The organism is Streptococcus sp. 2022WUSS135 (assembly GCF_044427045.1).
GTDB lineage: Bacteria > Bacillota > Bacilli > Lactobacillales > Streptococcaceae > Streptococcus > Streptococcus hashimotonensis.
Map to the genome: position 1 here is coordinate 1 of NZ_JAOTGL010000001.1, position 57,671 is coordinate 57,671.

Annotated in this window: 55 protein-coding genes and 2 pseudogenes (1 of these 57 running past the window's edge); 49 read left to right on the forward strand and 8 right to left on the reverse strand. The window is 40.5% G+C overall.

Annotation, left to right across the window (positions count from 1 at the left end; genetic code table 11):
- Window positions 1-166: 166 nt before the first annotated feature.
- Complete coding sequence (locus tag ODU45_RS00005) at window positions 167-1,090, reverse strand: polysaccharide deacetylase family protein (protein ID WP_105105827.1); 924 nt, start codon at window positions 1,088-1,090, stop codon at window positions 167-169.
- A 104-nt stretch (window positions 1,091-1,194) separates the two neighbouring features.
- On the opposite strand from ODU45_RS00005, the gene ODU45_RS00010 reads away from it, so the two are divergent.
- The 8 genes from ODU45_RS00010 to ODU45_RS00045 all read left to right on the forward strand — a co-directional run bounded on the left by ODU45_RS00010 (window position 1,195) and on the right by ODU45_RS00045 (window position 9,957).
- On the forward strand, window positions 1,195-2,481 hold the full coding sequence (locus ODU45_RS00010) for a homoserine dehydrogenase (RefSeq protein ID WP_044758854.1): 1,287 nt from the start codon (window positions 1,195-1,197) through the stop codon (window positions 2,479-2,481).
- Between the two features lie 3 nt (window positions 2,482-2,484).
- Window positions 2,485-3,345 (forward strand): homoserine kinase, encoded by an 861-nt coding sequence (thrB, locus tag ODU45_RS00015; protein ID WP_002938588.1) that lies wholly within the window; start codon window positions 2,485-2,487, stop codon window positions 3,343-3,345.
- A 234-nt stretch (window positions 3,346-3,579) separates the two neighbouring features.
- Window positions 3,580-4,488 carry a UDP-N-acetylmuramate dehydrogenase gene (gene murB, locus ODU45_RS00020; RefSeq protein WP_014637975.1) on the forward strand — a complete coding sequence of 303 codons (909 nt, stop codon included), beginning with the start codon at window positions 3,580-3,582 and terminating at the stop codon, window positions 4,486-4,488.
- A 38-nt stretch (window positions 4,489-4,526) separates the two neighbouring features.
- A complete protein-coding gene (locus ODU45_RS00025; RefSeq protein WP_014637974.1) occupies window positions 4,527-5,681 on the forward strand; it encodes an ABC transporter ATP-binding protein in 1,155 nt (384 codons plus the stop codon).
- Window positions 5,665-6,465, forward strand: a complete 801-nt coding sequence (locus ODU45_RS00030) for an ABC transporter permease (RefSeq protein ID WP_398580497.1) — start codon at window positions 5,665-5,667, stop codon at window positions 6,463-6,465. The genes ODU45_RS00025 and ODU45_RS00030 overlap by 17 nt, the downstream gene beginning before the upstream one ends.
- Entirely contained in the window at window positions 6,465-7,235 is a 771-nt protein-coding gene (locus ODU45_RS00035) for an ABC transporter permease (RefSeq protein ID WP_105179124.1), read from the forward strand. Before ODU45_RS00030 ends, ODU45_RS00035 begins: the two co-directional genes overlap by 1 nt.
- Window positions 7,235-8,305 (forward strand): ABC transporter substrate-binding protein, encoded by a 1,071-nt coding sequence (locus ODU45_RS00040; protein ID WP_105105831.1) that lies wholly within the window; start codon window positions 7,235-7,237, stop codon window positions 8,303-8,305. Before ODU45_RS00035 ends, ODU45_RS00040 begins: the two co-directional genes overlap by 1 nt.
- Window positions 8,306-8,418: 113 nt before the next feature.
- Window positions 8,419-9,957 carry a ClC family H(+)/Cl(-) exchange transporter gene (locus ODU45_RS00045; protein ID WP_398580498.1) on the forward strand — a complete coding sequence of 513 codons (1,539 nt, stop codon included), beginning with the start codon at window positions 8,419-8,421 and terminating at the stop codon, window positions 9,955-9,957.
- A gap of 52 nt (window positions 9,958-10,009) precedes the next feature.
- Here ODU45_RS00045 and ODU45_RS00050 read toward each other — a convergent pair.
- Window positions 10,010-10,333 (reverse strand): annotated as a pseudogene (locus ODU45_RS00050) (transposase); the annotation flags it as partial.
- A 462-nt stretch (window positions 10,334-10,795) separates the two neighbouring features.
- Between ODU45_RS00050 and ODU45_RS00055 the strand changes: the two are divergent.
- Window positions 10,796-15,544, forward strand: coding sequence for a S8 family serine peptidase (locus tag ODU45_RS00055; RefSeq protein WP_398580499.1), 4,749 nt, complete (start codon window positions 10,796-10,798; stop codon window positions 15,542-15,544).
- A gap of 43 nt (window positions 15,545-15,587) precedes the next feature.
- On the opposite strand, the gene ODU45_RS00060 is transcribed toward ODU45_RS00055, so the two are convergent.
- Window positions 15,588-16,451 (reverse strand): NAD(P)H-hydrate dehydratase, encoded by an 864-nt coding sequence (locus tag ODU45_RS00060; RefSeq protein WP_398580500.1) that lies wholly within the window; start codon window positions 16,449-16,451, stop codon window positions 15,588-15,590.
- A 97-nt stretch (window positions 16,452-16,548) separates the two neighbouring features.
- On the opposite strand from ODU45_RS00060, the gene nth reads away from it, so the two are divergent.
- The 25 genes from nth to lepA all read left to right on the forward strand — a co-directional run bounded on the left by nth (window position 16,549) and on the right by lepA (window position 39,404).
- A complete protein-coding gene (gene nth, locus ODU45_RS00065) occupies window positions 16,549-17,172 on the forward strand; it encodes an endonuclease III (RefSeq protein ID WP_024384233.1) in 624 nt (207 codons plus the stop codon).
- Window positions 17,173-17,457: 285 nt separating this feature from the next.
- The gene (gene guaC / locus ODU45_RS00070) at window positions 17,458-18,441 is read left to right on the forward strand and encodes a GMP reductase (RefSeq protein WP_024410089.1); all 984 of its coding nucleotides are present in this window, start codon (window positions 17,458-17,460) and stop codon (window positions 18,439-18,441) included.
- Window positions 18,442-18,510: 69 nt separating this feature from the next.
- Window positions 18,511-19,860: an MATE family efflux transporter gene (locus ODU45_RS00075; RefSeq protein ID WP_398580501.1), complete on the forward strand. Its 1,350-nt coding sequence runs from the start codon at window positions 18,511-18,513 to the stop codon at window positions 19,858-19,860.
- A gap of 97 nt (window positions 19,861-19,957) precedes the next feature.
- Window positions 19,958-20,476: a ribosome maturation factor RimM gene (gene rimM / locus ODU45_RS00080; RefSeq protein ID WP_172032745.1), complete on the forward strand. Its 519-nt coding sequence runs from the start codon at window positions 19,958-19,960 to the stop codon at window positions 20,474-20,476.
- The gene (trmD, locus tag ODU45_RS00085; RefSeq protein WP_398580502.1) at window positions 20,466-21,191 is read left to right on the forward strand and encodes a tRNA (guanosine(37)-N1)-methyltransferase TrmD; all 726 of its coding nucleotides are present in this window, start codon (window positions 20,466-20,468) and stop codon (window positions 21,189-21,191) included. The genes rimM and trmD overlap by 11 nt, the downstream gene beginning before the upstream one ends.
- Window positions 21,192-21,221: 30 nt before the next feature.
- Window positions 21,222-22,277 carry a pyridoxal phosphate-dependent aminotransferase gene (locus ODU45_RS00090; RefSeq protein WP_398580503.1) on the forward strand — a complete coding sequence of 352 codons (1,056 nt, stop codon included), beginning with the start codon at window positions 21,222-21,224 and terminating at the stop codon, window positions 22,275-22,277.
- A 94-nt stretch (window positions 22,278-22,371) separates the two neighbouring features.
- Complete coding sequence (locus tag ODU45_RS00095; RefSeq protein ID WP_398580504.1) at window positions 22,372-23,121, forward strand: DeoR/GlpR family DNA-binding transcription regulator; 750 nt, start codon at window positions 22,372-22,374, stop codon at window positions 23,119-23,121.
- On the forward strand, window positions 23,118-24,029 hold the full coding sequence (gene pfkB / locus ODU45_RS00100) for a 1-phosphofructokinase (protein WP_398580505.1): 912 nt from the start codon (window positions 23,118-23,120) through the stop codon (window positions 24,027-24,029). The genes ODU45_RS00095 and pfkB overlap by 4 nt, the downstream gene beginning before the upstream one ends.
- Window positions 24,026-25,981, forward strand: coding sequence for a fructose-specific PTS transporter subunit EIIC (locus tag ODU45_RS00105; RefSeq protein WP_398580506.1), 1,956 nt, complete (start codon window positions 24,026-24,028; stop codon window positions 25,979-25,981). The genes pfkB and ODU45_RS00105 overlap by 4 nt, the downstream gene beginning before the upstream one ends.
- A gap of 95 nt (window positions 25,982-26,076) precedes the next feature.
- Window positions 26,077-26,451: a DUF1149 family protein gene (locus tag ODU45_RS00110; protein WP_002934959.1), complete on the forward strand. Its 375-nt coding sequence runs from the start codon at window positions 26,077-26,079 to the stop codon at window positions 26,449-26,451.
- A 1-nt stretch (window position 26,452) separates the two neighbouring features.
- Window positions 26,453-27,304 (forward strand): DegV family protein, encoded by an 852-nt coding sequence (locus ODU45_RS00115; RefSeq protein ID WP_398580507.1) that lies wholly within the window; start codon window positions 26,453-26,455, stop codon window positions 27,302-27,304.
- 8 nt (window positions 27,305-27,312) lie between these two features.
- Window positions 27,313-28,080, forward strand: coding sequence for a 4-hydroxy-tetrahydrodipicolinate reductase (gene dapB / locus ODU45_RS00120; RefSeq protein ID WP_398580508.1), 768 nt, complete (start codon window positions 27,313-27,315; stop codon window positions 28,078-28,080).
- Window positions 28,077-29,288, forward strand: a complete 1,212-nt coding sequence (locus ODU45_RS00125) for a CCA tRNA nucleotidyltransferase (RefSeq protein WP_398580509.1) — start codon at window positions 28,077-28,079, stop codon at window positions 29,286-29,288. The genes dapB and ODU45_RS00125 overlap by 4 nt, the downstream gene beginning before the upstream one ends.
- Window positions 29,281-31,149 (forward strand): ABC-F family ATP-binding cassette domain-containing protein, encoded by a 1,869-nt coding sequence (locus ODU45_RS00130; RefSeq protein WP_398580510.1) that lies wholly within the window; start codon window positions 29,281-29,283, stop codon window positions 31,147-31,149. Before ODU45_RS00125 ends, ODU45_RS00130 begins: the two co-directional genes overlap by 8 nt.
- Complete coding sequence (locus ODU45_RS00135; protein ID WP_253218807.1) at window positions 31,150-31,485, forward strand: hypothetical protein; 336 nt, start codon at window positions 31,150-31,152, stop codon at window positions 31,483-31,485.
- Window positions 31,486-31,576: 91 nt separating this feature from the next.
- Window positions 31,577-32,536: an ROK family glucokinase gene (locus ODU45_RS00140; RefSeq protein ID WP_014637956.1), complete on the forward strand. Its 960-nt coding sequence runs from the start codon at window positions 31,577-31,579 to the stop codon at window positions 32,534-32,536.
- A 125-nt stretch (window positions 32,537-32,661) separates the two neighbouring features.
- Window positions 32,662-32,940 (forward strand): hypothetical protein, encoded by a 279-nt coding sequence (locus tag ODU45_RS00145; RefSeq protein WP_253221266.1) that lies wholly within the window; start codon window positions 32,662-32,664, stop codon window positions 32,938-32,940.
- An 11-nt stretch (window positions 32,941-32,951) separates the two neighbouring features.
- Window positions 32,952-33,254, forward strand: a complete 303-nt coding sequence (locus ODU45_RS00150; RefSeq protein WP_109371446.1) for a hypothetical protein — start codon at window positions 32,952-32,954, stop codon at window positions 33,252-33,254.
- Between the two features lie 52 nt (window positions 33,255-33,306).
- On the forward strand, window positions 33,307-34,146 hold the full coding sequence (locus ODU45_RS00155; protein ID WP_205028016.1) for a thymidylate synthase: 840 nt from the start codon (window positions 33,307-33,309) through the stop codon (window positions 34,144-34,146).
- Window positions 34,147-34,320: 174 nt separating this feature from the next.
- Window positions 34,321-34,833 carry a dihydrofolate reductase gene (locus tag ODU45_RS00160; RefSeq protein WP_114866492.1) on the forward strand — a complete coding sequence of 171 codons (513 nt, stop codon included), beginning with the start codon at window positions 34,321-34,323 and terminating at the stop codon, window positions 34,831-34,833.
- 2 nt (window positions 34,834-34,835) lie between these two features.
- On the forward strand, window positions 34,836-35,009 hold the full coding sequence (locus ODU45_RS00165) for a hypothetical protein (protein WP_024411302.1): 174 nt from the start codon (window positions 34,836-34,838) through the stop codon (window positions 35,007-35,009).
- 21 nt (window positions 35,010-35,030) lie between these two features.
- Complete coding sequence (gene clpX, locus ODU45_RS00170) at window positions 35,031-36,257, forward strand: ATP-dependent Clp protease ATP-binding subunit ClpX (protein ID WP_002934974.1); 1,227 nt, start codon at window positions 35,031-35,033, stop codon at window positions 36,255-36,257.
- A 53-nt stretch (window positions 36,258-36,310) separates the two neighbouring features.
- Window positions 36,311-36,898, forward strand: coding sequence for a ribosome biogenesis GTP-binding protein YihA/YsxC (yihA, locus tag ODU45_RS00175; protein ID WP_014637952.1), 588 nt, complete (start codon window positions 36,311-36,313; stop codon window positions 36,896-36,898).
- A gap of 22 nt (window positions 36,899-36,920) precedes the next feature.
- Window positions 36,921-37,334, forward strand: coding sequence for a nucleoside-diphosphate kinase (ndk, locus tag ODU45_RS00180; RefSeq protein WP_398580511.1), 414 nt, complete (start codon window positions 36,921-36,923; stop codon window positions 37,332-37,334).
- Window positions 37,335-37,571: 237 nt separating this feature from the next.
- Window positions 37,572-39,404: a translation elongation factor 4 gene (gene lepA / locus ODU45_RS00185; RefSeq protein ID WP_398580512.1), complete on the forward strand. Its 1,833-nt coding sequence runs from the start codon at window positions 37,572-37,574 to the stop codon at window positions 39,402-39,404.
- A 49-nt stretch (window positions 39,405-39,453) separates the two neighbouring features.
- Here lepA and ODU45_RS00190 read toward each other — a convergent pair whose 3' ends face one another.
- Entirely contained in the window at window positions 39,454-39,636 is a 183-nt protein-coding gene (locus ODU45_RS00190; protein WP_002934978.1) for a 4-oxalocrotonate tautomerase, read from the reverse strand.
- A 134-nt stretch (window positions 39,637-39,770) separates the two neighbouring features.
- On the opposite strand from ODU45_RS00190, the gene ODU45_RS00195 reads away from it, so the two are divergent.
- The 12 genes from ODU45_RS00195 to ODU45_RS00250 all read left to right on the forward strand — a co-directional run bounded on the left by ODU45_RS00195 (window position 39,771) and on the right by ODU45_RS00250 (window position 50,127).
- A complete protein-coding gene (locus ODU45_RS00195; protein WP_398580513.1) occupies window positions 39,771-41,084 on the forward strand; it encodes an excalibur calcium-binding domain-containing protein in 1,314 nt (437 codons plus the stop codon).
- A 382-nt stretch (window positions 41,085-41,466) separates the two neighbouring features.
- The gene (locus ODU45_RS00200) at window positions 41,467-42,048 is read left to right on the forward strand and encodes a thymidine kinase (protein WP_012028098.1); all 582 of its coding nucleotides are present in this window, start codon (window positions 41,467-41,469) and stop codon (window positions 42,046-42,048) included.
- Between the two features lie 279 nt (window positions 42,049-42,327).
- A complete protein-coding gene (gene prfA / locus ODU45_RS00205; RefSeq protein ID WP_015646857.1) occupies window positions 42,328-43,407 on the forward strand; it encodes a peptide chain release factor 1 in 1,080 nt (359 codons plus the stop codon).
- Window positions 43,407-44,240: a peptide chain release factor N(5)-glutamine methyltransferase gene (gene prmC / locus ODU45_RS00210; RefSeq protein ID WP_398580514.1), complete on the forward strand. Its 834-nt coding sequence runs from the start codon at window positions 43,407-43,409 to the stop codon at window positions 44,238-44,240. The genes prfA and prmC overlap by 1 nt, the downstream gene beginning before the upstream one ends.
- Window positions 44,227-44,835: an L-threonylcarbamoyladenylate synthase gene (locus tag ODU45_RS00215; protein WP_398580515.1), complete on the forward strand. Its 609-nt coding sequence runs from the start codon at window positions 44,227-44,229 to the stop codon at window positions 44,833-44,835. Before prmC ends, ODU45_RS00215 begins: the two co-directional genes overlap by 14 nt.
- Window positions 44,832-45,263: a GNAT family N-acetyltransferase gene (locus tag ODU45_RS00220; RefSeq protein WP_015646854.1), complete on the forward strand. Its 432-nt coding sequence runs from the start codon at window positions 44,832-44,834 to the stop codon at window positions 45,261-45,263. The genes ODU45_RS00215 and ODU45_RS00220 overlap by 4 nt, the downstream gene beginning before the upstream one ends.
- A gap of 23 nt (window positions 45,264-45,286) precedes the next feature.
- The gene (gene glyA, locus ODU45_RS00225) at window positions 45,287-46,546 is read left to right on the forward strand and encodes a serine hydroxymethyltransferase (RefSeq protein ID WP_014637944.1); all 1,260 of its coding nucleotides are present in this window, start codon (window positions 45,287-45,289) and stop codon (window positions 46,544-46,546) included.
- Window positions 46,546-47,520 (forward strand): nucleoid-associated protein, encoded by a 975-nt coding sequence (locus ODU45_RS00230; protein ID WP_398580516.1) that lies wholly within the window; start codon window positions 46,546-46,548, stop codon window positions 47,518-47,520. Before glyA ends, ODU45_RS00230 begins: the two co-directional genes overlap by 1 nt.
- Entirely contained in the window at window positions 47,521-48,120 is a 600-nt protein-coding gene (locus ODU45_RS00235) for a lysozyme family protein (RefSeq protein ID WP_002934990.1), read from the forward strand.
- 101 nt (window positions 48,121-48,221) lie between these two features.
- Window positions 48,222-48,980 (forward strand): SDR family NAD(P)-dependent oxidoreductase, encoded by a 759-nt coding sequence (locus ODU45_RS00240; RefSeq protein ID WP_398580517.1) that lies wholly within the window; start codon window positions 48,222-48,224, stop codon window positions 48,978-48,980.
- Window positions 48,981-48,996: 16 nt separating this feature from the next.
- Window positions 48,997-49,752 carry a DUF6287 domain-containing protein gene (locus tag ODU45_RS00245; protein ID WP_105211775.1) on the forward strand — a complete coding sequence of 252 codons (756 nt, stop codon included), beginning with the start codon at window positions 48,997-48,999 and terminating at the stop codon, window positions 49,750-49,752.
- A 21-nt stretch (window positions 49,753-49,773) separates the two neighbouring features.
- Window positions 49,774-50,127 (forward strand): HIRAN domain-containing protein, encoded by a 354-nt coding sequence (locus tag ODU45_RS00250; RefSeq protein WP_002943204.1) that lies wholly within the window; start codon window positions 49,774-49,776, stop codon window positions 50,125-50,127.
- Window positions 50,128-50,147: 20 nt separating this feature from the next.
- Here the strand turns inward: ODU45_RS00250 and ODU45_RS00255 are convergent.
- Window positions 50,148-51,095 (reverse strand): annotated as a pseudogene (locus tag ODU45_RS00255) (hypothetical protein).
- Between the two features lie 27 nt (window positions 51,096-51,122).
- On the reverse strand, window positions 51,123-51,911 hold the full coding sequence (locus ODU45_RS00260; protein ID WP_398580518.1) for a hypothetical protein: 789 nt from the start codon (window positions 51,909-51,911) through the stop codon (window positions 51,123-51,125).
- A 195-nt stretch (window positions 51,912-52,106) separates the two neighbouring features.
- Between ODU45_RS00260 and ODU45_RS00265 the strand changes: the two genes are divergently transcribed.
- Together ODU45_RS00265 and mcrC are read left to right on the forward strand one after the other, a co-directional pair.
- The gene (locus tag ODU45_RS00265; protein WP_398580519.1) at window positions 52,107-53,804 is read left to right on the forward strand and encodes an AAA family ATPase; all 1,698 of its coding nucleotides are present in this window, start codon (window positions 52,107-52,109) and stop codon (window positions 53,802-53,804) included.
- On the forward strand, window positions 53,801-54,850 hold the full coding sequence (mcrC, locus tag ODU45_RS00270) for a 5-methylcytosine-specific restriction endonuclease system specificity protein McrC (RefSeq protein WP_398580520.1): 1,050 nt from the start codon (window positions 53,801-53,803) through the stop codon (window positions 54,848-54,850). The genes ODU45_RS00265 and mcrC overlap by 4 nt, the downstream gene beginning before the upstream one ends.
- 200 nt (window positions 54,851-55,050) lie before the next feature.
- Here the strand turns inward: mcrC and ODU45_RS00275 are convergent, their stop codons facing one another.
- Complete coding sequence (locus ODU45_RS00275; RefSeq protein WP_105256203.1) at window positions 55,051-55,221, reverse strand: helix-turn-helix transcriptional regulator; 171 nt, start codon at window positions 55,219-55,221, stop codon at window positions 55,051-55,053.
- A 159-nt stretch (window positions 55,222-55,380) separates the two neighbouring features.
- Between ODU45_RS00275 and ODU45_RS00280 the strand changes: the two genes are divergently transcribed.
- Window positions 55,381-56,016 carry a hypothetical protein gene (locus ODU45_RS00280; RefSeq protein WP_398580521.1) on the forward strand — a complete coding sequence of 212 codons (636 nt, stop codon included), beginning with the start codon at window positions 55,381-55,383 and terminating at the stop codon, window positions 56,014-56,016.
- Window positions 56,017-56,427: 411 nt separating this feature from the next.
- Here ODU45_RS00280 and guaA read toward each other — a convergent pair whose 3' ends face one another.
- Window positions 56,428-57,671, reverse strand: the 3' portion of a protein-coding gene (gene guaA, locus ODU45_RS00285) for a glutamine-hydrolyzing GMP synthase (protein ID WP_105178815.1). The gene runs 307 nt beyond the window's last position; 1,244 of the gene's 1,551 nt are visible here — the last part of the coding sequence; its start codon lies off the right edge, out of view — the gene reads right to left on this strand; the stop codon is at window positions 56,428-56,430.

Consider the following 57,671-nt stretch of genomic DNA (forward strand, 5'->3'; position numbering starts at 1 on the left):
AGAGTAGAACAATTTCTAGTTTCTCAGAGACAGACTTTGGACTTCTTTTGGACATAATAAAACTCCCTTTATAGTTTCTAGTGAAAATTTTTGTTTTTTCACTGTCCACTATAAGGGGAGTATATCACAGTGACAGGGAGTTTTCTCATATACAAGTTTGTGAAAATTAATAGGAAATTTCGGATAATAGTCCCTCAGCGGTAGTGGTTGGGAGTATGCGGACACGATTGAGAGTCAGTAATCCGTCACTAGCAGAAGCCAAGCCGTTGTTAGTAGTCACACCAAGTTTGTAGCCAGCTTGTTCGGTTAAGGCTACGGTATCTGCTGAGTATCGTCCACCAGGGTAGGCGATAGCGATGGTTTCCTGATTTAATTGGCTGTCAAGATAGGCTTTAGAGGATGTAAGTTCATTTGTTTGATCCTCGATAGAACTATACTCTAAATCAGGATGGTTGACGGTATGCCCTTGGAAGGAGAGCCCTGCGGTCTGCATTTCCTTGATTTGATCAAGAGTAAGGTGCCCTGCTTGTCCATACTCAGTAAACCCTGTAATGACATTGTTGGTTGCCTTCATTTGATATTGCTTAATCAATGGGTAGGCATAACTATAAAAATCCCAGAGGCTATCGTCAAAGGTTAGCCAGACAACCTTTTTGCCAGCAGGAAGGACATTTTCTGTCAATACCTTATAAGCCTCTTCAGGTGATAAAGTATAGTAACCTGCATCTTGCAATGCTTTTAGATGACTTTCGAAAGTCGTTGGATCTACGATAAGATTCGCATTAGCTTCTTCCTCGGGAGCCATTACGTGAATGGCATGATACATGAGGATTGGAAGTTTGATAGGTTCAGTTTGTTGTTCCCAAATGATTTCTGTTCTTACTTCACTACTTTCTGAAGTCATAACACTCGAACTGGCTGTTGTCTCTACCGTTGAAGCTTTGGAATCATTTTGCTGCTTAGATGGCTGTTTTAGAAAGATTAGAAAAATAGATAGTAGAGTCACTACTAACAATGCGATACCAAGTAGCATTGGCACAAGTTGTTTCTTTTGTGTGCGACCTCGACGGGCTCTTCTTGAATGTTTCATTATCTTATCTCCATAATCATATATTAAAACAATTATATCAAATTTTTTGCCAAATAGTCAGAATATTTGTTATAATGGGAGAAATACATTTTAAAGGAGAGCACATGGTAGTTAAGATAGGGTTATTAGGATTTGGAACCGTTGCGAGTGGTGTGCCATTTTTATTAGAAGAAAACCAGGAAAAAATAGAGAAAGCCGCGCATGATAGTATTGAAGTTGCGAAGGTTTTGGTCAAGGATGAAGCAGAAAAAGACCGTCTCTTGGCTGCAGGTCATGACTATCATTTTGTAACAAATATTGATGACATTTTGGCTGACGAAGACATCGCCATTGTAGTTGAGCTGATGGGACGTATTGAGCCAGCAAAAACATTTATTACACGTGCCTTGGAAGCAGGCAAGCATATTGTAACAGCCAATAAGGATTTACTTGCTGTTCATGGTAGCGAATTGCGTGCCTTGGCTGAAGAGAAAGGTCTTGCGCTTTATTATGAAGCTGCAGTTGCAGGTGGTATTCCAATCTTGCGTACCTTGGTCAACTCTTTGGCTGCTGATAAGGTAACTCGTATCCTCGGTGTATTGAATGGTACTTCAAACTTCATGTTGACTAAGATGGTTTATGAAGGCTGGACTTACGAAAAAGCTCTTCAAACAGCGCAGGAACTTGGCTATGCAGAATCTGACCCAACAAATGACGTTGAGGGGATTGATGCGGCTTACAAGGCTGTTATCCTCAGTCAATTTGCTTTCGGTATGACAGTTGATTTTGAACACGTAGCACACAAGGGTATTTCAAATATCACGCCAGAAGATGTAGCAGTGGCACAAGAGTTGGGCTACGTCATCAAACTTGTGGGTGATATTCAAGAAACCACCTCTGGTATTGCTGCCGAAGTATCTCCAACCTTCCTACCGAAAAATCATCCCCTTGCAAGCGTCAATGGTGTGATGAATGCTGTATTTGTCGAATCTATCGGCATCGGCCAGTCTATGTACTATGGACCGGGCGCTGGGCAAAAACCGACTGCAACAAGTGTTATGGCTGACATTATTCGTATCGTTCGTCGCTTGAAAGACAATACTATCGGCAAAGCTTTTAACGAATATAGCCGCCCACTTCAATTGGCAGCCCCAAGCGATGTGAAGAGCGAATATTATTTCTCAATTGATGCGCCTGATAAAAATGGAAAAATGCTTCGTTTAGCAGAAATCTTCAATTCTGAAGAAATTTCCTTCAAGCAAATTCTGCAACAAGCTGCAGATGGAGAAACAGCCCGCCTAGTGATTGTGACCCATGAAATGAGTAAGACTCAGTTGGAAAATGTAACAGACAAATTGAGCAAAGAAACAGACTTTACTGTCTTAAATACCTTTAAAGTACTGGGAGAATAAGCAATGAAAATTATTATTCCAGCAACTTCAGCTAATATCGGTCCAGGATTTGATTCAGTAGGTGTTGCCCTTTCGAAATATCTAACGATTGAAGTGTTTGAAGAGACTGATGAATGGGTGATTGAGCACAATCTTGAACATGTTCCATCAGACAAGAACAATCTTTTGATCAAGACAGCTTTAAAGATTGAAAAAGGATTGCAGCCGCATCGTATCAGAATGATTAGCGATATTCCCTTGGCACGTGGTTTGGGTTCATCCAGTTCCGTTATCGTAGCTGGTATCGAATTGGCTAATCAATTAGCAGGTTTGAATATGACAGCGGATGAAAAATTGCTCAAAGCTACAGAAATTGAAGGACATCCTGATAATGTAGCACCAGCGATTTTTGGTAATTTAGTCATCTCTAGCTATGTTAATAAGAAAGTACAGGCAGTTGTAACAGAATTCCCAGAAGCAAGTTTTGTTGCCTTTATTCCAAACTACCCACTGCGTACGGTTGAAAGCCGAGGTGTACTACCTTCTCAGATGGGGTACAAGAAAGCAGTGGCTGCTAGTGCCATTGCAAACGTTGCTGTTGCCAGTTTGATGGCAGGTGATCTGGAAAAAGCTGGGAAAGCAATTCAGTCAGACATGTTCCATGAACCGTTTCGTCAGCTACTTGTTAAGGAGTTTTGTCCAATCAAGCAAACTGCACAGGAGTTGGGAGCCTATGCAACCTACTTATCAGGTGCCGGTCCAACAGTGATGGTATTAGCGCCCAAAGATAGGGAGGATGCTATTGTTCTTGCATTAGAGGAACTAAATCTAGACGGAACTGTCCACCGCCTTCAAGTTGATACCAAGGGGATTGCTATTGTATAGATAGTGAGAATCTATCATCTGCAAAACTAAAAATGTTTATTTTATTGGAGTTCACCATCGCAACTATATGCGGTAGGAAGGGAACTCCTTTTTTTGTGCATTCCATTCTCCATTTCAAAATATTGGGGCAAATTAATTTGGCTTGTGAAAGTATTTTTGTTGAATTTTATTCGTTTTCTCCTGTAATTTTTGGTATAATAAATCCTGTATATCTTAAATTGAAATGAGAAGGTTATGAAAGATAAAATTAGGCTTGAATTAGAAGGCATCGATATTCGATTCGATGAGCCTTTAAAAGAATATACCTATACAAAAGTAGGAGGAGCTGTTGATTATCTAGCTTTTCCGCGGAATCGTTACGAGATTGTTCGTATAGTAGAATTTGCTAAACGCGAAGGTATTCCATGGCAAGTATTAGGAAATTCAAGTAATATCATTGTCCGCGATGGCGGTATTCGTGGTTTTGTTATCCGTATGGATAAACTTAACTCCGTTACTGTATCAGGATACACCATTGAAGCGGAAGCAGGTGCCAATCTGATTGAAACAACAAAAGTTGCACTTTTCCATTCTTTATCAGGATTTGAATTTGCTTGTGGTATTCCGGGAAGCATTGGTGGTGCTGTCTATATGAATGCAGGTGCTTACGGAGGTGAAGTGGCACACATTCTAGTTTCGGCGCAGATTTTGACTCCAGCAGGTTATGTCGAAACATTGGACAATCGTGAGTTACGATTTGGCTACCGTTCTTCTATTTTGCAGGAAAACGGTGCGATTGTTTTGTCTGCAAAATTTGCCCTCAAGCCAGGAAATCATACGGTTATTCAACAAGAAATGGCTCGTTTGACACATTTACGCGAGCTCAAGCAACCTTTGGAATATCCATCTTGTGGTTCAGTCTTCAAACGTCCACTTGGTCACTTCGCAGGACAGTTGATTATGGATGCAGGTTTAAAAGGTTATCGAATTGGTGGAGTCGAAGTTTCTGAAAAACACGCTGGCTTTATGGTCAATATAGAAAATGGTACAGCAACTGATTACGAAAATTTGATTGCCCATGTGATTGAAGTCGTTGAAAAATCTTCAGGAATTACTCTGGAGAGAGAGGTTCGTATTATCGGCGATCCTGCTGATACACTCTAGCCATCAGGCTCTTACAAAAAAGAAGGAATTTATGAGAATTGAAAAAGCCAATTATTGAATTTAAGAACGTTTCAAAAGTATTTGAAGACAGTGGAACAACTGTATTAAAGGATATTAGTTTTGAATTGGAAGAGGGGAAATTTTATACCCTTTTAGGAGCTTCTGGTTCAGGTAAATCAACGATTTTGAACATTATTGCTGGTCTATTGGATGCGAGTTCAGGTGATATTTATCTGGACGGTCAACGGATTAATGATGTTCCGACCAATAAACGGGATGTCCATACTGTTTTCCAGTCCTATGCCCTTTTCCCACATATGACTGTCTTTGAAAATGTGGCTTTTCCTCTTAAATTACGAAAGGTTGACAAGGCTGAAATCGAACGCCGTGTGACAGAAGCCTTACAAATGGTCCGACTTTCTGGTTATGAAAATCGTTCCATTCAGAAATTGTCTGGTGGTCAACGCCAGCGGGTTGCTATTGCACGTGCGATTATCAACCAGCCTCGCGTCGTCTTGCTAGATGAACCACTTTCTGCCCTGGACTTGAAACTAAGAACAGAAATGCAGTATGAACTGCGTGAATTGCAACAACGTCTAGGAATTACCTTCGTCTTCGTTACCCATGACCAAGAAGAAGCTCTGGCCATGAGTGACTGGATTTTTGTCATGAACGAAGGTGAGATTGTCCAATCTGGGACGCCAGTGGACATTTACGACGAGCCAATCAACCATTTTGTTGCTACCTTCATCGGTGAATCCAATATCCTTCCAGGCCGCATGATAGAAGACTACTTGGTTGAGTTTAACGGCAAACGCTTTGAAGCTGTCGATGGCGGTATGCGACCAAACGAAGAAGTTGAAGTTGTTATCCGTCCAGAAGATTTGCAGATTACCTTACCTGAAGAAGGCAAATTGCAGGTAAAAGTGGATACACAGCTCTTCCGTGGTGTTCACTACGAAATCATCGCCTATGACGACCTTGGTAATGAGTGGATGATTCACTCAACTCGTAAGGCCATTGTCGGAGAAGTGATTGGACTAAGCTTTGAGCCCGAAGATATTCATATCATGCGTCTCAATGAAACAGAGGAAGAATTCGATGCTCGTATCGAAGAATATGTGGAAGTGGAAGAAGTAGAAGATGGCTTGATTAACGCCATTGAGGAGGAACGCAATGAAGAAAACCTCTAGGCTTTTTGCAATTCCCTATGCCCTATGGGTCTTTCTCTTTGTACTCGCTCCAGTTGCCTTGATTATCTTCAAATCTTTCTTTGATATTCATGGCAATTTCACTTTGGCCAACTACCAGACCTATTTTAACTCGCCAAATATGACCTATCTGCGAATGAGTTTCAACTCTATTTTTTACGCAGGTATTATTACTCTGGTCACACTTTTGGTTTCCTACCCAACAGCCTATTTCTTGACCAAACTCAAGCATAGACAACTCTGGCTCATGTTGATTATCTTGCCAACCTGGGTCAATCTTTTGCTGAAAGCTTATGCCTTTATCGGTATTTTTGGGCAACACGGCTCTATCAACCAGTTCCTAGAATTTATTGGTCTAGGAGCTCAGCAAATTCTTTTCACGGATTTCTCTTTTATTGCAGTTGCAGCCTATATCGAGATTCCGTTTATGATTTTGCCGATCTTTAACGCCTTGGATGATTTGGATAAAAACCTAATCAATGCCAGTCGTGATTTGGGGGCAACTTCTTGGCAGACCTTTACAAAAGTTATTTTTCCTCTTTCCATGAACGGTGTTCGTTCAGGTGTTCAGGCAGTTTTCATTCCAAGTTTGAGCCTCTTCATGTTGACCCGTTTGATTGGCGGTAACCGAGTCATTACACTGGGAACAGCCATCGAACAACATTTCCTCACAACACAAAACTGGGGAATGGGTTCAACCATTGGTGTGGTCTTGATTTTTGCCATGCTCTTGATTATGTGGATGACGAAAGAGAGGAAGAAATAATGAAGAAATTTGCAAATATCTACTTAACAGTTGCCTTTCTCCTTCTCTACTTACCGATTTTCTATCTCATTTTTTATGCCTTTAATGAAGGCGGGGATATGAATGGCTTTACAGGCTTTACCTTGGAGCATTTTTCTTCCATGCTCAGTGATAGCCGTCTCATGCTCATCTTAGCTCAAACCTTCCTATTAGCTTTTTTGAGTTCTTTGATTGCGACCCTTATCGGAACTTTCGGCGCCATCTATATCTATCAAGCAAAACCTCGTTTTCAGAATGCACTCTTGTCTGTCAATAATATTTTGATGGTAGCACCAGATGTCATGATCGGGGCAAGTTTCTTGATTCTCTTTACCATGATTGGTTTCCAGCTTGGCTTTGTCTCAGTATTACTCAGTCATATTGCTTTTTCTATTCCAATCGTAGTCTTAATGGTCTTACCTCGTCTGAAGGAAATGAATGCGGATATGATTTCTGCAGCTTATGATTTGGGAGCAACTCAGCCACAAATGTTGAAAGAAATTATGTTGCCTTACCTAACACCAGCCATCATTGCTGGATACTTCATGGCCTTTACCTATTCTTTGGATGACTTTGCCGTGACCTTCTTCGTAACAGGAAATGGATACTCAAACCTATCTGTTGAGATTTACTCTCGAGCTCGTAAGGGAATTTCTCTGGAAATCAATGCCTTGTCAACCCTAGTTTTCCTTTTCTCTATCTTATTGGTAGTGGGTTATTATTTCATCTCACGTGAAAAGGAGGCCAACTAATGAAACGATTGTATTCTTTTTTTGTAGGAATTATCGCTATTGTCCTAGTTCTATGGGGAATTAGTTATAAATTAGAAGCTGATTCAACCCAGGGGACAACTGATAAGCTTGTCATCTATAACTGGGGCGATTATATTGACCCAGAATTACTCGCAGAATTCACTGCTGAAACAGGTATTCAGGTAGATTATCAGACCTTTGACTCCAACGAATCCATGTACACAAAGATTAAGCAGGGTGGAACAACATACGATTTGACAATCCCATCTGAGTACATGATTTCTAAGATGACAGAAGAAAATATGTTAATCAAGCTAGATAAATCTAAGATTGAAGGGATAGAAAATATCGATCCACGATTTATGGGACTTAGCTTTGACAAGAATAATGATTATTCTATTCCATATTTCTGGGGAACCTTGGGCATTGTTTACAATGAAACCATGGTAGAAAATCCTCCTCAGGAATGGGAAGACTTGTGGTCAGAAGAATATCGTGACAATATCATGTTAATTGATGGTGTGCGTGAAGTTATGGGGGTTGGTCTACAATCACTAGGGTATAGTCTCAATTCCAACAATCCTACCGAGATTGAAAAGGCTACCGAACATCTCTATAATCTAACTCCAAACGTCAAAGCAATTGTTGCTGATGAGATAAAAGGTTATATGATACAAGATGCGGCAGCTATCGCAGTATCTTTCTCTGGTGAAGCTAGTGAGATGTTGGATGGAAATGAAAATCTGCGCTATGTTGTACCATCAAAAGGTTCTAACCTTTGGTTTGATAACATGGTCATTCCAAAAACAGCAAAAAATATTGATGGAGCTTATGCCTTTATGAGTTTTATGCTTCGTCCTGAAAATGCGCTCCGCAATGCAGAATATGTTGGTTATTCAACACCAATTCCTGCAGCCAAGGCTATGCTGGATGAGGAGACTCAGAACGACGAATCCTTCTATCCTTCAGAAGAAACGATGAAGAAGATGGAAGTTTATGATAATCTTGGACCAGAGATGCTTGGAATGTATAATGACCTCTATCTCCAATTCAAGATGTATCGGAAATAGTCTGATTGGACAGGTAGCAATATAAATAAAAGAATGGGAGTGAGGTTCTTTACTAAGTACTTATTGCTCCCATTTTTTGGTCATACATACTATAGAAAGGAAGGGAAATCCCAATGGAAAATCACCGGAAAGAAGTTAGTTTTATTTCTCGATCAATCCTCTATTCGGTTCTGCGTGGTAGTTTAGTTGGCATTGTCGCTGGTTTAGTGGTCGTTGCATTTCGCTTAGCCATTGAAAAACTATTTTCTGTCTTTACGCACCTCTATTCTCTGGCAACAGACAATGCAATCTATTTACTTCTTATTGGAGGGCTTTATCTGGTTATAGCTTTACTTGTTGGCAAGTTGATCAAAGACGATCCAAATGCAAAAGGTTCTGGTATACCTCAGGTAGAGGCAGAACTAAAAGGAATTATGGATTTAAACTGGTGGTCAGTCCTTTGGAAAAAATTTATCGGCGGTGTTTTATCCATTGCATCTGGCCTAATGCTGGGGCGTGAAGGTCCCAGCATTCAACTAGGAGCTGTAACGGCTAAAGGTGTATCAGTTCTTCTTAAATCCAGTGAAATGGAAAGAAGGAGTTTGATTGCTAGTGGCGCTGCGGCAGGTTTGGCAGCAGCTTTCAATGCACCAATAGCAGGCCTTTTATTTGTTGTGGAGGAAGTCTATCATCAGTTTTCACGTCTGGTATGGGTCTCAGCCCTGGCAGCCAGTATCACTGCGAACTTTATTTCCTTACATGTTTTTGGATTAATGCCTGTTTTGCATATGCCGAAGGACTTACAGTTGCTATCTCTTGACCAATATTGGATTTATATCTTACTTGGAGTTTTCCTTGGACTTGCTGGATATGTGTATGAAGTTGTTATCCTCAATATACAAGGTTTCTATACCCTCCTCTCAAAAATCATTCCTCTCCCAGTTCCATACTACAGTGTATTTGCCTTTTTGTTCATTATACCGATTGGTTATTTTTTCCCAAACCTGTTGGGTGGCGGGCATCATTTGATTTTAGAGCTTCCATATTTGGAACAAGGGTTACTGACATTGGCAATCCTGATTTTAATACGATTTGTCTGGAGCATGATTTCCTATGGTTCTGGTCTACCAGGGGGCATCTTTTTGCCCATATTAACTTTAGGAAGTCTCCTTGGGCTTTTTGTCGCACGGTTCTTCCTTGATATTGGTTTCATCAGTCAGGACCAGATGCTATTGTTTATTGTATTGGGTATGGCAGGCTTTTTCGCAGCGATTTCCAAAGCACCTCTAACTGCTATTATTTTAGTTACTGAAATGGTAGGAAGTTTGAATCAATTGATGGTCATCGGGTTGGTGGCTTTGAGTTCCTATGTGATGATGGATCTTTTAGGTGGCGCGCCGGTCTATGAAGCAATGTTGGAAAAAATTCTGCCAGAAGAAGTAGAACAGCAAGAACATATGACCTTAATAGAGGTTGTTGTCAACGAAACATTGGATCAAATATTTGTAAGTGAGTTACGTTTGCCGGATTCATGCTTGATTACCAGTCAAATTCATCATGGTAAGTCAAGGATTGTGAAAGGAAATAGCCAACTTTCTATGGGTGATTCCTTGCTCGTTGCAGTTCCAATCTCTCAAATTCATGCCGTTCGTAGGATATTTGGGGGAGATTAGCATTTTTTTAGATTGTCTTAACAAAGAGATGAGGTAGAAAAGTCCCAATATTATACTGTTTTCGTTGTCTGGTCAACTTTCTCAATTCAGGAATAATTTCATCGGGAACGAAACTCCGAGGCAGCAGACCAATCCGCATTCATTTGGCAATCCAGTAAGCGTCTTTCTTGTCAGTTTTCTGACCTGTAATGGCCTTCATGTGGGCTGGTTGAGCAAGTATTAGCTCGAAGTCATCACATAGAGCATGCCAGACAGGTCGCCAATAGACACCTGTGCTTTCCATACCAACAGCTTCCACATGAAATTGACTGAGAAAATCGTGGTAAGCACGTAGACCTTTAGTCGTTGTATCAAATGTAGCTAAGTAACACTTTGGACAAATTAAGGGGAATACAAACGACAATATCGACTTGATCTACACATGATTATCTATGACAATTCCTTCCTTCTTAAAATTAGAGAGCCTATCTACTGAATTTTAGTCATATTCTTGAGCGCATATTGTGGTTCTTATCAGTAGGGTAGAGCAGTTTTTTCATCATAATTAACATTAATAATGCACCCACCACAGGGCCCTCATTAGGTATATAATCTTAGTGAGGGCTTTATGCTTATTTCATTATTCTGTGGGTAAGGACGGAGCCATCATGAATGTCTTGCTCACTCCCTTTTTAGTGTGCATTATCTGTATCTATGGTTATAGATATTATTGATAGCTAGTTATAGTTTGAATAAATAACTGAATTTTCAGAATATACTTGCAATACTGATAATTTTATGTTTTAATATATTTATTGGCTTTGCCAATAATAAAGGAGAAAAACTAGGAGGAAAAGTTATGAAAAAGAAAGAAACTTTCTCACTTCGGAAGTATAAAATTGGAACTGTGTCTGTTCTTTTGGGTGCAGTTTTTTTGTTTGCAGGTGCACCATCGGTAGCTGCAGATGAATTGACAAGCCTTGTAGAGACTAAGGTGGGAGCAACTGTTCCTGACGCAATCGTAAGAGAATCAGCCTCAAAAACTCCTGTAGTCGAGGAGTTAGTTGACACTTCTGTGGAGGCTACCCCAACTGATGTAACCACTACAGATAATGGAGAGGGAAGAACTGTTTTTGAAAATGTCACAAATGCAGAGACAGAAGCAACTCAACCAGCTGTAGAAACTCCAGCTGCTTCAGAGGAAAAAGTAGAAGAAGAGGAGAAGCTTTCCGTAGCAGATGAGACTACTGCTATTACTAATCAGGAAGAAGCGAAACCACAAAACATTGATAGTAATACGATCATTACAGTACCTAAAGTTTGGGACAGTGGTTACAAAGGCGAAGGAACAGTAGTTGCAATCATAGACTCCGGTCTTGATGTTGACCACGACGTATTGCGTATTTCAAACCTCTCAACTGCGAAATATAAATCAGAAAAAGAGATAGAAGCAGCTAAAAAGGCAGCAGGAATTACCTACGGTGAATGGTTTAACGATAAGGTTGTATTTGGTTATAACTATGTCGATGTGAATACGGTCTTGAAAGAAGAAGATAAACGTTCACACGGTATGCACGTGACAAGCATTGCCACAGGAAATCCGACGCAACCAGTTGCTGGACAATTAATGTATGGTGTAGCTCCTGAAGCGCAAGTCATGTTTATGCGCGTATTCTCAGATCTCAAAGCTACAACAGGCGCAGCATTGTACGTAAAGGCGATTGAAGATGCTGTAAAATTGGGTGCCGATAGCATCAACCTCAGCTTGGGAGGAGCTAACGGCTCTGTTGTTAACATGAATGAAAATGTGACTGCAGCAATCGAGGCTGCTCGTCGTGCAGGTGTTTCTGTTGTTATTGCCGCTGGTAATGATGGAACATTTGGTTCAGGTCATTCTAATCCGTCAGCCGATTATCCAGATTATGGCTTGGTCGGAGCTCCTTCAACAGCTCGCGATGCAATTTCTGTCGCTTCTTACAATAACACAACGGTTGGCAGTAAAGTAATTAATATCATTGGCTTAGAAAATAATGCTGATTTGAACTACGGAAAGAGTTCGTTCGATAATCCAGAGAAAAGTCCTGTACCATTTGAAGTTGGAAAGGAATATGAATATGTCTATGCAGGAATCGGTCAGGCTTCGGATTTTGATGGTTTAGATTTGACTGGAAAACTTGCACTTATCAAACGAGGAACCATCAGTTTCTCAGAAAAAATAGCCAATGCAACAGCTGCAGGGGCAGTAGGGGTCGTTATTTTCAATAGCCGCCCAGGTGAAGCCAATGTGAGCATGCAACTGGATGATACAGCTACCGCAATTCCATCTATCTTCATTCCATTGGAATTCGGTGAAGCTTTGGCGGCTAAGCCATATAAGATTGCGTTCAATAATGAAACAGACATTCGTCCTAACCCCAAAGCAGGTCTTCTTTCAGATTTTTCAAGTTGGGGCCTATCAGCAGATGGCGAACTAAAACCAGACTTAGCTGCTCCGGGTGGTGCTATTTATGCAGCGATTAATGATAATGACTATGCCAACATGCAGGGAACAAGTATGGCTTCTCCACATGTGGCGGGAGTAGCTGTATTAGTAAAACAATATTTACAGGAAACTTATCCAACTAAGTCTCCTCAAGAAATCGAAGCATTAGTAAAACACTTGCTTATGTCTACTGCAAAAGCTCATGTGAACAAAGATACGAATGCCTACACTTCACCACGTCAACAAGGTGCGGGTATTATTGATACTGCGGCAGCTATTTCTACAGGTTTATATTTGACTGGCGAAGATGGGTATGGCAGCATTACCTTGGGAAATGTTGAGGATACATTCAGCTTTACGGTCACACTTCATAACATTACAAACGAAGATAAGACTTTAAACTACTCAACACAGTTAACAACGGATACTGTTCAAAACGGATTGATCACCTTGGCTCCACGTCTATTAGCAGAGATTGCTGGCGGTAAGGTGACTGTGAAAGCTAATTCAAGTACAACTGTTACAATTTCTGTAGATGCATCAAGCTTTACTGAAGAATTGACAGGATTGATGAAAAACGGTTACTATCTTGAAGGCTTTGTTCGATTTACAGATGTAGCCGATGGTGGTGATATTGTCAGCATTCCATACGTTGGTTTCCGTGGGGAATTCCAAAATCTAGCCGTTCTAGAAAAGCCGATTTACAATCTTATTGCTGATGGTAAAGGGGGCTTCTACTTTGAACCTGTTGTAGCACAGCCAGATACGGTTGATATTAGCCATCACTACACAGGTCTCGTGACAGGAAGTAAAGAGTTAATCTATTCTACAAACAAGCGTTCTGACTTTGCACTCAAGACCCTCGGAACATTTAAAAACAAAGCAGGGTATTTTGTTTTAGAGCTCGATGAATCTGGTAAGCCTCACTTGGCTATCTCACCAAATGGGGATGAGAACCAAGATTTTCTAGCCTTCAAAGGTGTATTCTTAAGAAATTATACTAATTTAGTCGCAAGCGTCTATGCTGCAGATGATACTGAGCGCAGAAATCCACTTTGGGAAAGTCAACCACAGTCAGGCAATAAAAACTTCTATAGTGGCAATCCTAAAAATCCAAAATCAAGCATTGTTTACCCTACTGAATGGAATGGAACAGACAGTGAGGGGAATGCTTTAGCCGATGGTAAATATCAATACGTTTTGACCTACTCATCTGAAGTTCCAGGTGCAGTAGTACAAACTATGATTTTCGATGTTATCATTGATAGACAATCACCAGTTATTACGACCGCAACCTATGATGAAACAAACTTTACATTTAACCCTCGCCCAGCCATTGAAAAAGGAGAGTCTGGTCTATATCGCGAGCAAGTATTCTATCTTGTAGCAGATGCCAATGGTACGACAACTATTCCTTCCTTATTAGAAAATGGTGATGTAACCGTTTCTGATAACAAGGTATTTGTGGCACAAAATGACGATGGTTCCTTCACATTGCCTCTTGATCTTGCAGATATTTCAAAATTCTACTACACAGTAGAGGATTATGCTGGTAACATCAGCTATGAAAAAGTAGAGAATCTGATCAGTATTGGCAATGAAAAAGGATTGGTAACTGTCAATATTCTTGATAAAGACACAAATAGTCCTGTACCAATACTTTTCTCTTACTCAGTCACCGATGAAACAGGCAAGATTGTTGCAGAATTACCACGATATGCCGGCGATACTAGCGTTCTTAAGCTACCATTTGGTACTTACACCTTTGATTTATTCTTATATGATACAGAGTGGTCAAGCCTAGCAGGTGAAACAAAAGCAGTCGTGACGATCTCGGAAGAAAATAGCACTGCCGAGGTGAATTTCTATGTGACTTTGAAAGATAAGGCAAACTTGCTGGTAGATATTGATGCATTACTACCTTCTGGTTCAACCATCCAACTGGTAACTGCTGATGGTCAGACTATTCAGCTACCAAATGCTAAATATTCTAAGACTGATTATGGTAAATTTGTACCAGTTGGTACCTACACTATCCTTCCAACCCTCCCAGAAGGCTATGAATTTTTGGAAGAATTAGACGTAGCAGTACTTGCAAACCAGTCAAATGTTAAGAAATTAACCTTGATTAATAAAGTTGCTTTGAAAGAACTGATTGCTGAACTTGCAGGACTTGAAGAAACAGCGCGTTATTACAATGCTAGTCCAGAACTTCAAACTGCCTATGCTAAAGCATTAGAAGATGCCAATGCAGTATATGCCAACAAACACAATCAGGCACAAGTAGATTCAGCACTTGCCAGTCTTGTGGCGGCGAGAGAACAGCTAAACGGTCAGGCTACCGATAAGGAAAAACTAATTGCTGAAGTATCAAACTACACACCGACTCAGGCAAACTTTATTTATTACAATGCTGAAAATACCAAACAAATTGCCTATGATACAGCTGTTCGTTCAGCACAACTTGTATTGAACCAAGAGAATGTAACACAGGCAGTTGTCAACCAAGCGTTGGCTGACTTGTTAGCAGCGAAAGCCAACTTAGATGGTCAAAAGACTGATATTTCAGCCCTTCGTAGCGCAGTATCCGTTTCTTCCGTATTAAAAGCGACAGATGCTAAGTATCTCAATGCATCTGAGAACGTGAAACAAGCTTATGACCAGGCAGTTGAAGCAGCGAAAGCGATTCTAGTTGATGAATCTGCAAGCCAAGCAAGTGTCGATCAAGCTCTAGCCGTTCTGACAAGCGCTCAGGCAGAACTGGATGGTGTTGCTACTTCAACAAATGATGCCAAAGAGCCAGCAAATACTGCCACTGACAAAAAAGATGAAGGCACTGTAACGCCTCCACCTATAGACTCAGAAAAAGTTGATGTACAGGCACCTCCTGTAGAAGATACTGGGAATTCAGGGCATGTACCGATAGGTCAGAAGCCAAACCTTCAACCAACTTTACCTCGTCCAGTCACTTTGCAAGCTAGTCTATCTAGTCCTAATCAAGAAAAACAGGTGACTCAACTACCAAATACTGGAGAAAATGATACGAAATACTATCTTGTTCTTGGTGTCATTATTGGGCTAGGGACTCTGTTAGTAAGCAAACGACGTCATAAGGAAGAAGTATAACCAACACTAACTTTATCACAAGTTTGCTAAATAATAAAACCGCTTAATCATTGATTAGGCGGTTGTTTGTGTTTGAAATTGAAGCCATTGTCTTTTGGATGTTTCTTGAGACATCAGTTGGCTTTACAAGATAATAATCTTGAGCCAGTTGGTCAGCAATATAGGAGTGGAGGTAGGTTGCTACAAGGATTCTTTCATATAGATGAACATGGGGAAATTGTACAGCAAATCCTGCAATCATACCTGCAAGAGTATCTCCCATACCTCCTGTTGCTTGGTAGGGACCACCAGCTCCTATTGGAGTGACTTGGTTTGGCTGGGTTTTTAGGATTTGAGTAGCAGAACTTTTAGCTACAAGGATTGTATTTTCTTGAAAAGATTGCAAGGCTTCAAGATTTCTTTGGCTTGTTTGGTCAGCAACCGGAATGGCTGATAACCGTTCCCATTCTTTCTGGTGGGGTGTCAGGATGACTCGTTTACACGGGAAGTTCTTCCTGTTTTGCTTTGCAATTAAGGTAAGGGCTGAGCCGTCAAGAACTAAAATCTGCTGGTCAGATAAATGTTCAAAAACAAAGTCCAATAACTGTTCAGCTCTGCTATTTTCCCCCAAACCTGGACCAATCAATACCAAGTCAGTATTTTCTAAGCTACTTATCAGCAAGGCTTGATCGTCAAATGAAAATGCCATGGCTTCAGGCAGATGACTATGTAAGGCTGGTATGTTGTCTTTTTCAGTAGCAACAGTTACTAAGCCTGCTCCACTGTTGACGGTTGCTAGTGCGGCCATGATAATCGCTCCACCATAAGGATACAGTCCACCAATCAGCAAGACTCGACCATAGCTTCCCTTATGGCTATTGCGTGGTCTTGCTTGAATAACCTTTCTACAGAGTTCTTGTAAGTCCATACTTATTCCCCCTTTTCTTCTTATTATATCACGAGGAATGAGGTTTATGACAATCCAGATTTTAGATAAATCCAAGTTTTCATGCTATAATGAATTCATGGTATTATCAAAAAAACGTGCAAGAAAAGTTATTGAAGAAATCATCGCTCTATATCCTGATGCTAAGCCAAGTTTGGACTTTCGAAATCACTTTGAGTTGGTATGTGCAGTGCTCTTATCTGCTCAAACTACAGACGCTGCGGTGAATAAGGCAACACCTGGTTTGTTCGCTGCTTTCCCAACGCCCCAAGCCATGGCGGCAGCAGAAGTGAAGGATATTGAGCCTTATATTTCTCGTTTGGGTTTGTATCGTAATAAAGCCAAATTTTTGAAAGAATGCGCCCAGCAGTTATTGGAACGGCATAATGGCATTGTTCCGCAGACTCGTGAGGAATTAGAAGCCTTGGCTGGAGTTGGTAGAAAAACGGCTAATGTAGTGTTGAGTGTTGGATTTGGCATTCCTGCCTTCGCAGTTGATACCCACGTGGGACGGATTTGTAAACACCACGATATTGTCAAAAAATCGGCTACACCCCTGGAAACAGAAAAACGAGTCATGGAAGTCTTACCTCCTGAACTCTGGCTCCCTGCTCATCAAGCTATGATTTATTTTGGTCGTGAGGTTTGCCATCCTAAGAACCCTGAATGCGAAAAATTCCCACAATTATATGAATTTGACTAAAAAATCTTCTGTTTTTGAAGATTTTTTTAGTTTTTATGTGAAATTGTTTGAGTAAATTCTGAACATTTTTTAAAATTTTATAAGAATAGTAACTCAGAAAAGAATTATACGAATGTTATGTTTTATAAACGAGTCCCAAAAGTGATATATCCGAATATTGTCTAGATAGGTTTCTTTTTTATTGACAAAACACAAACAATAAGCTATACTATATCTTGTAATAAGGAAAAAATACGAAAAACAAACTGTTTTTCTGTTCCAATGTTAAGAAAAAGAGGTAGAAGCATGTTCAACGAAACTCCAGTTTTTGACTACGAAGATATTCAGCTCATTCCAAATAAATGTATCATCAATAGCCGTTCCGAGGCAGATACAACAGTGACTCTTGGGAAATATAGCTTTAAATTACCAGTTGTTCCAGCTAATATGCAGACTATTATTGATGAAGATGTAGCCGAAATGCTTGCCAAAGAAGGGTATTTCTACATCATGCATCGTTTCGATGAAGCTGGTCGTATTCCATTTATCAAACGCATGCACGAGCAAGGTTTGATTGCTTCCATCTCTGTTGGCGTAAAAGAATATGAATATGAGTTTGTGACTAGCTTGAAAGCTGATGCCCCTGAGTTTATCACCATTGATATTGCACATGGGCATGCTGACAGTGTGATTAAGATGATCAAGCACATCAAGAAAGAATTGCCTGAGACCTTTGTCATTGCTGGAAATGTCGGTACTCCTGAAGCTGTCCGTGAATTGGAAAATGCTGGTGCAGATGCTACAAAAGTTGGTATTGGTCCTGGTAAGGTCTGCATCACCAAGGTCAAGACTGGTTTTGGTACAGGTGGTTGGCAGTTGGCTGCCCTTCGTTGGTGCGCAAAAGCTGCCCGTAAACCAATTATTGCGGACGGAGGTATCCGTACCCACGGAGATATTGCCAAATCTATCCGCTTCGGCGCAAGCATGGTCATGATTGGTTCGCTCTTTGCTGGTCACATTGAAAGCCCAGGTAAAACAATTGAAGTTGATGGCGAGAAATTCAAAGAGTACTATGGTTCTGCATCTGAATACCAAAAAGGTGCCTATAAAAACGTAGAAGGTAAGAAAATCTTACTCCCTGCCAAAGGACATTTGAAAGATACTCTGGTTGAAATGGAGCAAGATTTGCAGTCATCTATTTCTTATGCAGGTGGACGTGACATTACCAGCTTGAAGCATGTGGACTATGTTATCGTGAAAAACTCTATCTGGAATGGTGACTCTATCTAGTCAAATAGGACTTGCAATGCAGGTCCTTTTCTTGTTACAATATTTATATAAAATTGAAAGAGAATAAGCATGTACCAAACAAGAAATAACAAAGAGAAGCTCTGGCTCTTTATCAAAATATTTTTGCCCATTTTAATTTATCAATTTGCTAATTACTCCGCATCCTTTATCGATACCATGATGACAGGCCAGTACAGCACTATGGATTTGGCAGGTGTTTCCATGGCAACAAGTCTTTGGAATCCGCTTTTTTCATTTCTAACAGGGATTGTATCTGCATTGGTCCCAATCATCGCTCAACATTTAGGAAAAGGTGAAAGAGATAAGATTCGTGAGGAGTTTCATCAGTTTGTCTATCTAGCCATCGGATTAACCATTTTACTCTTGTGCTCGGTCCTATTTATCGCTGTTCCCACCTTGGCTCAGTTTGGACTTGATGAATCTGTTTTTCAAGTTGGCAAGCAGTACCTCTATTTTATTTCCATTGGCATCCTGCCTCTCTTACTCTTTAGTGTCTGTCGCTCTTTTTTCGACGCCCTCGGCTTGACTCAGCTATCCATGTACCTCATGTTGCTCCTTGTCCCATTTAACAGTCTATTTAACTATCTTCTGATTTATGGGAAAATGGGCCTACCGGCCCTAGGCGGAGCTGGAGCTGGATTGGGTACTGCTTTAGCTTATTGGGCGGTATTGCTAGTAATCGTCATTGTCATGTGCAAAAATAAGACCATTGCATCTTATCAGATTTGGCGGTGGAGTCCGATTGATGGGGCTTTACTGAAAGAAGGACTGAAAATCGGACTTCCCATCGGTTTACAAGTCTTTGCAGAAGTAGCAATTTTTGCAGTAGTAGGGCTCTACATGGCAAAATTTTCAGCCCAGATTATAGCAGCCCACCAGTCGGCTATGAACTTTGCGACATTATTATATGCCTTTCCTTCCTCAGTTTCTTCAGCCCTAGCTATTGTCATTGCCTATGAAGTAGGGACTAAACGACCACAAGATGTGAAAGCCTACAGCCGTCTAGGACGCCTGGTGGCACTTGGTTTTGCAGGCTTAACACTCACTTTCCTATATTTTTTCCGTTCCAAAGTTGCCTACCTTTATGGTAATGACGCAGAATTTATCCGTCTGACTTCGCATTTTCTTAGCTTTGCCCTCATGTTCCAGTTAGCAGATGCCTTTACAGCACCTATTCAGGGGATTTTACGTGGTTACAAGGATACCACCATTCCCTTTGTACTTGGTTTGGTTGCCTATTGGTCCATGACCTTCCCAGTCGCATTCTTGCTTGAAAGATTTTTCCAAATGGGTCCAGAAGCCTATTGGATTGGTCTTATTTCAGGGATTTTTGTCTGCGGCATAGCTCTTAGTTTGCGCTTGATCAAAATAGCTCATTCTCATTTGTCCGTGAAATAGATTAACTATGAAAGTCGGAGGTATCCGGCTTTTTCTCTCTTGTGAAAATATCATGCTCATGTTAAAATAAAAGGATAGAAAATCAAATGGAGAAATTATGAATTATTTTAACGTAGGAAAGATTGTTAACACGCAAGGTCTACAAGGGGAAATGCGTGTTTTGTCTGTGACCGATTTTGCTGAAGAACGTTTTAAAAAAGGGGCAAAGCTTGCACTTTTTGATGACAAGGATCAGTTTGTCATGGAAGTGGAAATTGCTAGTCACCGTAAGGCTAAGAACTTTGATATTATCAAGTTTAAGGGCATGTACCATATCAACGATATTGAAAAGTACAAGGGCTTTAGTTTGAAAATCGCCGAGGAAAATTTGACAGACCTTGAAGATGGTGAGTTTTATTACCACGAAATTATCGGCTTGGATGTCTATGAAAATGACCAGTTGATCGGACAGATCAAGGAAATCTTGCAACCAGGTGCCAATGATATCTGGGTGGTGAAACGAAAAGGTAAGAAAGACTTGCTCTTGCCATATATTCCACCTGTTGTCTTGAACATTGATATTCCAAATAACCGTGTCGATGTGGAATTGCTCGAGGGCTTAGACGATGAGAATTGATATTTTGACCCTCTTCCCTGAGATGTTTGCACCTCTAGAACACTCTATTGTGGGCAAGGCGCGTGACAAGGGCTTGTTGGAAATCAACTACCACAATTTCCGAGAGAAGGCTGAAAAGGCTCGCCATGTGGACGATGAACCCTATGGCGGAGGACAAGGCATGTTGCTTCGTGCCCAGCCGATTTTTGATACCATGGATAGCATTGAGCAAACCAAGCCACGTGTTATCTTGTTGGATCCTGCTGGTAAAACGTTTAACCAATCCTATGCTGAAGAATTAGCTCAGGAAGAACAGTTGATTTTTATCTGTGGTCACTATGAGGGCTATGATGAGCGGATAAAGACCTTGGTGACAGATGAAATTTCTCTCGGAGACTATGTTCTGACAGGCGGAGAGTTGGCAGCTATGACCATGATTGATGCTACCGTTCGTCTGATTCCAGAGGTTATTGGTAAGGAAGTCAGTCATACGGATGATAGTTTTTCATCAGGGCTATTGGAATATCCTCAATACACCCGACCATACGAGTATCGTGGAATGGTAGTTCCAGATGTATTAATGAGCGGTCACCATGAAAATATTCGTAAATGGCGTTTGGAGGAAAGTCTACGCAAAACCTATCAACGTCGTCCAGACTTGTTAGAAAACTACAACTTTACAGCTGAAGAGTTAGCTATTTTTGAAAAAATCAAAGCAGAAGACACAGTTGATTAGACTGTGTTTTTCTTGCTAGAAGGAGAAATGATGAAACGCAAGGTATTTGAACATTACCAACCTTATAAAATCAAACAAAAGGCAAGATTTGATTTAGGAAATAACGAAAATCGTATCATTGATTGGTCCTTTTTGCCACAAGAGACCTTGGAAAATTTGGATGTCAGTCAATTAAGCTTTTATGGTGATAATACTTACTCCGAACTGATTGAGAAATATGCGGCCTATCTTGGATTAAATCCCAAACAAGTAACAGTAGGTGTGGGCTCTGATCATCTTATTCACATGATTGTTTCCACCTTTATGGAAAAGGATGATACTTTTTTGACTGTCAATCCAGACTTCTTCATGTATGAAACCTATAATCACATGCATGGTAGCCGTTTTGAAGCCATTGATTTGGAAGCCAAAAACGATACACTTGTCCTGCCAGTAGAGAAATTGTTGGCGCGTGCAGAGGAGTTGAAGGCGAAGATAATCATGCTTTCCAATCCTAACAATCCTTCTTCAGTAGCTTATTCGCTAGAAGATTTGGAGAAATTGGCTATTTCTTTTAAAGGGTTACTCGTTGTAGATGAGGCTTATATTGAATTTGCACATGTCGATAGCTTCATCAGTCGTCTACAACAATTTGACAATGTTTTAGTTTTACGGACCTTATCAAAGGCTTTTGGACTTGCAGGTTTACGAGTTGGCTTTGCGGTAGGAAGCGAAGAGTTAATTTATGAATTGGACAAGGTCATTCCACCATTCAGCTTGTCAAACTTGACTGCAAAAATGGCAGCCCTTGCATTGAATTATACAGACAAAGTTTTAGAAACGGTGGGAGTAATTCAGAATTTGCGAGAAGAAATGATTTTATTCTTGCAAGGATTAGATAACTGTCAAGTTCTACCTAGTCAGGCTAGTTTTGTAACGTTTAAAGCACCGTGGACAGAAGAATTTTATCAGCAAGCCTTGGCACAGGATTGGAATTTCAAATATTATCCAACAGGTAAATTAGAAGGGTATATTCGCCTGTCTATTGGCCGTCCAGAAGAAATGGACATGATGAAAAAAATGATTGAGAAACTAGTGGAAGCGTAGATTCTGCTAGTTTTTTTGAAAGAAAATGATAGAAAATGATTGACAATGGCAGAAAATCGTGTATAATGATTTTTGTAAACGATTGCAGGAGGTGTTGAACATACTCAAATCAGAACGAAAACAGATTATATTGGAGCGAATACACTCGCAACAGTTTGTTCGGCTAGAGGAATTAATCGAAGTTCTTGATACATCTGAGTCTACTGTACGTAGGGATTTGGACGAGTTGGAAAACGAAGGTAAGCTTCGTCGTGTACACGGCGGTGCTGAAGCGCCAGGAAATTTGCAACTCGAAGAGTCTATTCTAGAAAAATCTGTCAAAAACGTTCAAGAAAAACGAGAGATTGCGGAAAGAGCAGCTCGACAGATTGTTAACGGAGACGTAATTTTTTTAGATGCAGGTACAACCACAGGGGTACTGATTGATTATCTTCAACAGGAAAATCTGACAGTCGTGACCAACTCTATCCACCACGCGGTAAGATTAGTTGAACACAAGATAAAAACAATCATTATAGGTGGTTTTGTTAAGCAATCAACAGATGCTTCCGTTGGAGCAGTAGCATTGGAACAAATTCGACAGCTCAATTTTGATAAGGCATTTCTGGGGATGAATGGTATTGATAAAAACTATTTTACAACGCCAGATATTGAAGAAGCGACCATCAAACGCACTATCATAGACAATGCCAAAGAAAGCTATGTTTTGGCAGATGCTTCTAAAATTGGTCAATTCTCCTTTGTTAAAGTTGCGGCAATCGAAAAATCCAACATTATCTGCCAATCTTCAGAAAGCAGTTTGTTGGACATCATAAAAGAGAAAACGAGGGTAATCGAGGTATGATTTATACAGTTACGCTCAATCCAGCGATTGACTATATCGTTCGTTTAGAACATGTCGAGACGGGCAGTGTCAATCGTATGGAGAGCGACGATAAGTATGCCGGCGGTAAGGGAATTAACGTTAGCCGTGTTTTGAAGCGCTTGGGCTATCCGAATACAGCAACGGGTTTCCTTGGGGGATTCACAGGTCAGTTCATCAAAGATGGATTGATTGCCGAAGGAATTGATACTGATTTTGTTCAGGTTGATCAAGATACACGTATTAACGTGAAAATCAAAGCTGACCAAGAAACAGAAATTAACGGTTTAGGTCCGATTGTGACAGATACACAGTTGGCCGAATTAGAAATGGTCTTAGCAGGATTGACCAAGGAAGACACAGTTGTTTTTGCTGGGTCTGCTCCAGCTAGTCTTGGAAATGAAGTCTACAATAGGCTGATTCCTGTGGCGAAAAAAGCAGGAGTGCAAGTTGTCTGTGACTTTGAAGGCCAAACGCTTCTAGACTCATTAGCACACCAGCCACTCTTGGTCAAGCCAAACAACCATGAACTTGAAGCAATCTTTAACGTCGAGTTGAATGGTATTGCAGACATCGAGACCTACGCTAAGAAAATCTTAGATATGGGAGCTCAGAATGTTATCATTTCCATGGCAGGGGATGGGGCTTTGTTGGTCACTCCAGCAGCTACTTACTTTGCCAAACCAATCAAGGGAACAGTGAAAAATTCTGTCGGAGCTGGAGATTCCATGGTGGCAGGATTTACTGGCGAATACGTTCGCTCACAAGACCCAATCGAAGCCCTAAAATGGGGAGTTGCTTGCGGTACGGCAACAGCCTTTTCAGACGATTTGGCAAGTATCGAATTTATTAAGGAAACTTATGAAAAAGTTGAGGTAGAAACACTATGAAAATTCAAGACGTTTTGAGAAAAGATGTCATGTTGCTTGATTTGCAAGCGACAAGCAAGGAAGCAGTTATCGATGAAATGATTGCTAGTTTGGTTGATAAAGGTTATGTAACGGATTTTGAGGTATTCAAAACAGGTATCCTAAACCGTGAAGCCCAAACGACAACAGGTCTTGGTGACGGTATTGCCATGCCACACGCTAAAAATGCTGCTGTCAAAGAAGCGACTGTTCTCTTTGCAAAATCAAACAAGGGCGTTGACTATGCAAGTCTTGATGGTCAACCAACCGACTTGTTCTTCATGATTGCAGCTCCAGAAGGTGCTAACGATACCCACTTGGCTGCCCTTGCTGAATTGTCTAAATACTTGATGAAAGCTGGATTTGCTGATAGACTTCGTGCGGCAACAAATCCTGAAGAAGTGATTGCAGTCTTCGATACAGCTGAAGCCGCAGATAAGGCAGTTGAAGAAGTGGTTGCAGCACCAAGTGGTGACCGTCCATTTATCGTTGCAGTAACAGCTTGTACAACAGGTATTGCTCACACTTACATGGCAGAAGAAGCACTTAAGAAACAAGCTGCTGAGATGGGAGTTGGCATCAAGGTTGAAACCAACGGTGCTTCAGGTGTTGGAAACAAACTAACCGCTGAGGACATCAAGAATGCAGCTGGTGTTATCATTGCAGCAGATAAGGCTGTCGATATGCCTCGTTTCAATGGCAAACCTTTGGTATCTCGTCCAGTTGCAGCTGGAATCAAACAACCAGAAGAATTAATTAACCTTATCTTGGAGGGTAAAGCATCAGCTTACACAGCGTCAGAAGGAGTAGCTACTGTGGAATCTTCAGAAAAACTCAGTCTTGGTAAAGCGTTCTATAAACACTTGATGAGCGGTGTTTCTCAAATGTTGCCATTCGTTATCGGTGGCGGTATCTTGATTGCCCTTGCCTTCCTATTCGATGGAGCTCTAGGTGTGCCGCAAGACAGCCTTGGTAGTCTTGGTTCATACCATGAAATCGCAGCTATGTTCATGAAGATAGGTGGAGCAGCCTTCGGCTTCATGTTGCCACTTCTTGCAGGTTACATTGCTTACTCAATTGCTGAAAAACCAGGTTTGGTTGCAGGTTTCGTAGCTGGTGCAATCGCTAGTAGCGGTCTTGCGTTCGGTAAAATTCCTTACGCAGCTGGTGGTGAAGAAACGCTTGCTCTTGCAGGTGTATCATCTGGTTTCTTGGGTGCCCTTGTTGGTGGTTTCCTTGCTGGTGGTGTAGTGCTCGTTCTTCGCAACGCTTTGCGCAACCTTCCAAAATCACTTCAAGGTTTGAATGCTATCTTGCTCTTGCCACTTTTGGGAACAGCAATCACTGGTTTCTTGATGTTCTTCGTTAACATCCCAATGGCAGCTATCAACACAGGTATGAACAACTTCCTTGCAGGTCTTGAAGGTAGCTCTGCTATTCTCCTCGGCCTTGTCCTCGGTGGTATGATGGCAGTCGATATGGGTGGTCCAGTCAACAAGGCAGCTTATGTCTTCGGTACAGGTACACTTGCAGCAACTGTTGCAGATGGTGGTTCTGTTGCCATGGCAGCGGTAATGGCAGGTGGTATGGTTCCACCGTTGGCAGTATTCGTTGCAACCCTTCTTTTCAAAGACAAATTCACACAAGAAGAGCGTAACTCAGGTTTGACAAACATCGTTATGGGTCTTTCATTCATTACTGAAGGTGCGATTCCGTTTGGTGCTGCTGACCCAGCTCGTGCAATCCCAAGCTTTATCGCTGGTTCTGCCCTTGCAGGTGCCTTGGTTGGTTTGTCAGGCATCCAATTGATGGCTCCTCACGGTGGTATCTTCGTTATCGCTTTGACATCTAATCCACTGCTTTACATCGCCTATGTTTTGATTGGTGCGGTTGTATCAGGTGTCCTTTACGGAGCACTTCGTAAAGCTAAATAATTTTGATTGAAACCTTGCTTCTGGCAAGGTTTTTTAGCTATTTCACGAGGATTATGGTATAATGTGAGTATTATTGTTATTAGAGGAGTCTTGAAATGGAAATCATTCGCGATAAAGAATTTGTCAATCAGTATCATTTTGATGCCCGCAATCACGCGTGGGAAAAAGAGAACGGAATTCCGGAAACAAAATTGAAAGTTGACTTTCAATTGATTGAGCAAAATCGTGCGGAAAATCGAACATCTATGATTACCATTTTGCGCTTTATGATTGTACTAGATCATTTTGTGATTTCAGGTGCCATGAGTCAGGCCGTTCACTTACCAAATCGATTGGTAGAAGAGCCAACTGAATTTACTGATGAAGAAAAACGTGTTTTGGTAGAGCCTCTTTTGGACATTTTAAAACGAATGACTTATGAGGTTACTGAAATCGCCTTTGATGCACCAGGAGTGAATTTGGAGTTTTAATATGAAATTAGCAGTTATAACTGACTCATCGGCTGTTTTGAATGTTCAAAGTCTTGAGCGGGATGACTTGTTTGTCCTAAGCATTCCAGTCAGCATCGATGGGGAAAATTATATCGAAGGGCAAAATTTGACGGTTGAAGAGTTTTATCAAAAAATGGCTTCATCGAAAGAATTACCTAAAACAAGTCAACCGAGTTTGATGGAACTAGAAGAAATTCTGGCTAAATTAACAGAGAAAGGTTATACACACGCACTTGGCTTATTCTTGTCATCAGGTATTTCAGGTTTTTATCAAAATATTCAATATTTGGCTGATGAATTTGAAGGTCTGACAGTTGCCTTTCCAGATACCAAAATCACATCGGCTCCTTTGGGCATGATGGTGGAAAATGTCCTTAAATGGGCTGATGCAGGACTTAGTTTTGAAGAGATTACTGGGAAATTGGACCAAGAGATTGGCAAAACAACTGCCTTTATTATGGTTGATGACCTCAATCATTTGGTAAAAGGTGGTCGCTTGTCCAATGGTGCAGCCTTGCTTGGCAATCTTTTGAGCATCAAACCGATTCTGTATTTTACAGGTGAGGGTAAGATTGAAGTGTACGAAAAAGTTCGGACGGAGAAGAAAGCCATTAAGCGACTCTTGGAAATCCTCCAAGAACAAACCAAAGAAGGACAATATCAGATTGCTATTATTCACGCCAACGCACCTCAGAAGGCTGAAAACTTTAAACAGCAGTTGGAAGAAGCAGGTGTCGGTAGCGATTTACCAATCGTGTCATTTGGTTCGGTCATCGGTACGCACTTGGGAGAAGGAGCTGTAGCCTTTGGTATTTCTCCCATTATTGAATAGGAGTTTGAATGACAATTAAGGTAATTATCGCAGGATTTAAAGGGAAAATGGGCTCGACGGCTGTTGAGATGGTCAAAGGTGACGCAGAACTTAGTCTGGCTGCCTTGGTGGATCCCTTTGCGACAGAAACAGAAGTAGATGGTGTTCCTGTTTTCAAGACCAAAGAAGAAGTTGCCAGCCTAGACGCTGATGTCTGGGTGGATTTTACAACGCCAAAATTTGCCTATGAAAACACTCGCTTTGCCTTGGAAAACGGCTTCGCACCTGTGGTTGGAACGACAGGATTTACTCCAGAAGAAATTGAAGAATTAACCGCCTTGTCTGCTGAGAAGGGTTTAGGTGGCTTGATTGCTCCTAACTTTGCTATTGGTGCTATCTTGCTCATGCAATTTGCAGCACAGGCAGCCAAGTATTTCCCGAATCTTGAAATCATTGAATTACACCATGACAAGAAGAAGGATGCACCGAGCGGAACAGCTGTCAAAACGGCCGAACTCATTTCCCAAGTCCGTCAGTCACAGACTCAAGGTGCAACGGATGAAGAAGAACTGATTGCTGGTACTCGTGGGGCAGAATTTGACGGCTTCCGTATCCATTCAGTACGCTTGCCAGGCCTTGTTGCCCATCAGGAAGTGATTTTTGGGGCACAGGGAGAAGGATTGACTATTCGTCATGACTCTTACGATCGCATTTCCTTTATGGGCGGTGTCAACCTCGGCATTAAAGAGGTAGTCAAACGCTCACAACTCGTTTATGGTTTGGAACACTTATTATGAAATTAAACAATCTGCCTTCTGAGTTTCAGGAGGCTTTGCCGATTTTAGAGAAAATTAAAGCAGCTGGTTACGAGGCTTATTTCGTTGGCGGTTCCGTTCGTGATGCCATTCTCGGTAGGCCTATTCATGATGTCGATATTGCGACATCCAGCTACCCTCAGGAAACGAAACAAATCTTTTCACGGACTATCGATGTGGGGATTGAGCACGGTACGGTGTTAGTCTTAGAAGGCAAAAAAGAGTATGAAATTACCACCTTTCGGACAGAGGAGGAGTATGTCGACTTCCGCAGACCGAGCCAGGTTTCTTTTGTGCGTTCCTTAGAAGAAGATCTCAAACGTCGCGACTTCACGGTCAATGCCTTTGCCCTTGATGAGGAGGCACAGATTGTCGACCTCTTTGATGGGATGACCGACTTAGAAAACCGCACCCTACGAGCTGTAGGCATCCCGGCTGAGCGTTTCAATGAAGATGCCCTCCGTATCATGCGTGGATTTCGCTTTGCGGCGACCTTAGACTTTGAGATTGAGCCGACGACATTTACAGCTATGGTTGAAACCGCACCGCTCTTGGAAAAAATATCTGTAGAACGCAGTTTTATCGAGTTTGATAAACTCTTGATGGCGGATTTTTGGCGAAAAGGCTTGCGCGCTATGATTGATTCCAAGGCTTATGATTTCTTGCCTGATTTAGCTGGAAAAAGTGATGAATTAGAGGCCATGCTAACAGGTCTGACAGCAGAATTTTGCTTTTCGACATCTGAACAAGCTTGGGCCATGCTCTTTGTCTGCCTAGGTATTGATAATATCAAGTCCTTCCTGAAAAAATGGAAAACCAGCAATGATTTCCAACGCAGCGTGGTCAAGTTGGTAGAGATTTATCAGCTTCGCCAAGCAGGACCTGTTACCAAGCAAATCTGTTTCAAGTATGGCAAAGAATTCTTGTTCTTGGTAGAGGAACTCCGTCAGGCACAAGGTCTTATTACAGATTTTGCAGCAATTGACAAGATTGACCAAGCCTTGACTATCCATGACAAGCATGAAATTGTTGTCAATGGTGGTCATCTGATGAAGACATTTGACCTCAAACCAGGTCCAGTATTAGGAGAACTACTCAAAGAGGTGGAATTCCAGATTGTGGAAGGACAGCTGGAAAACGAAGAGCAAGCGATTATGACATTTGTGAAAGGAATTTTAGAGAATGAGTGATTTTATCGTTGAACACCTGACTAAATCTGTCGGAGATAAAACGGTCTTTGCTGATCTGTCTTTCATCATCCACCAAGGCGACCGTATCGGGATTATCGGGGTCAATGGTACAGGAAAGACGACTTTGTTGGATGTTCTGTCAGGTCGCATCGGTTTTGACGGAGATGTGTCACCTTTTCGCACTAAAAATGCCTATAAAATCGCCTATCTGACTCAGGAACCTGATTTTGATGACAGTAAGACAGTTTTAGACACCGTTCTTTCATCTGACCTCCGTGAAACCCAGCTGATTCGTGAATACGAATTGCTCTTATCTCATTACGATGAAGCCGGTCAAGCAAGACTGGAGAAAGTCATGGCAGAGATGGATTCTCTCAATGCTTGGGAGATTGAAAGCCTGGTTAAAACAGTTCTTTCAAAACTAGGTTTAACAGACCTCAACAAAACTGTTGCTGAGTTATCAGGTGGTCTACGTAGGCGAGTGCAATTGGCCCAAGTCCTCCTTGGCAATGCTGACTTGCTCTTGCTGGATGAACCGACCAACCACCTGGACATTGATACCATTGAGTGGTTGACGACTTTCTTGAAAAACACTAAAAAGTCAGTTCTCTTTATTACCCACGACCGCTATTTCTTGGACAATGTGGCGACACGGATTTTTGAATTGGACCGCGCCAGCTTAACCGAATATCAGGGAAATTACCAGGACTATGTTCGTTTAAAGGCAGAACAGGACGAGCGAGATGCCGCCCTTCGCCATAAGAAAGAGCAGCTCTACAAGCAGGAGTTGGCTTGGATGCGCAGACAACCTCAAGCTCGTGCAACCAAGCAACAGGCTCGCATTAATCGTTTCCATGACCTCAAAGGCGATTTAGCCAACAAGATAGACGATAGTGAACTAGAAATCAATTTTGAAACCTCTCGTATCGGTAAAAAAGTCATTAACTTTGAAAATGTCAGCTTTTCCTATCCTGACAAGCCCATTTTAAAAGACTTTAACCTGCTCATTCAAAACAAGGACCGCATCGGTATTGTTGGTGATAATGGTAAGGGAAAATCTACCTTACTCAATCTAATCGCAGGTAATTTGCAGGCAGACAGCGGTAAAGTAGATATTGGTGAAACCATCCGCATCGGTTATTTTTCTCAGACCATCAAGGGCTTGGATGAAAGCAAGCGGGTCATCACTTTCTTACAGGAAGTGGCAGAAGAAGCTAAGACGACATCTGGTATGGTTTCTATCGCAGAACTCTTGGAGCAATTCCTCTTCCCTCGTAATACCCACGGTACCTTGATTGAAAAGTTATCAGGCGGGGAGAAGAAGCGGCTTTATTTGCTGAAAATTCTCTTGCAACGACCTAATGTTCTCTTACTAGATGAGCCGACCAACGACTTGGACATAGCAACTCTGACAGTCTTGGAACATTTCTTGCAGGGCTTTACTGGTCCAGTCATTACCGTTAGTCACGATCGTTATTTCCTAGACAAGGTAGCCAATAAAATCTTGGCTTTCGAAGATAGCGGTATTGAGACCTTCTTTGGCAACTACACAGACTATCTGGATGAGAAGGCCTTTCTGGCTTCCAGCTCTGCCATTTCCTTGGAAAAACCAAAGGAGAAAAGCGAAAAGGTCAAAGAGAACAAGAAGCGGATGTCCTACTTTGAGAAGCAGGAATGGGCAACCATCGAAGAGGATATTGCTGGCTTAGAGGAGCGGATTGCGGAAATCGAGGCGGAAATGCTGACCTGTGGTAGTGATTTTACAAAATTGTCCGATTTGCAGAAGGAATTGGATGAGAAAAACGACCTGCTCTTGGAAAAATATGAGCGGTATGAGTATCTGAGCGAGTTGGAGGGCTAGATGAAAATTCTTGTCATGTCATATATGGTCATCTATCTCTTGGTGACCTTGGGAGCGGCTTTGTTTAGCTATCTAAAGACCAAAAAAATGAATACATTGCGCTTGGCGTTAACGGTCTTATCCATGCTCTTGCTGGCTGTCACGCTTTATTTTTATGGTCAGTCTTATCACGACTTGCAGATGGTGGGGTTTGCTCTAGGATTTACCTTTATTTCTACTCTTTTTCTCTATAATGGAACAAAAGAAGGTAGTAATTTTACGACAGTTATGCTCTTTTCCATTGGAAGGTTTATCTTACATATTCAATTTTTAATTTTGCTCTATCTTTTCAGATAGGGCAATTTTTATCCGTGCAAATTTTTGAAAAGGCTTTACGCAAACCTTTGCATTGTGTTATAATAAAGAAAATACATTTGAGGTGATGATTATGTCTAAAAAAATTATCGGTATTGACTTGGGTGGTACATCTGTTAAATTGGCCATTTTGTCTACTGAGGGAGAAATTCAAGAAAAATGGTCCATCAAGACAAATATTTTAGATGATGGAAGTCACATTGTTCCTGATATTATTGACAGTATCAAGCATCGATTTGAAACTCATGGTTTGACAAAGGATGATTTCTTGGGTGTTGGTATGGGGTCTCCAGGTGTCGTTGATAGCGAAGCTGGTACTGTTATCGGTGCCTATAACCTCAACTGGAAAACCTTGCAATTGGTTAAAGAGCAGTTTGAATCTGCCCTTGGTTTGCCATTCTTTATCGACAATGATGCAAACGTAGCGGCCCTTGGTGAGCAATGGGTTGGTGCTGGAAACAACAATCCAAACGTTGTCTTTATGACGCTTGGTACAGGTGTCGGCGGTGGTGTCATCGCTGCTGGAAACTTGATTCGTGGGGTCAAAGGTGCTGGTGGTGAATTGGGCCATATCACAGTTGACTTTGATGAGCCATTTGCATGTACTTGTGGTAAGAAAGGTTGTCTAGAAACAGTTGCTTCAGCAACAGGTATTGTCAATCTCAGCCGTCGCTATGCTGATCAATACGCTGGCGATGCAAAACTGAAACAAATGATTGACGATGGTCAAGATGTAACGGCTAAGGATGTCTTTGATTTGGCAAAAGAAGGCGATGATTTGGCTTTGATTGTCTACCGTCACTTCTCAGAATACCTAGGTGTTGCTTGTGCAAACATTGCTGCAGTCCTCAATCCTGCCTACATCGTTCTGGGTGGCGGTGTATCAGCTGCAGGAGAGTTTTTATTGGATGGTGTTCGCAAGGTCTTTGCTGAAAATAGCTTCCCACAAATCAAGGAAAGTACACAAATTGTCTTGGCAACACGTGGTAATGATGCAGGTGTATTGGGCGCAGCATCACTCGTCTTGAAATAATCGTTCAAAGCAGAGTTCCCTCTGCTTTTTTAAAATCCGCCGTCACAATTTCTTTATATACATATATTGAAAAATGTAGTATTTAAGCGTACAATGAAAATGTAAATAGAAAGGAGTGTCACCTTATGAAACAGGTAAACATGTCTAAAATAATCAACTATCTGACCATTCTTGGTTTATTGATTTTGTTATCTGCCTTTTTCCTTGATAACTGGATTCGTGACTGGTTTTTCCCGTCTAGCTGGGGAAACGTAACAACCATGTTGATTCTCCCTCTACTGGGGACTCTAATTCTTATACTATCTATCTATTATAAAAAATTGTGGACTGGTTTGATTAGTATCTTCTTAATGATCTCATTTCCTCTGATATTCGGTATTGGCTACTTTATATTTGGTCCCTAGAAGGAGCAGTTATGAACCTGACTTTACTAAAAAGATTAAATCTAGTTTTGTATGGTATCGCAATTTTTCTCATCGTCATGCTATTTTTACCAATAGGCCAATGGTTTGATATTGTAAATGTGAATTTCAAACTAGCATTTTTCATCATTCCCTTTTTCGGTCTAGCTAGCTTACCAACGGCTATTTATACGAAGAATGTTCGTCAGATATTGTTGAGTGTTCTCTTGCTAGCCTTGTATTTTATATTGTTCAGTCTAGTAACTACCCTCGCTGGTTTGTTCCAGCTCAACCTCTACCCCTTGCTCTATAAATGACAACTCCAGTTCAAAACTGGAGTTTTTTGCTAGAACATGCTATACTAAACTCATGACTAAAGCAGATATTATTTTTAAAGAAAACATTCGTAAGATTATGGAAGAGGGCGTTTTTTCAGAAAATGCTCGTCCACGTTACAAGGATGGAAATGTAGCTAATTCCAAGTACGTTACAGGCGCCTTTGCTGAATATGATTTGTCTAAGGGCGAGTTTCCTATTACAACACTTAGACCTATTCCAATTAAGTCGGCCATCAAGGAAATTCTCTGGATTTACCAAGACCAGACCAATGATTTGTCGGTTTTACAGGAAAAATACGGTGTCCAGTATTGGAATGATTGGGAAGTTGAGGGAACTGGCACAATCGGTGAACGTTACGGTGCTATTGTGAAAAAACATGACATCATTTCCAAGATTCTCAAACAATTGGAGGAAAATCCATGGAATCGCCGCAATGTGATTTCATTGTGGGATTATGAAGCGTTTGACCAATCTGCTGGTCTCTTGCCGTGTGCCTTTCAGACTATGTTTGACGTTCGACGAGTGGATGGGGAGATTTACCTGGATGCAACTCTAACTCAGCGGTCAAATGATATGCTAGTAGCCCATCATATCAACGCTATGCAGTATGTAGCCCTTCAGATGATGATTGCTAAACATTTTGGCTGGAAGGTTGGGAAGTTTTTCTATTTCATCAACAATCTTCACATCTATGACAATCAGTTTGAACAAGCTGAAGAATTGCTCCGTCGTACACCATCTGAAGTAGAGCCTCGTTTGGTCTTGAACGTCCCAGACGGAACAAACTTTTTTGATATTAAAGCAGAAGATTTTGAGTTGGTGGACTACAAGCCAGTTAAACCGCAACTCAAATTTGACTTGGCGATTTAAGATGAGGGGGCTTTCCAGCACCAGTGAGATTCACATTCTACGAATCTCGGAATCTTCCCTATCTCTGAGGAGTCGATGATAGTTTCAATATGATAAAAATTTGCACTAGCCCTACTTGGTAAGTGCATTTTTCATGTTTTTTTGATAGAATGATAGGACGGAAAGTGAGAGAAAATGACTAAAAAGATTGTTGCCATTTGGGCTCAAGATGAAAATGGATTGATTGGAAAAGGTGATAGACTTCCTTGGTCATTGCCTGCTGATTTTGCTCATTTCAAGGAAACGACAACAGGTCACACGATGGTGATGGGACGTATAACCTTTGACGGCATGGGTAAACGTGCTCTTCCCAATCGTCACACCATCGTTTTGACAACGGATAAAACCTATCAACTAGAGAGTGAACGTGTTACCATTTTACACAGTGTGGAGGATGTCCTAGATTGGTATCACAAACAGGAACAGACACTATTTGTGCTTGGTGGGGGACAAATTTTTACTGCCTTTGCACCTTACATTGAAACATTAATAGTGACAGATATTCACGGTCAATTTAATGGCGATGTGTATTTTCCGAAAGCATTTCCTATGGAGAAATTTCAGCTACAAAGCGCCAATTTACGTCCAAAAGACGAGAAAAACCCGTATGATTTTACAATAAAAACCTATGAAAGAAGAGATGGTTAGGCATGGAGAGAAGTTTATTCGGTTTATTTACAGCATTTCTCTGTGGGATTTGTATTCTTTGTGCGATTCAAGCCTTTCGGAAGAAACGTTTTGGTTTAGCAATTTTATTTTTACTGAATGCTTTTACCAATCTGGTCAATAGTATTCATGCCATTTATGGATTTTTATTTAGATAAGAGATATGAAAGAGGAAACACATGGCTGTTAAGCATACTCATGAGCTAATCTATTGCTCATTTTGCGGAAAAAATCAAGAAGAAGTTAAAAAAATTATCGCTGGAAACAATGTCTTCATTTGTAATGAATGCGTGGAACTAGCACAGGAAATCATTCGTGAGGAACTGGCAGAAGAAGTTTTGACAGACTTGGCCGATACGCCAAAGCCACAAGAATTACTCAATATCCTGAACAACTACGTCATCGGACAGGATCGTGCAAAACGTGCTTTAGCAGTAGCCGTTTACAACCACTACAAACGTATCAATTTCCAGGATAGCCGTGATGAGAACGATGTTGATTTGCAAAAATCAAATATCCTTATGATTGGTCCAACTGGTTCAGGAAAAACCTTCCTAGCACAGACCTTGGCTAAAAGTTTGAATGTCCCGTTTGCTATTGCTGATGCGACCGCTCTTACTGAGGCGGGTTATGTTGGTGAAGACGTAGAAAATATCCTCCTCAAACTTTTGCAGGCTGCAGACTTTAACATCGACCGTGCAGAAAGAGGAATTATCTATGTGGATGAAATTGATAAAATTGCCAAAAAAGGTGAAAATGTGTCCATTACCCGCGATGTATCTGGTGAAGGTGTCCAGCAAGCTCTCCTAAAAATTATCGAGGGAACTGTGGCCAGCGTACCACCACAAGGCGGACGCAAACATCCAAACCAAGAAATGATTCACGTGGACACCAAAAATATCCTGTTCATCGTTGGCGGTGCATTTGATGGTATCGAAGAAATCGTCAAACAGCGTCTCGGTGAAAAAATCATCGGTTTTGGTCATAATAATCGTGCTATTGATGAAAAAGAATCATACATGCAACATATCATTGCAGACGATATTCAAAAATTCGGTATCATTCCAGAGTTGATTGGTCGCTTGCCTGTATTTGCAGCTTTGGACCAATTGACAACAGAGGATTTGGTACGTATTTTGACGGAACCAAAGAATGCTCTTGTAAAACAATACCAGACACTCTTGTCTTATGATGACGTGGAGCTTGACTTTGATGAGGACGCCTTGTTAGCAATTGCAGAAAAAGCAATTGAACGTAAGACTGGCGCTCGTGGACTTCGTTCCATCATTGAAGAAACGATGTTGGATGTCATGTTTGAGGTGCCAGGCCAAGATAACGTTAAACGTGTTCGTGTAACAAAAGCAGCAGTAGACGGTAAGGAAAAGCCTTTACTAGAAACTGCTTAAAAATAAAGGGTAGAAACTGATTGATTTCTACCCTTATTTATGAAAGGTATAAAATGCAAATCAACACACATAATGCTGAGATTTTGCTCAGTGCTGTTTCAAAAGCCCAGTATCCTGGCGATGACATTCCAGAAATTGCCCTTGCCGGGCGATCTAACGTTGGAAAATCCTCATTTATCAATACTCTTCTAGGAAGAAAAAATCTTGCACGTACGTCAGGAAAACCAGGAAAGACTCAACAACTCAATTTTTATAATATAGATGATAAAATTCGATTCGTAGATGTTCCAGGTTATGGCTATGCTAAAGTATCCAAAACTGAGCGTGCTAAGTGGGGCAAAATGATCGAAGAGTATTTGACGACACGAGAAAATCTACGTGTTGTGGTGAGTTTGGTAGACATGCGTCATGAGCCATCAGCAGATGATGTTCAAATGTATGATTTCTTGAAATATTATGAAATTCCTGTTATTATTGTGGCAACGAAGGCTGATAAAATCCCACGAGGAAAGTGGAATAAACACGAATCGATGATTAAAAAGAAATTGGATTTTGATAAAAATGATCAATTCGTTATCTTTTCTTCTGAGACTCGTCACGGATACGATCAGGCATGGGATGCTATCTTAAGTAACATCTAATAAACAGTTCAGGAGAAAAATCATGGAACGTACTTTCATCATCATCAAACCAGATGCTCTTAAGCGTGGACTTGCAGGACAAATTCTTTCACGTATCGAACGCAGGGGATTTCAAATCCAAGATTTAAAAATGGTTACAGCGACTGAAGAGCTAATCAGTCAACATTATGAACATTTGACAGATAAACCTTTCTTCCCGCAATTAGTACAATATATGACGAGCGGGCCGATGATAGCTGGCATTATAGAAGGGCCAGAAGTTATCAAATCTTGGCGAGATATGATGGGAGCTACCAATCCAGTAAACGCCCGACCTGGGACTATTCGTGGAGATTTTGCGACAGCGCCCGTTGAGGGAATTGTGGCAAATGTCGTTCATGGCTCAGATAGTGCAGAAGCAGCCGAACGCGAGATCGGTCTTTGGCTGGGAAAATAGCAGAGCAGTTCAACCACAGCAATCCTACACAAAGTTTATGTCAACATCTCAGCGCAGTGGTTGATTGGCAGATTTGTTCGTGTTTCACACTCCAAATCTGTCCTAATCAACTGTGCGGGGGTGGGAAGACGAACTCTTCTATGAATGCAGGAGTTCTTTCCCACTCCCGTTTTTCTTATGGCAAGTTCTTGGTATTTCTGATATAATAAAGAGTAATACCCTTGTAGAGGAAGAAACATGAATTTAGAAGATTTGAAAAAACGACAGGAGAAAATTCGTAATTTCTCCATTATTGCCCACATCGACCATGGTAAATCAACCTTGGCCGACCGCATACTCGAAAAGACAGAAACAGTTTCTAGTCGTGAAATGCAGGCTCAATTGTTAGATAGCATGGATTTGGAACGTGAACGCGGCATAACCATTAAGCTAAATGCTATCGAGCTTAACTATACCGCCAAAGATGGAGAAACCTATATCTTTCATTTGATAGACACTCCAGGACACGTTGACTTTACCTATGAAGTTTCTCGTTCGCTTGCTGCCTGTGAAGGAGCAATTCTGGTAGTTGATGCAGCCCAAGGCATTGAAGCACAAACACTTGCAAATGTTTATTTGGCTCTGGATAATGATCTTGAAATCTTGCCAGTTATTAATAAGATTGATCTACCAGCTGCCGATCCTGAGCGTGTTCGTCAAGAAATTGAAGATGTCATTGGTTTGGATGCTTCGGAAGCGGTTCCCGCTTCAGCTAAATCGGGAATTGGTATTGAAGAGATTCTTGAACAAATCGTAGAGAAAGTTCCCGCTCCAACAGGTGATGTTGAAGCCCCATTGCAGGCCTTAATTTTTGACTCTGTCTATGATCCCTATCGCGGGGTCATCCTCCAAGTTCGTATTGTCAATGGTGTCGTGAAGCCAGGCGATACCATCCAGATGATGAGCAATGGCAAGAACTTTGATGTAACAGAAGTTGGAATTTTCACACCAAAAGCCATTGGTCGTGATTTCCTAGCAGTTGGAGATGTTGGCTATATCGCAGCTTCTATCAAGACTGTGGCTGATACCCGTGTCGGTGATACAGTGACTTTGGCGGAAAATCCTGCCAGCGAGCCACTCTCAGGCTACAAGCAGATGAACCCAATGGTCTTTGCAGGTATCTATCCAATTGATTCCAACAAGTACAATGACCTCCGTGAAGCCCTGGAAAAGCTCCAGCTCAACGATGCCAGCTTGCAGTTCGAACCTGAAACATCGCAGGCCCTCGGCTTTGGTTTCCGTTGTGGCTTCTTAGGTCTCTTGCACATGGATGTTATTCAAGAACGGATTGAGCGCGAATTTAACATTGACCTCATCATGACAGCACCGTCGGTAGTCTACCATGTCAACATGACGGACGGTGAAATGATTGATGTAGCCAACCCGTCCGAATTCCCAGACCCAACCAAGATTGCAACTATCGAAGAACCATATGTTAAGGCACAAATCATGGTACCGCAGGAATACGTCGGTGCAGTCATGGAATTGGCTCAGCGGAAACGTGGTGACTTTGTGACTATGGATTATATCGATGATAACCGTGTCAATGTTATCTACCAAATTCCACTTGCGGAGATTGTCTTTGACTTCTTTGACAAGCTTAAGTCATCCACTCGTGGTTATGCCAGCTTCGACTATGAGATTTCTGAATACCGTTCATCCAAGTTGGTGAAAATGGATATTCTCCTCAATGGGGATAAGGTCGATGCTCTCAGCTTTATCGTCCACAAGGAATTTGCCTATGAACGTGGGAAAATTATCGTGGACAAACTCAAGAAAATCATCCCTCGTCAACAGTTTGAAGTGCCAATCCAAGCTGCTATCGGTCAGAAAATCGTGGCCCGTAGCGACATCAAAGCGCTTCGCAAAAACGTTTTGGCTAAGTGTTATGGTGGTGACGTTTCCCGTAAACGTAAACTCCTCGAAAAACAAAAAGCCGGTAAGAAACGGATGAAAGCCATCGGCTCTGTCGAAGTTCCACAAGAAGCCTTCCTCAGCGTTCTCAGCATGGATGAAGACGATAAGAAATAAACTTGATACAAAGAAACACTCCTGCATTTTGTTGCAAGAGTGTTTTCTCTTATTTACGTTTCATTTCGCCTTGTGGGTAGTAAGTCCCTTCAGGCATATCATTGATGAAGACATGAATGGCTTCTTTGGGCGCATTAGTATTACGAGATACAACTTCGGTAACTTCACGTGCTAAGGCAATCTTTTGTTCTTCTGTGCGTCCTTCAAACAAATCAATACGTACAAACGGCATATATTTCCTCCTTTATTTTTCGTTTATTGTACCATAGTTTTTATGATTCTCCAAGGATATTTTCATAATGTATTGCAAAATATATTTATATTTTTTTATAATAATATCGCGATTAACAATAAGGAGAATGATTTATGTTTAAGAAAAAAGCAACTCAGATAGTTAGCGAAACGTCAATAAAAAAATCTAGAAAGTTTCTTAATCGGAAAACAGCAGGAATAACTGGTGGTGTCCTACTTACAACATTTATCGGTTCACAATTAATGACTGCTGAGCTTCCGAAAAAAGATGACCTTTATGGACAACAGTATGTAACAGTCGTAAAACATCTTCAAGAAGCAGGTTTTAAAAATATTCAGGGGGTGGAAATTACTGATTTAGAATTTGGAAAAATAGGTGAAAGCGATCTTGTCGAACTCGTATCTGTTGACGGAGAAGATTGGAAGGAAGGACGGGCTTTAAAAAATATCCCAATTACAATCTCCTACCATGTTCCCAAAAAAGATGCCGTTGAATTCAACCTACCAGCTTCTAAAAATTTAGCAGATGTCGAGAAAGAGCTGAAAGATTCAGGTTTTAAACAAGTCGAACTAACTCCTGTTCTGCTAGTAGAAGAAGGCAATGCGGACAAAAAAGATAAGATTGATCGCCTTCAAATCGGAAATCACACCTATCAATCCAATCATTTTTACTCTACTAGTCTCCCTGTTACATTAACCTATTTTGACGTTAGCAAAGATAACATCAAAATACCAAAAAATCTAGCAGAGACTAAAACAAAACCAGAGCTCGAAAAACAGCTAACAACAGCAGGATTTACAGACATCAAGTGGACTGCTGTTGCAGACAAGGATAAAGCAAAGCACGAAAAAATTCAAAAAATTAGTCTCGGTGGCGCAGAGCTTCAGTTGCCCACCAAACAGGAGATTATCAGCAAAAAATCAACCCCCATTGTAATCACCTACTACGATTTCTCTAGCTTCGCTGAACTGCCATCATCCATTTCAACGAAAACAGCTGCAGATACTAAAAAAATGTTTACTGACGGTGGTTTTTCTCAAGTATCTGAAGTAGCAACAGAGACCAATGAAATTGCTAAAAATGGACAAATCATTGCGGTCGAGATTGATGGAAAATCTTTTAACGAGATGAATGATAAGGTCATCAAAAAAGATAGCAAAGTCATTATCAAATATTGGAATGCTGAAAAAGCTATTGCTGAGAAAGCACGTAAAGAGGAGGAAGAACGTCTCGCCGTCGAAGCGAAAAAAGTTGCAGAAGCAGAAGCACAAAGCCAAGTTCAGCAATTTGCTGCTACACCATCTCAAAACACATATTATCCAAATTGTAAGGCAGTTAGACAAGCAGGAGCTGCACCAATCTATCGCGGAGAACCAGGTTACGGTAGTCATTTAGACCGTGATGGAGATGGAGTTGGGTGTGAATAAGAAAAACATCGACAGCGTTTACATCGTTTGCTATACTATCCTTAAAGGAGGGATTACTCATGGCCTATAAATACCGTATGATTTTATCGTTCCTACTCGCTGGATTATGTTTATATCTAGTAGCAACTGTTTTTGCCGAGAGTATATGGGAAGGACCTTTGTTTCTTGCATTTTCTTTTCACTGCCTAATATATGGTTGTGTTATGCTCTACAAGTGGAAACCAACGGCAGCTAAAATCATTTTTGAGTGTGTCGGAAATTTCTTATCATTCCCCTGGTCTTAATATCAAACAAGCTCAAAACGGGCTTGTTTTTCTATTTCCATAAGGACCATTTTATGATAAAATGGAGGGAGTGAAAATTTAAGATTGGAAAGAGAAAAGTGGCTCAATTATATTATAAATATGGGACAATGAACTCAGGAAAAACCATTGAGATTTTAAAGGTTGCCCACAACTATGAAGAACAAGGAAAACCTGTTGTTATCATGACATCTGCACTTGATACTCGTGATGCTTTTGGTGTTGTATCCAGTCGTATAGGCATGAGAAGAGATGCAGTGGCGATTGACGATGATATGGATATCTTTGGTTTTATTGAAAAAATGGAACCGCGTCCTTACTGTGTTCTCATTGATGAAGCACAATTTCTTCGACGTCATCATGTCTACGCACTTGCTCGCGTAGTCGATGAATTAGATGTACCCGTTATGGCTTTCGGTCTTAAAAATGATTTCCGAAATGAACTGTTTGAAGGTTCCCAACATTTGCTCTTATTGGCTGATAAATTAGATGAAATCAAAACAATCTGCCAATATTGTTCTAAAAAAGCGACAATGGTTTTGAGAACGCAGGATGGAAAACCTACTTATGAAGGAGAACAAATCCAAATTGGTGGCAATGAAACCTACATTCCTGTCTGTCGCAAACATTATTTTTCACCAGAAATTAAAGATTTACCCTAATTTTTGAAAATGAAATGAGAAGCGGCTGTAAACTGAGCATCTGTATAGAACTGAATTTGCCTATGACTCTGTGCCAATTTTCATGACTTACATATTACAGAAAGGAAATGAACACGCCCTACAAGCTAACTAGAAGTGTGTTCGGTCAAATATTTAGAAAGGAATTGAATACGGGCTACGAACTGTGCAAAAAAGATAGTTTTTCCTAGGACGCTTTCGTCCTTCGTCAAAACTCCTATTTTTGCTTTGTTCGTTTAACGCCCTTAATATCTTAAAATTATGAACATCTATGATCAATTACAGGCGGTGGAGGACCGCTATGAGGAACTTGGTGAATTGTTGTCTGACCCTGATGTGGTCAGCGATACCAAGCGTTTTATGGAGTTGTCTAAGGAAGAGGCTGCAACTCGTGATACAGTAACAGCCTACCGCGAATATAAGACTGTACTTCAAAACATTGTCGATGCAGAAGAGATGATTAAAGAATCTTCTGGTGATGCTGATTTGGAGGAAATGGCTAAGGAAGAACTCAAACAAGCTAAAGCTGACAAAGAGGCTTACGAAGAAAAGCTGAAAATCCTTCTTTTACCAAAAGACCCTAACGATGACAAAAACATCATCTTGGAAATCCGTGGTGCTGCAGGTGGTGATGAAGCCGCCCTATTTGCTGGAGACCTTTTGACCATGTATCAAAAGTATGCAGAAGGTCAAGGCTGGCGTTTTGAAGTTATGGAGGCTTCTTACAATGGTGTCGGCGGTATCAAGGAAGTAGTTGCCATGGTCTCTGGTCAATCCGTTTATTCAAAGCTCAAGTATGAATCAGGAGCTCACCGTGTCCAACGTGTCCCTGTGACAGAAAGCCAAGGTCGCGTCCACACCTCAACAGCAACTGTCCTCATCATGCCAGAAGTTGAAGAAGTGGAATATGATATCGATCCCAAAGATCTTCGTGTCGATATTTACCACGCATCTGGTGCTGGTGGACAGAACGTCAACAAGGTTGCAACTGCCGTGCGTATCGTTCACTTGCCAACCAACATCAAAGTAGAGATGCAGGAAGAACGGACCCAGCAGAAAAACCGTGAAAAGGCCATGAAGATCATCCGTGCCCGTGTTGCGGACCACTTTGCACAGATTGCCCAAGATGAGCAGGATGCAGAGCGTAAATCAACCATTGGTACTGGTGACCGTTCAGAGCGTATCCGTACTTACAACTTCCCACAAAACCGTGTGACAGACCACCGTATCGGCTTGACCTTGCAAAAGCTGGATACCATCTTGTCAGGTAAGATGGACGAAGTCGTAGATGCTCTTGTACTTTACGATCAGACGCAAAAACTAGAAGAGCTTAACAAATAATGAATTACGCTCAATTATTTGCAGCATACGAAGAACAATTAGTCGCAATCGGTGAAGAGGCAGAATCCCTGTCCTTCACCTTTCGTGGCTTAAAGGAACTGAACTTTACAGAATTTCTCCTCCTGCTCCGTCAGGAAGTTACACCGACTGACAAAGAAGAGATTGATGCGATTTTTCAGCAACTTTCCCAGCACCGACCTGCCCAGTACATTATCGGCAAGGCTGATTTTCATGGCTTGGAGTTTGCAGTGGATGAGCGAGTCTTGATTCCAAGACCTGAAACGGAAGAATTAGTTGATTTGATTTTGCAGGAAAATAGCGGAGCAGGTTTGCGTATTTTAGACATCGGTACAGGAAGCGGTGCCATAGCTATTTCCCTTGCAAAAGCTAGACCTGATTGGGAGGTGGTTGCGGTTGATATTTCAAAGGATGCCCTAGCAGTGGCTCAGGAAAATGCAAGAACCAACCAAATCTCTGTTCACTTTCTAGAATCGGATGTCTTGCAAGCAGTGACAGGGCATTTTGACATCATTGTTTCCAATCCGCCCTACATCTCACCAGATGACACAGATGAAGTTGGACTCAATGTATTGACTTTTGAGCCACATCTGGCCTTATTTGCGGAAGAAGATGGACTGGCTATTTATAGACAAATTGCGGAGCAAGCAGGGACATTTTTGAAGGAGAATGGAAAACTCTACTTTGAAATTGGCTACAAGCAAGGGCAAGACCTAACTGACTTACTCGCTCTGCATTTCCCCAAAAAGCGAATTCGAGTCCTCAAAGACCAATTTGGTCAAGATAGAAAGGTTGTCGCGGATGACAATGGATAAACTCCGAACAATTCTTGAAAATGGTGGTGCTGTTATCCTTCCAACTGAAACAGTCTATGGGCTTTTTGCCCAAGCCTTGAATGAAGATGCAGTCAATCGCGTCTATCAGTTGAAACAGCGGCCGAGGGATAAGGCAATGAACTTAAACGTCTCAAATCTGAACGATATTTATTTTTTCAGTCAAAATCCACCCCATTATCTGGAAAAACTGTATAATAGATTTATGCCGGGACCGCTAACAATTATCCTAAAAGCGAACAAAAACGTTCCGTTTTGGGTCAATTCTGGACTGGATACCGTTGGATTTCGTCTTCCAAAGCACGAAAAAACTTTACGTTTGATTGCGGAAACGGGTCCCTTAATCGGACCATCAGCTAATGTTTCAGGACAAGAAAGTGGCAAGAAGTTTTCGGACATCCAGGCACAATTTTCAGTTGATTTGCCTGGCATTAAGGATGACCAAGCTCTGACAGGTATTGATTCAACGATTTTGGACCTTTCTGGACAGAAAGCGCGGATTTTGCGCCAAGGCGCTATCAGCCGCGAAGAGATTCAGAAAGCCATTCCCGAAATAGAATTTGAGGTAGTTTTATGATTCGTCCCATTGAGAAAGGTGACTTGGTAGTCATCCGAGAAATCAATGCTCAATCCTTAGGGTATGATTGTTCATTGGAACAAACTGAGCGACAGTTTTTTAGATGCACGAGCACATTGGGGCATATCTTATTGGTCTATATAGATGACATAAGTGGCGCAGTGCAAGGCTACATTCACGCACAAGTCTATGAAAGTCTCTATTCGGATACTGGCCTCAATATTCTGGGACTAGCTGTTTTGCCTAGTCATCAAGGACAAGGGATTGGAGCAAGTCTGCTGAAAGCCGTTGAGCAAATTGCACAGAAAGAGGGCTACCATTTTATTCGCCTCAATTCTGCTGAAAGTCGTCTCCAAGCCCATCTTTTCTACGAAAAGAATGGCTATCACTCCGATAAAATGCAGAAGCGTTTTATCAAGCACATTTAGCCCAATACAAAGGAGTACCGCACATGATTTTTGACAAAGTTAACTACAAAGAATTTGATAAAGAAGTTTGGGAAGCTATCCAAGCTGAAGAAAAACGCCAACAAAATAATATCGAATTGATTGCGTCTGAAAACGTTGTTTCTAAAGCTGTTATGGCAGCTCAAGGTTCTATTTTGACCAATAAATACGCAGAAGGTTACCCAGGTCGTCGTTACTATGGCGGTACGGAATGCGTTGACGTAGTTGAAAGTTTAGCTATTGAACGTGCTAAAGAAATATTCGGTGCAAAATTTGCTAACGTTCAGCCACACTCAGGAAGCCAGGCCAATTGTGCTGCCTACATGGCCTTGATTGAGCCAGGAGACACTGTTATGGGGATGGACTTAGCTGCAGGTGGTCACTTGACTCACGGTGCATCCGTTAGCTTCTCGGGTCAAACTTATAACTTTGTCGCTTACAATGTTGACGAAGAAACTGGCTTGCTTGATTACGATGCAATTTTAAAACAAGCAAAAGAAGTACAGCCAAAATTGATTGTCGCAGGTGCTTCAGCTTATGCCCGTACCATTGATTTCGCAAAATTCCGTGAAATTGCAGATGCAGTTGGTGCAAAATTGATGGTGGACATGGCCCATATTGCTGGTCTTGTAGCTGCTGGTCTCCATCCAAACCCAGTTCCTCACGCTCATATCACAACAACAACAACTCACAAAACACTTCGTGGGCCACGTGGTGGTTTGATTTTGACCAATGATGAAGAGCTCATCAAGAAAATCAACTCAGCTATCTTCCCAGGCATCCAAGGTGGTCCATTAGAGCATGTTATTGCTGCAAAAGCCGTATCTTTCAAAGAAGTTTTGGACCCAGCTTTCAAAGACTATGCTCAGAAAGTGATTGAAAACAGCAAGGCCATGGCCGAAGTCTTCCTTGCTAACCCTAACTTTAAAGTCATCACAGGCGGAACAGACAACCATCTCTTCCTCGTTGACGTGACCAAAGTTGTTGAAAATGGTAAAGTTGCTCAGCATCTCTTGGATGAAGTAAATATTACTCTCAATAAAAACTCAATTCCTTACGAAAAACTCTCACCATTCAAAACAAGCGGTATCCGTATTGGCTCTGCGGCCATTACTGCTCGCGGTTTTGGAGTAGAGGAAGCTCGCAAGGTTGCACAACTAACTATCAAAGCACTTGAAAATGCAGAAAATGAAACCGCTCTTGAGGAAGTCCGTCAAGAAGTGCGTGCTTTGACAGATCAATTCCCACTTTACGAAGGTTTATAATGGATATATATGTAAAAAAAGCCATCATACATCAATTTAGTCCTGATGATACAGAGCTGGTCCTTGCCGACCAGCTTTTGACTGTTAGCCCAAAAATAGAAGAATATTTGCGTAAAAAGATTGAACGTGTCTTTTCTGATGAAGCAAAAACAGGACAATTTAACCCCGACAATCCTTTTCTTGACTATTTAGATGGTGACCTGCTGACCAACTCTGTCAAGATTGCTAATCTCTGGAAAGAAGAATTTTCAATTTCTGAGAATTTAAAAACCAATGACCTCATTTTCATAGAGTTTGAACGAAATGGTGTTGAACATTTTGCCTTTTTGAGAATCTCACTACGTGAAAATCTCGCCCACGTTGGTCTGGAAAGCGGAAGTCCTTTAAAAATCACCCAGAATAATTTACCTGGAGCGGGTTCAGCACCTGATGAAGCCTTGATTGTCAATCTTCAAACGCGGAAGTATCATTTGATTGAGAAAAGAATCAAACATAACGGAGCCTTCCTCAATTATTTCTCAGATAATCTTCTGCAAGTTACACCAGCTATTTCTGCAAAAAAATCAATCAAAGCAGTAGAGCAAACTGCACAGAAGATTGCTGACAATTTCCATCAAGGTGATTTTCAATTTCAATCGAAAGTCAAGTCAGCTATTTTCAACAATTTGGAAGAAGATAACGAGCTTTCACCTGAAAAATTGGCTGATCAGTTATTCGACAACAACCTGACTGCTCGTTTAAATTTCGTCAATCAACTGAAAGAGGTCATACCTGATAAGATTTCCTTCGATGAAATTGATAGTAGCCGTCAACTAAAGAAATTTGAAAATCAGAAGCTATCTTTATCAAACGGAATTGAGTTGATTGTGCCAAATGCAATCTATAAGGATGCAGAATCGGTTGAGTTTATTCAAAATGATAACGGAACCTATTCTATTCTTATCAAAAATATTGAAGACATAAAGAGCAAGTAAATGAAAAAACTGATACGTACGCTGATACTTCTTTTACTGATTTTTCTCGGTTACAAATTCTATCAAACCTACAGTGCAGTAAAGCAAGTGATGACCTATCAAACTATGGTACAAGAAGTATTGGCAGAAAACGACACACCAGCTAATGAAGAACTAGTCCTAGCAATGATTTACACAGAAACCAAGGGACAAGAAGCAGATGTCATGCAATCAAGTGAGTCCGCTACTGGCTATGCTAACACCATCACGGATAGTAGAGAGAGTATCCGGCAAGGAATTATCTACCTGACAGAAAACCTACGGTTGGCTGAGGAAAAAGGAGTAGAGGTTTGGACAGCAGTTCAGGCGTATAACTTCGGTCCAGCCTATATTGACTATATTGCTGAGCATGGTGGAGAACATACACTCTCTTTAGCGAAAGAATACTCCAGAACAGTAGTAGCACCAAGCTTAGGGAATACTACAGAAGAAACGTATACCTATTTTCATCCTTTGGCTTTGCTAAATGGTGGGAAGTTATATGTAAATGGTGGAAATATCTACTATGCTAGACAGGTTCGTTTTAATATGCACCTGATGCGCCTCATTAATTTATTTTAATACCTATCAAACTCATCGGAAATCTGATGAGTTTTTTAACTACAGCATTTTTACAAACTAGGTAAAATTGTAGTATAATAAAGAGAATAGGAGACAGAGTGATGAAACGAAATGTATTGATTACAGGTGCAAGTAGTGGCATTGGCAAAGCAATCGCTTATGTGTTTGCTGCTAATGGTGATAATATCATCATTACAGGACGAAGATTGGACAAACTAGAAGAAATTAAGCAAGATATTGAAAAGCAATACCATGTTCAGGTATCAGTTCATTCATTTGATGTTACGAATATGGAACAAACGATTGTAATTTGTCAAAAAATCTTAGAAGAAGTTGGACAAATTCATATTTTGGTAAACAATGCTGGCCTGGCATTGGGATTGGACAAATTCCAAGACTATGATTTGACTGACATGATGACAATGATTGATACCAATATTAAAGGATTACTAACTGTGACACGTCAGTTATTGCCACAAATGGTTGAAAATAATGAGGGTCATATTATCAATATTGGATCAACAGCCGGTATTTACGCCTATGCAGGAGCTGCTGTCTATGCTGCAACCAAATCAGCTGTCAAGGTGCTTTCAGACGGGATCCGTATTGACACGATTGATAAAAATATCAAGGTAACTACGTTACAACCCGGTATCGTTGAGACTGATTTTAGCCAAGTCCGTTTTCATGGAGATAAAGAGAGAGCAGCGACAGTTTATCAAGGAATTGATGCTCTTCAAGCAGATGATATTGCCAACTGTACGCTATTTGTTGCAAATCAACCTGCACACATGCAGATTTCTGATATGACCATTATGGCAACCAAGCAGGCAACTGGCTTTACTATTCATAGGGATTAGAGGGGAGATAGCTAGAATGAAAAGAAAATATTTAGCACTCGCTCTTGGCTTGCTCACTATCATGTCGCTTTCTGCCTGTCAAACTGAAAAGAAGGGCAGTTCCGCAAGTACCTCAACTGCTGATACCCAGGTTTCTAATGCCAATACAAGCACTTCATCAACAATCCAACGTGAGATTTCTCTTAGTTCTATGGATATAGATGCTCTAATGCAAGGCAATTACGATAGTATACTAGGCACCTGGCAAAATAGCCAAGGAAATTCACTAGTCTTCAATAGCAAAGGATTAGTAGCAGATAGCCAGTCCTTACTTGGCCGCGGAAAAATAACTGACGGAATTTTTGAAACAGGCTATGTAGACGCAACGATTGGCGATGTAACACTATTAATGATCCCCAAAGGAACACAAGTAAATACAACTGAGACAGACACTACTGACTCTACGCGCGATAGAATGATTGTAATAAGCCAAGAAACAGCAGCAGACGCAGACGTGGTAGATGTTTATTATCGCTTGACTAATTCAGCCACTAGCGGTATAGACCCATTAAAAAATACTGAAACAGGCGTCCAGTTGGATAGTGGACCAAAAACGATTGATTATGCCAACTCAATTTTAGGCGAAAACAATTGGCGCGTCATTGAAGGTAACTACACGCGCACCGAATCTATTCCTTATAATATTTTGGAAGGCGATGATAATGCCCGTTACACTATTTACCAAAACGGTGTCATTATCAATGCAGATTATCAAATTGTTTATCAACCATAATGATTCTCTAGGAGGTTAGACATGACATTCACATCATTTGAACCAACACGCAATGTTCAAGATTTTCATTTGGCAGCCTTTGCCTACTATGATGGACTAGATGTAATCGACCAACTCAAACCAGGAACACCTGTTCAGCTAGTCGGAGAGCCGTCAAACCCACATGACTCAGAAGCTGTAGCAATCTTTTATCAGGGCACAAAGTTAGGATATATTCCATCGGATAAAAACTCACTAATCAGTCGGTTAATCTATTTTGGACACGGCGATATTCTAGAGGCACGTATTCAGATGTCTAATACAGAAAATCATCCTGATCGCCAGTTTCGAGTCGTTGTAAAACTAAAAGATAATCGTAAAAATGATAGTCGGTAATTTACCAACCTAACCATTTTCTACTTAACACGGAGCTGTGCTCTCCGTTTTTGTTCTTCAATAATACTTAAAAAGGCTGCAAACTCCCTATCCAGGCGATGTTGGTAGGCCTTATTTTTTATTGTGAGGTCTTCAAGGAACACTGGATAGGTTCATTTTTTATACAATTCTCCTTGAAAGAAGAAGCGGTCCGATAATTTATCAACTGAAACAAGCGAAGAACGCCAGCGGCTTTTACGAGAATGAGAAGGTTTCCAAGATATTTTTAATTGCTTCTCATAAAAGTACCAGCCCATAATATATATTTTAGTTATCTGATTTCGTTTTCTGTCTTGGTAGAAACAAGGAACTGCATAAACATTTCCATGCTTTGTTTGCAAAAAAGGATGAAAATCTTTTATCTTTTCGTATTCTTTCTTTGGAATAAGGGTTAATTGATTATCCTTAATAACCTTTTTCTCATCAATAGTATACGAATATCGGTAGGGGTCATAAATGGTTGACTGTCCACGCGCTCTATAACGCTCTGCCATTTCCTTAAAAATAAGTAGACGTCCATAACCATCCATCAGACTAGATAGACTAAGTCCTCGTCGATTATTATTTTTCTTCACACCAAGAATCTGGCAGGTAGGCCAATAATTGATAGGAATGGCTCCTAATCCAACCAGAAGACCGGCGCTGTCAAAATGACTGGCAAAGCGTACCTCACGAGTGTGACCAGTCTCATTTTTCAAATCAACAAATACAGGTTGCTTGTCCTGTTCAAAAACAATTATATAATTTCCAGAAGACTCCGTATTTTCTCTAATTGGAACGGTGTAGAAGTGGTGAAAATTTGGTAATTCTAGTAACTTTCCAAGTGTTGATGTTTTCATAACACAAGTATAACAAAAAATATTTTTCAAATCCACAAAAATGTTTAATTTGTTAAACGAAAATATAAAGAAGCTGGGAAAGACATCCATGACGACTTTCCCACTCCCACCGTTTATTCAAGGATAGGTGATAATTGTCTTATCTACCGAATCTTCCAAAGCCTGACGCGATTCTTCTGATAAACGCAAATCTGCAAGGGTTTGTTCTGAAAAATAGTAGGGATTTAAATTATCTACAAATGCAGAAATTGAAATGATAGCTTTCTCCAATATCAGAGATTTTTCAGTGTAAGCAAAGGGAATAGCAGACCAATCATCACTCTCAAACATTTCTAAAATATCTTTTTGAACTTGAATTTCAGCCTCATTTTTAGCTGAAACTAGGATTGTTTTTAGTGTAGTACGAAAACTCTCCTTGTCTTGCACCAAGTCTTCCAAGGTCAGCAAGCTTTCATCTGCCTTCTCATAAAAAATATCTAATTCCGTCTCTGACGAAGTAGTCACATGGAGCCATTCAGCCTTGATACTGGTTTTCATTACTGCATAGGCAGAAGTATTTTCAAAGGGACTGCTACGCGTTTGAGGATAGAGAACAATCCACTCTTTCTGGAATAGATTATCAGGTTTAGCTATTTTCAGTTCCTCCTCAGAAGCTTTACCAATCCGCTGACTGATAGCAGTAGTGGCATCTCGTTGATAGAATCCAATGATACGCGGATTTTGCGGACCACCAATGGCATCAATTTTTGTTCCTAGATCATTAATAATACGTATGTTCAAGGAATGACACTGCTCATTTAATAGTCTATTTTGCTCTTTTCCAAGCCAGTAGATTCCGATACAAGATAGACCAGTAGCAATAAGCAAGACAAGTAACAGCACTTTCGAGTATTTCAGCACAGCCATCACACCTTTCTAAAACGTTTTCATTCACATATTATCATATAAAAATATCAAAAGCAACTATTTTGAGGTACCGCATTAAACGGTTACACAAGTATATAAATTCTAAGTTTACGACAGGAATGTTTAATGATAAAATATAGGTAAATTCGAACTCATAATTTAATAGGTGTAGATACAACACCGTTGGAGGATACTATGGATGAACAAAATCAATTCAATTGGGTAAACTTTTATAAGGAATTTGCTTGGAAATTAGTAGACTATAAAGATAACAGAGCAGAACTGGTTGAGAAAGTGAAAGCTATCTATACCAAAACAAAGATACATATGCCCACGTTAGAAAAGGACAATCAACTGATAGATATTGATCCTTTTACGATATTTGGACTCTTCAATAAGCAAATAAAAGAGAAGAATCGCATCAAAATTCTGACAGCTATAGCAGAATTATTCCACCTCCAAGCGGAAATCCCATCCTCTTTTGAAAGCATACCAGTACTGAATAATCAGAATGCGACTTTCTATTACTTCATCGGAGATCGTGATGAGAAAGATATTGATGACTTATGGGAACTTTTCATTGCTGCTTTGACCTATAGCAAGGAGCCTACGGCTGAGAAGAAAGAAAAATTTTCACACTATTTTGATTTGGCTATAAACAAGAAAGGAAATGGCAACAGCAAGATTACGATGGCCTTGTATTGGATTGCTCCTGACTTTTTCTTGAACTTAGATAGCAGAAATAAGTGGTATGTGTACGAATCTGGGGAGATTCCTACTGATGTCATCAAAAAACTACCAAAGATGAAGTCAAAAATTTCTGCCGATGATTATTTTTATATATCGGACTCTATGCATCATTATTTAAACAGTGCAGAGAGCAAACTGAAAGATTTTAAAGAATTATCAGCCATGGCTTGGAAATACTCTAAACAGATCAATCAAGAAGAGAAGGAAAGAAGCGCTAGAGCAATTTCTCCACTGGCTGATGAAGCTGATACTGGAAACGAGATAGGTGGAGAAGAGGTAGTAGAAGATAGCTATACGAAAAATCACTTCCTATCAGAAGTCTATATGACAGAAGAAGAGTATGATCAATTAACCTCCATACTCCAAATGAAAAAGAATATCATCTTACAAGGAGCACCAGGAGTTGGAAAGACGTTTGTTGCAGAACGCCTAGCATTTTCATTAATGGGTAAGCCAGATTTAGAAAGGGTCATGACAATTCAGTTTCACCAAAGCTATTCCTACGAGGACTTCATCATGGGCTTTAGACCTTCGACAAGTGGCTTTGAGCTGAGAAGGGGGGCATTCTATACTTTCTGCAAAAAAGCAGAATCTGACAAGGGGCATGATTATTTCTTTATTATTGATGAAATAAACAGGGGAAATTTGAGCAAAATTTTTGGTGAACTGTTTATGCTGATAGAAAATGACAAACGAGGCAAGTCTTTACAGCTCCTCTACTCGGATGAGCAATTCTCAATTCCAGAAAATCTATATATCATCGGCATGATGAATACCGCAGATAGGAGTTTAGCCCTACTTGATTATGCACTGAGACGTCGCTTTGCCTTCTTTGACATTAAGCCAGGTTTTTCAACTGCGGGATTCAAATATTATCAAACAAATCTGAAAAACGAAAAATTCGATAGACTCATTTCCTGTGTAGAAAAGCTAAATCAGGCCATTTCAACAGAGGAAGTACTAGGAGATAGCTTCTGTATTGGGCATAGTTACTTCTGCGGTTTATCGGCAGAAGCACTGGACCAAGGTTTGCTAGAAGCCATTGTTGAATATGAACTGATTCCCCTCTTGAAAGAATATTGGTTTGATGAACCGACAAAAATTCATGATTGGAGTAGTAAGTTAAGGAGTACCATCCAGTGATACCTGTCCAAAATATCTACTATATGCTATCCTACGCATTCAAAATCCTTCATAAGCAGGAATATAAACGGATCGCTACTGAAGAATTTAAAAATGCTGCAGATCTACTGGCGGAAATAATGATCATTAGCCTCTCGATACAGGTGAAAAGAGGACTTGGTCGAGAGTATCGTTCTCAAACCGAGTCACTCTCGGCACCTAAAGGTAAAATACATATCGCTGAATCTTTAACACCTCCGAATTGGCGTAGAAAGCAACTTGTTTGCCAATACGATGATTTTTCTCTTGACAGCACAATGAATCGCATTATCAAAGCAAGCATTGAGATACTGCTAAAAGCTGATATAAGCAGGGACAGGAAAAAGAAATTGAGAAAACTCTTAGTTTTCTTTGGAGAAGTCTCAAAAATTAATCTACACTCAATCAATTGGAATTTACAATATAATCGAAACAATCAATCGTATCAATTACTAATGTCAATCTGCTATTTGGTAGTGAATGGATTAATTCATACAGAGAGGGAAGGGAATAAGAAATTGATGAATTTTCTTGATGAGCGGAGGGAATCCTTGCTATATGAGAAGTTCATTCTTGGATATTATAAAAAGCATTATCCCCAAATACAGGTTACCGCCTCTCAGATACCTTGGGCACTAGATGATGGTTTTGGAGAAATGCTCCCCATCATGAAGAGTGATATTTACCTCAAATATAAAGATACTATATTGATTATTGATGCTAAATATTATTCTAGTAACACACAGATTCGCTTTGATAAGCACACACTCCATTCAAATAATCTATACCAAATTTTTACCTATGTGAAAAATCAGGCTTATCGCCTGTCAGATTCAAACGATACAGTAGCGGGAATGCTTCTATACGCTAAAACCTATATAGATATTCAACCTAATCAAGTCTACCAAATGCATGGAAACCAGATTAGTGTCAAAAATTTGGACTTAAACCAGCAGTTTGCAAGTATTGCTGAACAACTGGATGACATCATTACATCGCATTTTGTATCCCCTCCAAAACGGTACTAGTTAGAGTTTTAAGCTAGAAATCAAAAAAACAATCAAAGTAGTAGCACTATGAACAGCTCCCTGTCAAGTGGACAATGAAATAATAAAAGATTAGGCGACGGCCTTGTTTAAAGGAGCAACCATCATTTTATTCAGATAAATAATAGAAACTTAGCTATAAAAAAAACGATTCTTACTTATTCTAGTAGTAGGAATCGTTTTTATATCTCTGGAATAAATTCTATTATGTCGTTTGGTTTACAATCTAAAATGATGCACAATTTTTCTAACGTTAGTAATGTAATATTCTTATTTTTCTTTAAGCTATCCAATGTTTTATTATCAATACCAGATTTTAGGAGTTGATATTGAGAAATGTTTTTAGTTTGCATCGTTTTCCAAAGTGGGTCAAAACTTATAATTGTAATCAACTCCTTCCAATTACAATTATAAATAGAATGTGTACAATTTAATATTGTGATTATATCCACAATATGTTAAAATGAAGTTTGGAAAGAATGATTTCCAATAATAACATTCAGGAGTATACCATGAAAAAAAGAAGTTTTCTCATTTTCGCTTGTGGAATATTAGTTACAAGTGTGGCTTTAACTGCTTGTTCATCTAATCAATCAAACTCTTCTCAGACACAAAACGCAAACGAAAATGTACAGAGTGCAGAGGAAGTAAAACCAGTAGGATTTATTGAATTAGCTAATGAAGATACTGAGCGTATTTGGTTTGAGGCTGATAATATAGCTAAAGATGAAACAATAACTGGTCTATATGTTATAAAAAATGGTAAAGCAACATACTATCATTTGTTAACTTATGAATCACATGATGGAATCTCAGATCCAGATCAAGTTTCATATGGTCCAAGAATTAAGGATTCACTAACTTTTTCAGATATTAAAGATATGTCAAATAAGGAAATCATTGAAAAGGCTAAAAAGATTGATAAAGAAGCATATGATTCTTATTTCCAATCATTTTTAGATATAGTGGATACAGCAATTATAGATTGGTCAAATGAGCCAAGTACTAGTGAAAACCCTATTTATGTTCCAGTCCTTGAAAATATTAAAAATCCCCTATCTAGTTTACAGGGAGATTCGAACTATAGAATATATCGTAAACGTGTTACTGAGCAAAAGTTGAGACTGATGATACTGGAAATTCAATAGTCAATGAAGAGATTCAATTACCTATTTTTGTAAAATATGAAGTGGACTTTTTCTATTCGAAACAATTAAAAGTAGGCAATGAAACAAGGACATTAGTAATTGAAGGCTCAACATTTAATATTGGTGATATCTATGACTCAAAGTATGTTTCTTTTGGAGATAGCCCGCTAATCACACGTGATATGCCTGAAAAGTCATACCCAGCTTTAGATGTGTTAGGTACGAAGAATATAGTAGAAGAATAGCGAGGAATCACAAATATAATAAAAGAAGCCCTAATTTGATTTAGGACTTCTTTTTTTTGGAGACACTTTGGAGACAATCCAAAAGTATTTATCTCATTTTAACACTTTTTACAATAGATAAAATGCTGCTAAATCAAGGATTCTTAGCTAAAGTTACTCTTATATATTATTCCCACTCAACTGTTGCTGGTGGTTTACTTGTGATATCATAGACGATGCGGTTGACGTGGTCTACTTCGTTTACGATGCGGACAGAGATTTTTTGAAGAACATCCCATGGTAGTTTGGCAAAGTCAGCTGTCATTCCATCAACAGAAGTGATAGCACGGATGGCGATGGTGTAGTCGTAGGTACGACCATCTCCCATGACACCTACAGAGCGAACGCCAGTATTAACCGTGAAATATTGCCACACATCGCGTTCAAGACCCGCTTTTGCAATTTCCTCACGCAAGATAGCGTCAGATTCGCGAACGGTTTGAAGTTTTTCCTCAGTGATTTCACCCATGACACGAATGGCAAGACCTGGTCCTGGGAATGGTTGGCGCCACACGACCTCATCTGGCATACCAAGAGCAGTACCGAGGGCGCGAACTTCATCCTTAAAGAGAGTATTGAGCGGTTCAATCAACTTGAACTGCATATCTTCTGGCAGACCACCAACGTTGTGGTGAGATTTGATTGTCTCTGCAGTATCCGTTCCTGACTCGATAATATCGGTATAAAGTGTTCCTTGCGCTAGGAATTCAACATCAGTCAACTTGCTCGCTTCATCGTCAAATACGTAAACAAATTCATTACCGATGATTTTACGTTTCTTCTCAGGGTCAGATACGCCAGCAAGTAAATCCAAGAAACGCTTAGCAGCATCAACGCGAATAATATTGAGGCCGAATTTGCCACCCAACATCTCCATAACTTGATCACCTTCATTCTTACGAAGAAGACCGTGGTCAACAAAGATACAAGTCAATTGATCACCGATAGCACGTTGAAGCAGGACACCAACAACTGACGAATCCACACCGCCTGACAAACCGAGCAAGACTTTCTTGTCACCGACTGTTTGGCGGATTTTTTCAATTTCTGTTTCGATGAAGTTTTCCATTGTCCAGTCGCCCTTAGCACCACAGATACCAAATGCGAAGTTTTTCAAAATATCATTTCCATAAACCGAATGACGGACTTCTGGATGGAATTGGATACCGTAGATACGGCGTTCAGTATTTTCAATAGCAGCAAAAGGACAGTCAGCAGACAGACCAACCAAGTGGAAATCAGCAGGAATTTCAGTTACAGCATCCCCGTGGCTCATGAGTACAAGCTGTTCTTCTGGTGTTCCAGCAAAAAGCGCTGATTCAGTCTTCAGTTGAAGATTTGATTGACCATATTCACGATTTCCAGCCTCAC

Bases quoted from the DNA above. Each gene is read 5' to 3' on its own strand.
- ODU45_RS00155 (WP_205028016.1), top strand. From the start codon at position 33,307: ATGACTAAAGCAGATATTATTTTTAAAGAAAACATTCGTAAGATTATG.
- ODU45_RS00105 (WP_398580506.1), top strand. From the start codon at position 24,026: ATGAAAATTCAAGACGTTTTGAGAAAAGATGTCATGTTGCTTGATTTG.
- ODU45_RS00220 (WP_015646854.1), top strand. From the start codon at position 44,832: ATGATTCGTCCCATTGAGAAAGGTGACTTGGTAGTCATCCGAGAAATC.
- clpX (WP_002934974.1), top strand. From the start codon at position 35,031: ATGGCTGTTAAGCATACTCATGAGCTAATCTATTGCTCATTTTGCGGA.
- pfkB (WP_398580505.1), top strand. From the start codon at position 23,118: ATGATTTATACAGTTACGCTCAATCCAGCGATTGACTATATCGTTCGT.
- ODU45_RS00190 (WP_002934978.1), bottom strand. From the start codon at position 39,636: ATGCCGTTTGTACGTATTGATTTGTTTGAAGGACGCACAGAAGAACAA.
- ODU45_RS00060 (WP_398580500.1), bottom strand. From the start codon at position 16,451: ATGGACTTACAAGAACTCTGTAGAAAGGTTATTCAAGCAAGACCACGC.
- ODU45_RS00250 (WP_002943204.1), top strand. From the start codon at position 49,774: ATGACATTCACATCATTTGAACCAACACGCAATGTTCAAGATTTTCAT.
- prfA (WP_015646857.1), top strand. From the start codon at position 42,328: ATGAACATCTATGATCAATTACAGGCGGTGGAGGACCGCTATGAGGAA.
- ODU45_RS00215 (WP_398580515.1), top strand. From the start codon at position 44,227: ATGACAATGGATAAACTCCGAACAATTCTTGAAAATGGTGGTGCTGTT.
- ODU45_RS00150 (WP_109371446.1), top strand. From the start codon at position 32,952: ATGAACCTGACTTTACTAAAAAGATTAAATCTAGTTTTGTATGGTATC.
- dapB (WP_398580508.1), top strand. From the start codon at position 27,313: ATGACAATTAAGGTAATTATCGCAGGATTTAAAGGGAAAATGGGCTCG.
- nth (WP_024384233.1), top strand. From the start codon at position 16,549: ATGGTATTATCAAAAAAACGTGCAAGAAAAGTTATTGAAGAAATCATC.
- ODU45_RS00140 (WP_014637956.1), top strand. From the start codon at position 31,577: ATGTCTAAAAAAATTATCGGTATTGACTTGGGTGGTACATCTGTTAAA.
- ODU45_RS00090 (WP_398580503.1), top strand. From the start codon at position 21,222: ATGAAACGCAAGGTATTTGAACATTACCAACCTTATAAAATCAAACAA.
- ODU45_RS00195 (WP_398580513.1), top strand. From the start codon at position 39,771: ATGTTTAAGAAAAAAGCAACTCAGATAGTTAGCGAAACGTCAATAAAA.
- ODU45_RS00110 (WP_002934959.1), top strand. From the start codon at position 26,077: ATGGAAATCATTCGCGATAAAGAATTTGTCAATCAGTATCATTTTGAT.
- ODU45_RS00010 (WP_044758854.1), top strand. From the start codon at position 1,195: ATGGTAGTTAAGATAGGGTTATTAGGATTTGGAACCGTTGCGAGTGGT.
- ODU45_RS00235 (WP_002934990.1), top strand. From the start codon at position 47,521: ATGAAAAAACTGATACGTACGCTGATACTTCTTTTACTGATTTTTCTC.
- rimM (WP_172032745.1), top strand. From the start codon at position 19,958: ATGAATTATTTTAACGTAGGAAAGATTGTTAACACGCAAGGTCTACAA.
- ODU45_RS00040 (WP_105105831.1), top strand. From the start codon at position 7,235: ATGAAACGATTGTATTCTTTTTTTGTAGGAATTATCGCTATTGTCCTA.
- ODU45_RS00035 (WP_105179124.1), top strand. From the start codon at position 6,465: ATGAAGAAATTTGCAAATATCTACTTAACAGTTGCCTTTCTCCTTCTC.
- ndk (WP_398580511.1), top strand. From the start codon at position 36,921: ATGGAACGTACTTTCATCATCATCAAACCAGATGCTCTTAAGCGTGGA.
- ODU45_RS00130 (WP_398580510.1), top strand. From the start codon at position 29,281: ATGAGTGATTTTATCGTTGAACACCTGACTAAATCTGTCGGAGATAAA.
- ODU45_RS00240 (WP_398580517.1), top strand. From the start codon at position 48,222: ATGAAACGAAATGTATTGATTACAGGTGCAAGTAGTGGCATTGGCAAA.
- ODU45_RS00230 (WP_398580516.1), top strand. From the start codon at position 46,546: ATGGATATATATGTAAAAAAAGCCATCATACATCAATTTAGTCCTGAT.
- trmD (WP_398580502.1), top strand. From the start codon at position 20,466: ATGAGAATTGATATTTTGACCCTCTTCCCTGAGATGTTTGCACCTCTA.
- thrB (WP_002938588.1), top strand. From the start codon at position 2,485: ATGAAAATTATTATTCCAGCAACTTCAGCTAATATCGGTCCAGGATTT.
- ODU45_RS00275 (WP_105256203.1), bottom strand. From the start codon at position 55,221: ATGCAAACTAAAAACATTTCTCAATATCAACTCCTAAAATCTGGTATT.
- ODU45_RS00265 (WP_398580519.1), top strand. From the start codon at position 52,107: ATGGATGAACAAAATCAATTCAATTGGGTAAACTTTTATAAGGAATTT.
- ODU45_RS00055 (WP_398580499.1), top strand. From the start codon at position 10,796: ATGAAAAAGAAAGAAACTTTCTCACTTCGGAAGTATAAAATTGGAACT.
- ODU45_RS00160 (WP_114866492.1), top strand. From the start codon at position 34,321: ATGACTAAAAAGATTGTTGCCATTTGGGCTCAAGATGAAAATGGATTG.
- ODU45_RS00135 (WP_253218807.1), top strand. From the start codon at position 31,150: ATGAAAATTCTTGTCATGTCATATATGGTCATCTATCTCTTGGTGACC.
- ODU45_RS00260 (WP_398580518.1), bottom strand. From the start codon at position 51,911: ATGGCTGTGCTGAAATACTCGAAAGTGCTGTTACTTGTCTTGCTTATT.
- prmC (WP_398580514.1), top strand. From the start codon at position 43,407: ATGAATTACGCTCAATTATTTGCAGCATACGAAGAACAATTAGTCGCA.
- ODU45_RS00045 (WP_398580498.1), top strand. From the start codon at position 8,419: ATGGAAAATCACCGGAAAGAAGTTAGTTTTATTTCTCGATCAATCCTC.
- ODU45_RS00030 (WP_398580497.1), top strand. From the start codon at position 5,665: ATGAAGAAAACCTCTAGGCTTTTTGCAATTCCCTATGCCCTATGGGTC.
- ODU45_RS00145 (WP_253221266.1), top strand. From the start codon at position 32,662: ATGAAACAGGTAAACATGTCTAAAATAATCAACTATCTGACCATTCTT.
- ODU45_RS00125 (WP_398580509.1), top strand. From the start codon at position 28,077: ATGAAATTAAACAATCTGCCTTCTGAGTTTCAGGAGGCTTTGCCGATT.
- ODU45_RS00280 (WP_398580521.1), top strand. From the start codon at position 55,381: ATGAAAAAAAGAAGTTTTCTCATTTTCGCTTGTGGAATATTAGTTACA.
- lepA (WP_398580512.1), top strand. From the start codon at position 37,572: ATGAATTTAGAAGATTTGAAAAAACGACAGGAGAAAATTCGTAATTTC.
- ODU45_RS00115 (WP_398580507.1), top strand. From the start codon at position 26,453: ATGAAATTAGCAGTTATAACTGACTCATCGGCTGTTTTGAATGTTCAA.
- guaC (WP_024410089.1), top strand. From the start codon at position 17,458: ATGTTCAACGAAACTCCAGTTTTTGACTACGAAGATATTCAGCTCATT.
- glyA (WP_014637944.1), top strand. From the start codon at position 45,287: ATGATTTTTGACAAAGTTAACTACAAAGAATTTGATAAAGAAGTTTGG.
- ODU45_RS00165 (WP_024411302.1), top strand. From the start codon at position 34,836: ATGGAGAGAAGTTTATTCGGTTTATTTACAGCATTTCTCTGTGGGATT.
- yihA (WP_014637952.1), top strand. From the start codon at position 36,311: ATGCAAATCAACACACATAATGCTGAGATTTTGCTCAGTGCTGTTTCA.
- ODU45_RS00005 (WP_105105827.1), bottom strand. From the start codon at position 1,090: ATGAAACATTCAAGAAGAGCCCGTCGAGGTCGCACACAAAAGAAACAA.
- ODU45_RS00245 (WP_105211775.1), top strand. From the start codon at position 48,997: ATGAAAAGAAAATATTTAGCACTCGCTCTTGGCTTGCTCACTATCATG.
- murB (WP_014637975.1), top strand. From the start codon at position 3,580: ATGAAAGATAAAATTAGGCTTGAATTAGAAGGCATCGATATTCGATTC.
- ODU45_RS00075 (WP_398580501.1), top strand. From the start codon at position 18,511: ATGTACCAAACAAGAAATAACAAAGAGAAGCTCTGGCTCTTTATCAAA.